This is a genomic window from Pseudomonas sp. CCI3.1 (assembly GCF_034313985.1).
In the GTDB taxonomy this organism is placed as follows: Bacteria; Pseudomonadota; Gammaproteobacteria; order Pseudomonadales; family Pseudomonadaceae; genus Aquipseudomonas; species Aquipseudomonas psychrophila.
Window position 1 is genome coordinate 2,244,027 of sequence record NZ_JAVIWO010000001.1, and the last position, 56,606, is coordinate 2,300,632.

The 56,606-nt window shown below is 56.6% G+C and carries 56 protein-coding genes, 3 tRNA genes and 1 pseudogene (2 of these 60 cut by a window edge); 35 read left to right on the forward strand and 25 right to left on the reverse strand.

All coding sequences use genetic code 11. From position 1 onward, the window contains the following. Positions 1-115 carry the 5' end (the start) of an AEC family transporter gene (locus tag RGV06_RS10335; protein WP_019825075.1) on the reverse strand. The gene continues 827 nt to the left of window position 1, outside the view, so only the first 115 of its 942 coding nucleotides appear in the window; the start codon lies at positions 113-115; the stop codon falls past the left edge of the window. A gap of 65 nt (positions 116-180) precedes the next feature. Further along, complete coding sequence (locus RGV06_RS10340) at positions 181-738, reverse strand: hypoxanthine-guanine phosphoribosyltransferase (protein ID WP_019825077.1); 558 nt, start codon at positions 736-738, stop codon at positions 181-183. Between the two features lie 165 nt (positions 739-903). On the opposite strand from RGV06_RS10340, the gene upp reads away from it, so the two are divergent. Then, on the forward strand, positions 904-1,542 hold the full coding sequence (gene upp / locus RGV06_RS10345) for a uracil phosphoribosyltransferase (protein ID WP_019825079.1): 639 nt from the start codon (positions 904-906) through the stop codon (positions 1,540-1,542). 1 nt (position 1,543) lies between these two features. Next, complete coding sequence (locus tag RGV06_RS10350) at positions 1,544-2,818, forward strand: uracil-xanthine permease family protein (RefSeq protein WP_019825081.1); 1,275 nt, start codon at positions 1,544-1,546, stop codon at positions 2,816-2,818. 47 nt (positions 2,819-2,865) lie between these two features. Here RGV06_RS10350 and hemH read toward each other — a convergent pair whose 3' ends face one another. After that, on the reverse strand, positions 2,866-3,891 hold the full coding sequence (hemH, locus tag RGV06_RS10355; protein ID WP_322149939.1) for a ferrochelatase: 1,026 nt from the start codon (positions 3,889-3,891) through the stop codon (positions 2,866-2,868). A 13-nt stretch (positions 3,892-3,904) separates the two neighbouring features. Further along, positions 3,905-4,807 (reverse strand): TIGR01777 family oxidoreductase, encoded by a 903-nt coding sequence (locus RGV06_RS10360; RefSeq protein WP_046809107.1) that lies wholly within the window; start codon positions 4,805-4,807, stop codon positions 3,905-3,907. A gap of 191 nt (positions 4,808-4,998) precedes the next feature. Between RGV06_RS10360 and RGV06_RS10365 the strand changes: the two genes are divergently transcribed. The 11 genes from RGV06_RS10365 (at position 4,999) to RGV06_RS10415 (ending at position 14,720) form a co-directional block, all read left to right on the forward strand. Continuing rightward, positions 4,999-5,985, forward strand: a complete 987-nt coding sequence (locus RGV06_RS10365) for an NAD(P)/FAD-dependent oxidoreductase (protein WP_019825087.1) — start codon at positions 4,999-5,001, stop codon at positions 5,983-5,985. Continuing rightward, on the forward strand, positions 5,982-6,197 hold the full coding sequence (locus RGV06_RS10370) for a TIGR02450 family Trp-rich protein (RefSeq protein WP_019825089.1): 216 nt from the start codon (positions 5,982-5,984) through the stop codon (positions 6,195-6,197). The genes RGV06_RS10365 and RGV06_RS10370 overlap by 4 nt, the downstream gene beginning before the upstream one ends. 122 nt (positions 6,198-6,319) lie before the next feature. Further along, entirely contained in the window at positions 6,320-7,288 is a 969-nt protein-coding gene (locus RGV06_RS10375) for a YbgA family protein (protein ID WP_322149940.1), read from the forward strand. Between the two features lie 2 nt (positions 7,289-7,290). Then, positions 7,291-8,226 (forward strand): MerR family transcriptional regulator, encoded by a 936-nt coding sequence (locus RGV06_RS10380; protein WP_198822210.1) that lies wholly within the window; start codon positions 7,291-7,293, stop codon positions 8,224-8,226. A gap of 12 nt (positions 8,227-8,238) precedes the next feature. Beyond that, entirely contained in the window at positions 8,239-9,684 is a 1,446-nt protein-coding gene (gene phrB, locus RGV06_RS10385) for a deoxyribodipyrimidine photo-lyase (RefSeq protein ID WP_019825094.1), read from the forward strand. Beyond that, positions 9,677-10,447 carry an SDR family NAD(P)-dependent oxidoreductase gene (locus RGV06_RS10390; protein WP_322149941.1) on the forward strand — a complete coding sequence of 257 codons (771 nt, stop codon included), beginning with the start codon at positions 9,677-9,679 and terminating at the stop codon, positions 10,445-10,447. The genes phrB and RGV06_RS10390 overlap by 8 nt, the downstream gene beginning before the upstream one ends. Continuing rightward, a complete protein-coding gene (locus RGV06_RS10395; protein WP_046809103.1) occupies positions 10,444-11,691 on the forward strand; it encodes an NAD(P)/FAD-dependent oxidoreductase in 1,248 nt (415 codons plus the stop codon). Before RGV06_RS10390 ends, RGV06_RS10395 begins: the two co-directional genes overlap by 4 nt. Beyond that, positions 11,688-12,488, forward strand: coding sequence for a DUF1365 domain-containing protein (locus RGV06_RS10400; RefSeq protein WP_322149943.1), 801 nt, complete (start codon positions 11,688-11,690; stop codon positions 12,486-12,488). Before RGV06_RS10395 ends, RGV06_RS10400 begins: the two co-directional genes overlap by 4 nt. Further along, the gene (locus RGV06_RS10405; protein ID WP_019825100.1) at positions 12,475-13,746 is read left to right on the forward strand and encodes an SAM-dependent methyltransferase; all 1,272 of its coding nucleotides are present in this window, start codon (positions 12,475-12,477) and stop codon (positions 13,744-13,746) included. Before RGV06_RS10400 ends, RGV06_RS10405 begins: the two co-directional genes overlap by 14 nt. Then, positions 13,739-14,233 (forward strand): DUF2878 domain-containing protein, encoded by a 495-nt coding sequence (locus RGV06_RS10410; RefSeq protein WP_322149945.1) that lies wholly within the window; start codon positions 13,739-13,741, stop codon positions 14,231-14,233. The genes RGV06_RS10405 and RGV06_RS10410 overlap by 8 nt, the downstream gene beginning before the upstream one ends. A 181-nt stretch (positions 14,234-14,414) precedes the next feature. Further along, positions 14,415-14,720 carry a YkgJ family cysteine cluster protein gene (locus tag RGV06_RS10415; protein ID WP_037032157.1) on the forward strand — a complete coding sequence of 102 codons (306 nt, stop codon included), beginning with the start codon at positions 14,415-14,417 and terminating at the stop codon, positions 14,718-14,720. Positions 14,721-14,730: 10 nt separating this feature from the next. Here RGV06_RS10415 and RGV06_RS10420 read toward each other — a convergent pair whose 3' ends face one another. The 6 genes from RGV06_RS10420 to hemA all read right to left on the reverse strand — a co-directional run bounded on the left by RGV06_RS10420 (position 14,731) and on the right by hemA (position 20,064). Beyond that, positions 14,731-15,249: an acyloxyacyl hydrolase gene (locus tag RGV06_RS10420; protein WP_322149946.1), complete on the reverse strand. Its 519-nt coding sequence runs from the start codon at positions 15,247-15,249 to the stop codon at positions 14,731-14,733. An 82-nt stretch (positions 15,250-15,331) separates the two neighbouring features. Next, complete coding sequence (murI, locus tag RGV06_RS10425) at positions 15,332-16,123, reverse strand: glutamate racemase (protein WP_019825105.1); 792 nt, start codon at positions 16,121-16,123, stop codon at positions 15,332-15,334. Then, on the reverse strand, positions 16,116-16,871 hold the full coding sequence (locus RGV06_RS10430; protein ID WP_046809099.1) for a molybdopterin-synthase adenylyltransferase MoeB: 756 nt from the start codon (positions 16,869-16,871) through the stop codon (positions 16,116-16,118). Before RGV06_RS10430 ends, murI begins: the two co-directional genes overlap by 8 nt. Next, a complete protein-coding gene (gene prmC / locus RGV06_RS10435; protein WP_019825108.1) occupies positions 16,865-17,695 on the reverse strand; it encodes a peptide chain release factor N(5)-glutamine methyltransferase in 831 nt (276 codons plus the stop codon). Before prmC ends, RGV06_RS10430 begins: the two co-directional genes overlap by 7 nt. Further along, entirely contained in the window at positions 17,696-18,778 is a 1,083-nt protein-coding gene (gene prfA / locus RGV06_RS10440; RefSeq protein WP_019825109.1) for a peptide chain release factor 1, read from the reverse strand. 2 nt (positions 18,779-18,780) lie between these two features. Further along, positions 18,781-20,064 (reverse strand): glutamyl-tRNA reductase, encoded by a 1,284-nt coding sequence (gene hemA / locus RGV06_RS10445; RefSeq protein WP_019825111.1) that lies wholly within the window; start codon positions 20,062-20,064, stop codon positions 18,781-18,783. Positions 20,065-20,267: 203 nt separating this feature from the next. Between hemA and RGV06_RS10450 the strand changes: the two genes are divergently transcribed. The 19 genes from RGV06_RS10450 to RGV06_RS10540 all read left to right on the forward strand — a co-directional run bounded on the left by RGV06_RS10450 (position 20,268) and on the right by RGV06_RS10540 (position 35,399). Next, the gene (locus RGV06_RS10450) at positions 20,268-21,992 is read left to right on the forward strand and encodes a tetratricopeptide repeat protein (RefSeq protein WP_322149947.1); all 1,725 of its coding nucleotides are present in this window, start codon (positions 20,268-20,270) and stop codon (positions 21,990-21,992) included. 18 nt (positions 21,993-22,010) lie between these two features. Then, on the forward strand, positions 22,011-22,622 hold the full coding sequence (gene lolB, locus RGV06_RS10455; protein ID WP_401016083.1) for a lipoprotein insertase outer membrane protein LolB: 612 nt from the start codon (positions 22,011-22,013) through the stop codon (positions 22,620-22,622). A gap of 1 nt (position 22,623) precedes the next feature. Then, complete coding sequence (gene ispE / locus RGV06_RS10460) at positions 22,624-23,511, forward strand: 4-(cytidine 5'-diphospho)-2-C-methyl-D-erythritol kinase (RefSeq protein ID WP_019825117.1); 888 nt, start codon at positions 22,624-22,626, stop codon at positions 23,509-23,511. A gap of 10 nt (positions 23,512-23,521) precedes the next feature. Further along, a tRNA-Gln gene (locus tag RGV06_RS10465) sits at positions 23,522-23,596 on the forward strand. 45 nt (positions 23,597-23,641) lie between these two features. Beyond that, on the forward strand, positions 23,642-24,583 hold the full coding sequence (locus RGV06_RS10470; protein ID WP_019825119.1) for a ribose-phosphate pyrophosphokinase: 942 nt from the start codon (positions 23,642-23,644) through the stop codon (positions 24,581-24,583). Positions 24,584-24,723: 140 nt separating this feature from the next. Then, the gene (locus RGV06_RS10475; protein WP_019825121.1) at positions 24,724-25,314 is read left to right on the forward strand and encodes a 50S ribosomal protein L25/general stress protein Ctc; all 591 of its coding nucleotides are present in this window, start codon (positions 24,724-24,726) and stop codon (positions 25,312-25,314) included. A 166-nt stretch (positions 25,315-25,480) separates the two neighbouring features. Next, on the forward strand, positions 25,481-26,065 hold the full coding sequence (gene pth, locus RGV06_RS10480; protein WP_003439790.1) for an aminoacyl-tRNA hydrolase: 585 nt from the start codon (positions 25,481-25,483) through the stop codon (positions 26,063-26,065). 23 nt (positions 26,066-26,088) lie between these two features. Next, on the forward strand, positions 26,089-27,189 hold the full coding sequence (gene ychF, locus RGV06_RS10485) for a redox-regulated ATPase YchF (RefSeq protein ID WP_322149948.1): 1,101 nt from the start codon (positions 26,089-26,091) through the stop codon (positions 27,187-27,189). Between the two features lie 132 nt (positions 27,190-27,321). Further along, positions 27,322-28,395 carry an FUSC family protein gene (locus tag RGV06_RS10490; protein ID WP_019825126.1) on the forward strand — a complete coding sequence of 358 codons (1,074 nt, stop codon included), beginning with the start codon at positions 27,322-27,324 and terminating at the stop codon, positions 28,393-28,395. Between the two features lie 235 nt (positions 28,396-28,630). Continuing rightward, positions 28,631-29,548: a sigma-54 dependent transcriptional regulator gene (locus tag RGV06_RS10495; protein ID WP_322149949.1), complete on the forward strand. Its 918-nt coding sequence runs from the start codon at positions 28,631-28,633 to the stop codon at positions 29,546-29,548. A 301-nt stretch (positions 29,549-29,849) separates the two neighbouring features. Next, on the forward strand, positions 29,850-30,083 hold the full coding sequence (locus RGV06_RS10500) for a hypothetical protein (RefSeq protein WP_322149950.1): 234 nt from the start codon (positions 29,850-29,852) through the stop codon (positions 30,081-30,083). Between the two features lie 95 nt (positions 30,084-30,178). After that, positions 30,179-30,547 (forward strand): EscI/YscI/HrpB family type III secretion system inner rod protein, encoded by a 369-nt coding sequence (locus tag RGV06_RS10505; RefSeq protein WP_322149951.1) that lies wholly within the window; start codon positions 30,179-30,181, stop codon positions 30,545-30,547. An 11-nt stretch (positions 30,548-30,558) separates the two neighbouring features. After that, complete coding sequence (gene sctJ, locus RGV06_RS10510; RefSeq protein WP_046809093.1) at positions 30,559-31,332, forward strand: type III secretion system inner membrane ring lipoprotein SctJ; 774 nt, start codon at positions 30,559-30,561, stop codon at positions 31,330-31,332. Then, positions 31,329-31,901: a hypothetical protein gene (locus RGV06_RS10515; protein ID WP_048351299.1), complete on the forward strand. Its 573-nt coding sequence runs from the start codon at positions 31,329-31,331 to the stop codon at positions 31,899-31,901. Before sctJ ends, RGV06_RS10515 begins: the two co-directional genes overlap by 4 nt. Next, entirely contained in the window at positions 31,879-32,493 is a 615-nt protein-coding gene (sctL, locus tag RGV06_RS10520) for a type III secretion system stator protein SctL (protein WP_322149952.1), read from the forward strand. Before RGV06_RS10515 ends, sctL begins: the two co-directional genes overlap by 23 nt. 21 nt (positions 32,494-32,514) lie before the next feature. Beyond that, on the forward strand, positions 32,515-32,733 hold the full coding sequence (locus RGV06_RS10525; RefSeq protein WP_048351297.1) for a type III secretion protein HrpF: 219 nt from the start codon (positions 32,515-32,517) through the stop codon (positions 32,731-32,733). Then, on the forward strand, positions 32,733-34,766 hold the full coding sequence (gene sctC / locus RGV06_RS10530; protein ID WP_322149953.1) for a type III secretion system outer membrane ring subunit SctC: 2,034 nt from the start codon (positions 32,733-32,735) through the stop codon (positions 34,764-34,766). The genes RGV06_RS10525 and sctC overlap by 1 nt, the downstream gene beginning before the upstream one ends. A gap of 38 nt (positions 34,767-34,804) precedes the next feature. Then, a complete protein-coding gene (gene hrpT, locus RGV06_RS10535) occupies positions 34,805-34,966 on the forward strand; it encodes an HrpT family type III secretion system protein (RefSeq protein WP_275575806.1) in 162 nt (53 codons plus the stop codon). A gap of 34 nt (positions 34,967-35,000) precedes the next feature. After that, positions 35,001-35,399: a type III secretion system chaperone gene (locus RGV06_RS10540; RefSeq protein ID WP_048351296.1), complete on the forward strand. Its 399-nt coding sequence runs from the start codon at positions 35,001-35,003 to the stop codon at positions 35,397-35,399. Between the two features lie 21 nt (positions 35,400-35,420). Here the strand turns inward: RGV06_RS10540 and RGV06_RS10545 are convergent, their stop codons facing one another. From RGV06_RS10545 to sctW, 12 genes are all read right to left on the reverse strand, one after another. Then, positions 35,421-39,635, reverse strand: a complete 4,215-nt coding sequence (locus RGV06_RS10545; RefSeq protein WP_322149954.1) for an AvrE-family type 3 secretion system effector — start codon at positions 39,633-39,635, stop codon at positions 35,421-35,423. Between the two features lie 259 nt (positions 39,636-39,894). Continuing rightward, the gene (sctU, locus tag RGV06_RS10550; protein ID WP_019825148.1) at positions 39,895-40,995 is read right to left on the reverse strand and encodes a type III secretion system export apparatus subunit SctU; all 1,101 of its coding nucleotides are present in this window, start codon (positions 40,993-40,995) and stop codon (positions 39,895-39,897) included. After that, positions 40,992-41,789: a type III secretion system export apparatus subunit SctT gene (sctT, locus tag RGV06_RS10555; protein ID WP_019825150.1), complete on the reverse strand. Its 798-nt coding sequence runs from the start codon at positions 41,787-41,789 to the stop codon at positions 40,992-40,994. Before sctT ends, sctU begins: the two co-directional genes overlap by 4 nt. 13 nt (positions 41,790-41,802) lie before the next feature. Continuing rightward, positions 41,803-42,063: a type III secretion system export apparatus subunit SctS gene (gene sctS, locus RGV06_RS10560; RefSeq protein WP_019825152.1), complete on the reverse strand. Its 261-nt coding sequence runs from the start codon at positions 42,061-42,063 to the stop codon at positions 41,803-41,805. Between the two features lie 7 nt (positions 42,064-42,070). Then, entirely contained in the window at positions 42,071-42,724 is a 654-nt protein-coding gene (gene sctR / locus RGV06_RS10565; protein ID WP_019825154.1) for a type III secretion system export apparatus subunit SctR, read from the reverse strand. Continuing rightward, complete coding sequence (locus RGV06_RS10570; protein ID WP_019825155.1) at positions 42,721-43,710, reverse strand: FliM/FliN family flagellar motor switch protein; 990 nt, start codon at positions 43,708-43,710, stop codon at positions 42,721-42,723. The genes sctR and RGV06_RS10570 overlap by 4 nt, the downstream gene beginning before the upstream one ends. Beyond that, positions 43,707-44,102: a type III secretion system HrpP C-terminal domain-containing protein gene (locus RGV06_RS10575; protein ID WP_322149955.1), complete on the reverse strand. Its 396-nt coding sequence runs from the start codon at positions 44,100-44,102 to the stop codon at positions 43,707-43,709. The genes RGV06_RS10570 and RGV06_RS10575 overlap by 4 nt, the downstream gene beginning before the upstream one ends. Further along, the gene (locus RGV06_RS10580) at positions 44,081-44,527 is read right to left on the reverse strand and encodes a hypothetical protein (RefSeq protein WP_019825158.1); all 447 of its coding nucleotides are present in this window, start codon (positions 44,525-44,527) and stop codon (positions 44,081-44,083) included. Before RGV06_RS10580 ends, RGV06_RS10575 begins: the two co-directional genes overlap by 22 nt. Continuing rightward, a complete protein-coding gene (locus tag RGV06_RS10585; protein ID WP_204369339.1) occupies positions 44,514-45,818 on the reverse strand; it encodes a FliI/YscN family ATPase in 1,305 nt (434 codons plus the stop codon). The genes RGV06_RS10580 and RGV06_RS10585 overlap by 14 nt, the downstream gene beginning before the upstream one ends. A gap of 50 nt (positions 45,819-45,868) precedes the next feature. Next, on the reverse strand, positions 45,869-46,825 hold the full coding sequence (locus RGV06_RS10590) for an FHA domain-containing protein (protein ID WP_322149956.1): 957 nt from the start codon (positions 46,823-46,825) through the stop codon (positions 45,869-45,871). Continuing rightward, entirely contained in the window at positions 46,822-48,915 is a 2,094-nt protein-coding gene (sctV, locus tag RGV06_RS10595) for a type III secretion system export apparatus subunit SctV (protein WP_322149958.1), read from the reverse strand. The genes RGV06_RS10590 and sctV overlap by 4 nt, the downstream gene beginning before the upstream one ends. Beyond that, a complete protein-coding gene (gene sctW, locus RGV06_RS10600) occupies positions 48,912-50,018 on the reverse strand; it encodes a type III secretion system gatekeeper subunit SctW (protein WP_322149960.1) in 1,107 nt (368 codons plus the stop codon). Before sctW ends, sctV begins: the two co-directional genes overlap by 4 nt. A 262-nt stretch (positions 50,019-50,280) precedes the next feature. Between sctW and RGV06_RS10605 the strand changes: the two genes are divergently transcribed. Further along, entirely contained in the window at positions 50,281-50,820 is a 540-nt protein-coding gene (locus RGV06_RS10605; RefSeq protein ID WP_019825166.1) for an RNA polymerase sigma factor, read from the forward strand. Between the two features lie 84 nt (positions 50,821-50,904). Here RGV06_RS10605 and RGV06_RS10610 read toward each other — a convergent pair. After that, a pseudogene (locus tag RGV06_RS10610) lies at positions 50,905-52,121 on the reverse strand (MFS transporter). Between the two features lie 172 nt (positions 52,122-52,293). On the opposite strand from RGV06_RS10610, the gene RGV06_RS10615 reads away from it, so the two are divergent. Then, positions 52,294-52,370 (forward strand) — tRNA-Met (locus RGV06_RS10615). A 329-nt stretch (positions 52,371-52,699) separates the two neighbouring features. On the opposite strand, the gene RGV06_RS10620 is transcribed toward RGV06_RS10615, so the two are convergent. Further along, positions 52,700-52,775, reverse strand: a tRNA-Phe gene (locus RGV06_RS10620). A gap of 80 nt (positions 52,776-52,855) precedes the next feature. Beyond that, on the reverse strand, positions 52,856-56,107 hold the full coding sequence (locus tag RGV06_RS10625) for a hybrid sensor histidine kinase/response regulator (RefSeq protein ID WP_322149962.1): 3,252 nt from the start codon (positions 56,105-56,107) through the stop codon (positions 52,856-52,858). A 251-nt stretch (positions 56,108-56,358) separates the two neighbouring features. On the opposite strand from RGV06_RS10625, the gene RGV06_RS10630 reads away from it, so the two are divergent. Further along, a protein-coding gene (locus tag RGV06_RS10630; protein ID WP_048351287.1) for a fimbrial protein crosses the window boundary here: on the forward strand, positions 56,359-56,606 show its start. 310 nt of this gene lie beyond the right edge of the window; only the first 248 of its 558 coding nucleotides appear in the window; it begins with the start codon at positions 56,359-56,361; the stop codon falls past the right edge of the window.

Consider the following 56,606-nt stretch of genomic DNA (forward strand, 5'->3'; position numbering starts at 1 on the left):
CTGTGTGGATAAAGTTGTCATTGATCCAGCCCACGCGCTTGAGCACCACGCCTAGAAAAAGCATGGCAAATACGGGAGCGGTTATCGTGAGCGTCTGAAGGAAAATAGCCAGCATGTCAGCACACTCATTGAGGTATAGCCGGGCTGAAGCTTTCTGAAAGAAAGCTTCAGCGTCCTTTCTTACATACCTTTAACGGCATAAATGCCGGCGGCATTACGCCAGTAACCTTTGTAATCCATACCATAACCGAAGATGTAACGGTCAATGCACGGCAAGCCTACGTAGTTAGCCTTGAGGTCCGGACGTGCCTTGCGGTCGTGGTCCTTGTCGATCAATACCGCGGTGTGCACCTGACGGGCACCGGCGTGTTTGCAGAACTCTACGATCGCGCTAAGGGTGTGGCCCTCGTCGAGGATGTCGTCGATGATCAACACGTGGCGGTCGATGAACGATACTTCTGGCTTGGCTTTCCAGAACAGGTCGCCGCCAGTGGTCTCATTGCGGTAGCGCGTAGCGTGCAGGTACGACGCCTCAAGCGGGAACTTGAGATGGGTGAGCAACTTGCCGGAAAAAATCAGGCCGCCGTTCATCACACAAAATACCACTGGATTAGTCTCGGCCATTTCTGCCGTGATGTGCGCACCAACGCGGGCAATTGCCGCCTCGACTTCAGCTTCGGTGTACAGGCAGTCAGCCTCTCGCATGATTTGACGGATATGCTCGAGATCAGCAGACATGACGCTCTCCAGGGGGGGTTGTGCAAGAAAAGCGGGCAAAGGTACGCATCCGCATGGCTCAGATCAAGCATTTATGGACTAACGTGCAGTAATGTCTGTAGGACATCACCCCGGATTAGATTAATCTAGGCCGGTTTTTTTGCCTGCCCCCCGGAGTTTTTCCCTATGCCTATCCGTGAGATACGCCATCCGCTAATCCGTCATAAACTCGGCCTCATGCGTCGCGCTGACATTAGCACGAAGAATTTCCGAGAGCTCGCCCAGGAAGTCGGCGCTTTGCTGACCTACGAAGCTACCAGTGACCTGACTCTCGAAACCTACGAGATCGAAGGCTGGAGCGGCTCGGTTCAAGTTGAAAAAATTGCCGGTAAGAAAATTACCGTCGTTCCCATCCTGCGCGCCGGTATCGGCATGCTGGAAGGCGTTCTGAGCCTGATCCCGGGCGCCAAAGTCAGCGCTGTCGGCGTTGCCCGTAACGAAGAAACCCTGCAGGCCCATACCTACCTGGAAAAACTCGTACCGGAAATCGACGAGCGTCTGGCGATGATTATCGACCCGATGCTGGCAACTGGCTCTTCAATGGTTGCCACTATTGATCTGCTGAAAAAAGCCGGTTGCAAGGAAATCCGCGCCATGGTGCTGGTTGCCGCCCCTGAAGGCATTGCTGCTGTAGAAGCGGCCCACCCCGACGTGATCATCTACACGGCCTCGATCGATGAGCGCCTGGACGAGCACGGCTACATCATTCCGGGCCTGGGCGATGCCGGCGACAAGATCTTCGGCACCAAGCAAAAGGACGCATAACATGCAGGACGAGTTCAACGACCCGCTCTGGCGCCAGATAATTTCTGGCGCGCAGATGCTCTTCGTGGCGTTTGGCGCGTTGGTGTTGATGCCGTTGATTACAGGCCTCGACCCTAACGTTGCGCTGTTCACGGCGGGTCTCGGGACTCTGCTGTTCCAGATCGTGACCCGGCGCCAAGTGCCGGTCTTTCTGGCTTCGAGTTTCGCTTTCATTACCCCGATCATTCTCGCCAAGGGGCAGTTCGGCCTGGCCGCGACCATGGGCGGCGTCATGGCAGCCGGTTTCGTGTACACCTTTCTCGGTTTCGCGGTAAAGCTAAAGGGCACCGGTTTTATCGACCGCCTTCTGCCACCTGTGGTGATCGGCCCGGTGATTATCTCGATTGGCCTGGCAATGGCACCCATTGCTGCGCACATGGCCATGGGCCGCGCTGAAGATGGCTCCGAGCTGATTCACTATCAAACCGCCATGATGATTTCGATGCCAGCGCTGCTGACCACATTGATCGTGGCTGTATTCGGCAAAGGGATTTTCCGTCTGGTGCCCATCATCGCCGGCGTGCTGGTAGGTTTTGGCATGGCGTTCTACTTCGGCGTCGTCGACACCGCCAAAATCGCCGCTGCGCCGTGGTTCGCCATGCCGCACTTCACGGCCCCCGAGTTCAACTGGCAGGCGATTCTGTTTATCGTCCCGGTAGCCCTTGCTCCGGCCATTGAACATATCGGCGGCGTGATTGCCGTAGGCAGCGTGACGGGTCGCGACTACCTGAAGAAGCCGGGTCTGCACCGCACGCTGTTCGGTGACGGCATTGCCACCACCGCAGCTGGTTTGCTGGGTGGACCACCCAACACCACCTACGCCGAAGTGACTGGCGCAGTGATGCTGACCAAGAACTACAACCCGAAAATCATGACCTGGGCGGCGATCTTCGCCATCAGCCTGGCGTTTGTCGGCAAGTTCGGCGCACTGCTGCAAAGCATTCCGGTCCCCGTAATGGGCGGAATTCTGTGCCTGTTGTTCGGTTCAATTGCAGCCGTGGGCATGAACACCCTGATCCGCCACCAGGTCGACCTGAGCGAGGCACGCAACCTGGTGATCGTATCGGTGACGTTGGTGTTCGGGATTGGCGGTGTGCTGATCGGGACGGGGATGGGGCCTGAAGATTTCGGTCTGAAAGGCATCGCGCTGTGCGCCATTGTGGCCATTGCGCTGAACCTGATCCTGCCGGGCAATGACAGCTGGAAACACAAGAAAGGTGACGGGCCCGTTATCTGACCTGTAATCCGTGTGGGAGCGAGCAAGCCGCTCCCACACGGGTTTTTCTAAAGCGCCAGCGGCGCCCGTTCACACAATGTTTTCAACGCCGACGCCCATTGCGGGCTGTCATTGAGACACGGCACCAGCACCAACTCTTCGCCCCCCGCCTCTATAAACTGCTCGCGTCCGCGATCACCAATCTCTTCCAGCGTTTCGATGCAATCGGCCACAAACGCCGGGCACATCACCAACAGCTTCTTCACTCCCTGTTTGGCCAACGCATCAAGACGCGCCTCCGTGTAGGGTTCGATCCACTTGGCCCGGCCCAAACGTGACTGGAACGCCACCGACCATTTGCCTTCAGGCAGGCCCATACGCTCGGCAAAGGCCTGGGCAGAACGCAAACACTGGGCTCGATAACAGGTTTGCAGAACCGCGGGTGAAGCGTTCTGGCAACAGTCTTCATTCTTGAAGCAATGGTTACCGGTCGGGTCCAGCTTGTGCAAATGCCGCTCGGGCAAACCGTGAAAACTCAGCAGCAGATGATCGTAATCCTGCTCCAGATGCGGCTTGGCACTGGCCACAAGGGCATCGAGGTACTCGGGTTGATCGTAGAACGGCTGCACAATCGAGAATTGCATCGGCAGCTTTTTAGCCTTGACCACGCGCTTGGCTTCTTCAATCACGGTGGTCACGGTGCTGTCAGCGAACTGTGGATAAAGCGGTGCCAGCGTGACCTTCTTGATGCCCTGCGCCGACAGACGGGTGAGCACGGTTTCAATCGACGGCTCGCCGTAACGCATTGCCAGTTCAACCGGGCCCTGAGTCCACTCTTTAGTCATCGCCTGCTGCAAGCGACGGCTGAGCACAACCAGCGGCGAACCCTCGTCCCACCAGATCGAGGCATAAGCATGGGCCGACTGTTCGGGACGCTTGACCAGGATCAGCGACACCAGCAAACGCCGCACCGGCCACGGCAAATCGATCACGTACGGGTCCATCAAAAACTGGTTCAAGTAACTGCGTACATCCGCTACCGAAGTAGACGCCGGTGAACCCAGGTTAACCAGCAACAGCGCGTGGTCGGTCATGCAACTTCCTATTTCAGAGGCGGGCGGCTACATCATCGAGTGCCGCGCGCAAATCGGTGAACTGAAAAGTAAAACCGGCAGCCTGCAACCTTGCAGGCATCGCCCGCTGGCCACCCAGTAACAAACCGGACATTTCGCCTAACAGCACGCGCAACACAAAGGCGGGCATGGGCATAAACGCCGGGCGGTGCAACACGCTGCCCAAAGTCCTGGCGAAATCGGCATTACGTACCGGGTGCGGTGCGCAAGCATTATAAGGACCGCTGGTGGCATTCTCATGCACAAGAAAATCAATCAGGGCAATTTGATCCTTGATATGAATCCACGGCATCCATTGCCGACCATTGCCTATCGGCCCGCCCAGTGCCAGCTTGAACGGCAACAACAGGCGCGACAAAAAGCCGCCTTCGGCCGCCAGCACCAGACCCGTGCGCACCAGTACCACACGGATCCCCAAGGCCTGCGCCCGCTGCGCGGTCTCCTCCCAGGCAATGCACAAGTGGCTGGCAAAATCTTCGCTGACGGGCGGCGAGTCTTCGGTCAGCTCACGCTCACCCCCGTCGCCATACCAGCCCACGGCCGAACCGGATACCAACACGGATGGCCTTTGCTCACGGCTTTCCAGCCAGGCCACAAGGGTTTCGGTCAGAGTGATGCGACTGCTCCACAGCAAAGCCTTGCGTTTGCGGGTCCAGGGACGGTCGGCAATGGGTGCGCCTGCCAGATTGACCACAGCATCAATCCGCTCCTGTCCCAGCTCTTCGAGGAGGGCAATCCCCTTGACCTGAGCGCCGCACAGTCGGGCCACTTGCTCTGGGCGCCGACTCCACACACTAAGGCGATGGCCTTGCGCCAGCCAGTGACGACAGAGCTGACGCCCTATCAAGCCTGTACCGCCGGTCAGCAATATGTGCATGAGTTGATCCTCGCAAGGAGTTTTATCGGGAGCACTGGTCTATTTTTATATGAAGACCTTTTATCGGTCGTCGACCTGACTTAAGAATAGGCCACATGGATCTGGAAGAAAGACTAAAACCTATACTAACAAATAGAATTGTACAGGTATTGCCAACGGCGTAGTCTGTGCAAACAGAGATCGAGGCCACAATGACTGTACCTATCGCGATTATTGGCGCCGGCATAGCCGGACTGGCAGCAGCAAATACCCTGCACAAGGCAGGTCACGCGATTCATCTTTTCGATAAAAGCCGTGGTAGCGGCGGGCGCATGTCGAGCAAACGCAGCGATGTCGGTGTACTGGACCTGGGGGCTCAGTACTTCACCGCACGTGACCGGCGTTTTGTCGATGAAGTCCAGCAATGGCAAATCAATGGCTGGGCCGCCGAGTGGGAGCCACACCTGTACCACTATAAAAATGGTCAGTTGAGCCCCTCCCCTGACGAGCAAACCCGTTGGGTAGGTACCCCGCGCATGAGTGCCATCACTCGCGGCCTGCTTGGCAGTCTGCCAGTGAGTTTTACGTGCCAGATCACCGACCTGATACGCGGCGAAAAACACTGGCACCTGCTGGATGCCGAGGGTGAAGAACACGGTCCTTTCAGCCACGTCATCATTGCCACGCCAGCGCCCCAGGCCACCTCTCTGCTGGCCAGCGCCCCAAAACTGGCAAGCACCGCTGCCGGGGTCAAAATGGAACCTGCCTGGGCCGTCGCCCTGGCCTTTGAATCGCCCCTCGACACACCTATGGAAGGTTGCTTCGTACAAGGCAGCCCGCTGGATTGGCTGGCCCGCAACCCCAGCAAACCCGGACGTGCCAGCCAGCCTGACACCTGGGTTTTGCACGCGACCAGCACCTGGAGCAAGCAAAACCTCGACTTGCCCAAGGAGGCGGTCATCGAACACCTTCATGGTGCATTCGCCGAACTGATGCACTTTCCGACTCCTGCACCGATTTTCAGCCTGGCGCACCGCTGGCTCTACGCCCGCCCCGCCGCAGCCCATGAATGGGGGGCCCTGGCGGACTCCGATCTGGGCCTGTATGCCTGCGGCGACTGGTGCCTGTCGGGTCGCGTCGAAGGGGCATGGCTGAGTGGTCAGGAAGCTGCACGCCGGCTGATTGAGCACCTGGAATGAACCGCATCAACCCGCGCAAATTGCTGCTGTCAAAATGGACAGCAGCTGTGCCGCGTAACCGTGAAAAACATTTTCTGGTCACCCAGCTGTTTTGCGACGAAGAAGGCACCGTGCTCGATATCGAACTGCAAGCGGTGCTTACCCAGCGCAATCAGCGTTTGACGTGGCAAAGCCTGCAGGATGCGGGCGAATGGAAAATGGGCTGGCAATAATCCTTTCGGCAGCACTTCAAATACTTGTACAAGACAATTGACTTGTACAACGTCAAGTCTATGATGAACTCAAGTTGTACATCGATTAAAAGATGTACAAGTAATTCTTGGAGGTTCGTCACATGGCCAGCACCGTTCCCGCCCGGCACAAACCGAAAATCGCTATCAGCGCATGCTTGCTGGGGGCCGAAGTCCGCTTTAACGGCGGGCACAAAGAGTCGCGGCTGTGCAGCCAGACGTTGAACCAACACTTCGAATTCGTGCCCCTGTGCCCCGAGGTCGCCATCGGTCTTGGCATTCCGCGCCAACCTGTACGACTGGTGGGCAACCCTGCACAACCGCAAGCTGTTGGCACCGTCGACAGCACTTTGAACGTGACCCGGCCATTGCACGACTACGGTGTGGAAATGGCCGCAGCTCACACCGATATCTGTGGCTACATCTTCATGCAAAAGTCGCCGTCATGCGGCCTGGAGCGGGTCAAGGTGTACCAGGACGGTGGTCGCCCTGCGGAGTTGAGCGGGCGCGGCATTTACGCCCAAGCGTTCTGTGACGCCCATCCCGACTTGCCGGTGGAGGAAGACGGTCGATTGAATGATCCGGTTCTGCGCGAAAACTTCATGACCCGGGTCTATGCCTACAGCGCCTGGCAAGCCCTACTCGAACAGGGCATCACCCGCCGTTCGCTGACAGAGTTTCACGCCTGCTACAAATATCAGCTTATGGCCCATCATCCGGTGCAGTACAAAATCCTCGGCAATTTGCTCGGCAGTCTTGGCAAGCAAGACCCGCGAGACATAGCACCGCAGTACTTCAGCGAACTGATGAAAGCCCTGAAAAAATGCGCGACCCGTCGCACCCACACCAATGTGCTGCAACACATCAGCGGCTACCTCAAGCAATCCATCAGCCCGGAAGACAAGCAGGAAGTTCAACAACTGATTGGCCAGTACCTACACGGCATCGTGCCGCTGGTAGTGCCGTTGACCCTGCTCAAGCATCACTTTCGCCTGCACCCGCACCCGTATATCTCGCGCCAGGTTTACCTGCAGCCGCATCCTGAAGACCTCAGCCTGCGCAATGCCATCTGACCATGAATGATGACCTGATCATGTCCAATACCCCTGACACGGACTACAGCCAGGCACTGGCTGAAGGCTGGTTGCCCATTCGTGAAGTGTCGCGCATCACCGGTGTGAATGCCGTGACTTTGCGTGCCTGGGAGCGCCGCTATGGCCTGATCGTGCCGCACCGCACGGCCAAGGGTCATCGCCTGTTTTCGACCGAACACATCCAGCGCATCCAGCACATTTTGTTGTGGCTCAATCGTGGTGTCTCGGTCAGCCAGATCAAGCCGCTGCTTAACACGCCTTCGACTCCAGCCGAAACACCCGACAGTGACTGGCAGACCTGGCGCCAAACCATGATGGAGTCCATCGGTGAACTGGCCGAGCGCCGCCTGGATGATTGCTTCAATCAGGCGATGTCGCTCTACCCCGCTCGCCCGCTCTGCGAACAACTGCTGATGCCCCTGCTCAACGATCTGGAACAGCGCTGGCAAGGGCAATTCGGTGCGCAACTGGAACGGGTGTTTTTCCACTCCTGGTTGCGCAGCAAACTGGGGGCCCGGATTTATCACAACAACCGCTCGCTCAAGGGTGCACCGGTATTGCTGATCAACCATTCGGACCTGCCTTTCGAGCCTCAACTGTGGCTCACCGCACTGCTGGTCAGCAGCAGTCACTGCCCGGTCGAAGTGTTCGACGCGCCACTGCCCAACGGCGAGCTGGGCCTTGCTGTGGAGCATTTAAAGCCCCGCGCGGTGGTGCTGTATTCGAGCAAGACCCTTAATACCCAAGCACTGCCCAAGCTACTGGGCGGCATTGAATGCCCGACCCTGATTGCCGGACCAACGGTATGCATCCATTTCGACCTGTTGTCCGTAACTGCAACCGAGATCGCAGGATTGTACCTGGCCCACGACCCGGTTGAGGCCCATCAACGCCTCAGCCAACTCGGCCTTTTATAGCAAGGAATTGACATGCAACTGATCTGGCTGCGCACCGACTTGCGCCACTACGACAACACCGCCCTGAGCGCCGCAGCCAAACGTGGCCCTACTGCGGCCGTGTACCTCATCAGCCCCGAGCAATGGCAGGCCCATGATGATGCGCCGTGCAAAGTCGATTTCTGGCTGCGAAACCTGCGCACCTTGAGTGACAGCTTGCAGCAACTGAATATCCCGCTGCTGATTCGTACCGCCCCAACCTGGGATCAGGCGTCTGCAGTGCTGCTTGAACTGTGTCAGCAACTCGACGTTCAGGCAGTCCACGTCAATGAAGAATACGGCATCAACGAAACCCGTCGTGACAAGGAGGTGGCACAGAGCCTTGAAGCCCGGGGTATCGAGTTTCATCGCTACCTCGACCAACTGCTGTTTCAGCCGGGCAGCATCCTGACGCAATCGGGCTCGTACTTTCAGGTCTTCAGCCAGTTTCGCAGGATCTGCTACAACCGACTGCACATGGCCTTGCCGCGTATTGTCGCCAGGCCTGACAGCCAGGCACCGCTGAACATCGTGCCTGACAGCATTCCCGAATCGGTCAGCGGTTTTGCTGCGCCCAGCGAATCTCTTCGGGCGCTGTGGCCCGCAGGCGAGAAAGAAGCTCAGCAGCGCCTGGCGCAGTTTGCCGATGAGCAAATTCATTTCTACCAGGACGAACGCGACCTGCCGGCGAAACCCGGTACCAGCCAACTTTCGACCTATCTCGCGGCGGGCGTTATCTCACCCCGCCAATGCCTGCATGCGGCATTGCACAGTAACAACGGCGAGTTTGAAAGCGGCAGCCCGGGGGTGTTCACCTGGATTACCGAACTGCTATGGCGCGAGTTCTACAAACATATTCTGGTCGGTTACCCAAGGGTCTCCCGCCATCGGGCCTTCCGCCCCGAAACTGAGTACCTGCCGTGGCGTAACGCACCGGATGAACTGGCCGCCTGGAAACAGGGGCGCACCGGTTTCCCGATTATCGACGCGGCGATTGCCCAACTGCTGGAAACCGGCTGGATGCACAACCGCCTGCGCATGGTGGTCGCAATGTTCCTGACCAAAAACCTGTTGATCGACTGGCGCGAAGGCGAGCGGTTTTTTATGCAGCACTTGATCGACGGCGATCTGGCCGCCAACAACGGTGGCTGGCAGTGGAGTTCATCCACAGGCACCGATTCAGTACCGTATTTCCGAATTTTCAACCCGCTGACTCAGTCAGAGCGTTTTGATCCAGAGGGCCGGTTTATTAAGCACTGGCTGCCTCAACTGGCGGATCTGAATAAAAAACAGGTGCACAACCCCGCTTCTATAGGCGGGCTGTTTGGCGTGGCCAATTACCCGGCGCCCATGGTCAATTTGAGCCAAAGCCGTGAGCGGGCCCTGAGCGCTTTCAAGAGCTTGCCATCACGGCAATTACTGGAGGTGAGCCATGGCTGACGGACGGCGGATCTGGCTGACAGGCGCCAGCAGCGGGATTGGCGCCCAAATGGCTGAGGAATTGCTCATAAGCGGCGCCCGGCTGGCGTTGACTGCTCGCACGATCGCCCCCTTGAAAGCCTTGTCCGACCGTTTCCCTGGTCAAGTCCTGCTGGTGCCCGGCGACCTGACCGACATTGTGCAGGTCCGAGAGATCAGCAAACGCATCGCCCAAGCCTGGGGCGCTCTGGACACCGTAATCCTTAACGCCGGGACCTGTGAATATGTCGACGTGCGCGAATTCGACTCTGCACTGATTGAGCGCGTGGTGCGCACCAACCTGCTGGCCAACTGTTACTGCATTGAGAGCGCACTGCCACTACTGCGCGCTGGTTCGCGTCCGTATCTGGTGGGGGTGGTGAGTTCTGTCACTTATTGGGCGCTGCCACGTGCCCAGGCTTACGGAGCGTCAAAAGCGGGCTTGCGCTATATGCTCGAATCGCTGCGTATCGACCTGGCCCAGGAAGGCATCGACGTCACCCTCGTCAGCCCGGGCTTCGTTGACACACCGCTCACCGAAAACAACGACTTCCCGATGCCCATGCGCTGGTCAGCGATAAAGGCGGCACAGCATATTTGCCAGCGCCTGAAAAAACGTCCGCTGGAGATCGCCTTCCCCACCCTGTTTATCGTCACGCTGCGGCTGTTGGCGAACTTGCCAAAACGCCTGCAAGTAGCACTCGGCAAACGTCTGGCCCGTAATTCTGACGGTAAACCATCATGAAAATCGCGATCATTGGCAGCGGCATTTCGGGGCTCACCTGCGGCTACCTGCTGCACAAAGAACACGACATCAGCGTATTCGAGGCCAGTGACTGGGTCGGCGGCCACACACACACCGTCAACGTGAGTGTCGAGGGCCGGTCCTATGCCATCGACACCGGTTTTATCGTGTTCAATGACTGGACTTACCCTAATTTCATCAAGCTGATGGACCAGGTAGGGGTTCGCTCAAAAGCCACTGAAATGAGCTTTTCAGTACACGACACCGAGAGCAATCTCGAATACAACGGCAACACCCTCAACAGCCTGTTCGCCCAGCGCAGCAACCTGTTATCTCCCGGGTTCTGGGGCATGTTGCGTGACATCCTGCGCTTCAATCGCCAAGCCATTCGCGATCTGGACGAGCAGCGCATTGCCAGCGACACCCGGCTGGGCGACTACCTGCAGCAGCAGGGCTATGGATCGCGCTTTATCGAGCACTACATCGTGCCGATGGGCGCAGCGATTTGGTCCATGTCACTGGCAGACATGCTGACCTTTCCGCTGCAGTTTTTTGTGCGCTTTTTCAAAAATCACGGTTTGCTCAGCGTCAGTAATCGCCCGCAATGGCGTGTGATTGAAGGAGGTTCCAGTGCCTACGTTCAACCGTTAAGCGCAGGTTTCGCCGACAGAATCCGCCTCAACTGCCCGGTCATCCAGGTGGTCCGCACTGAACAGGGCGTTCAGGTACACAGCGCTGGCGGTACTGAACACTTCGACAAAGTGATCTTTGCCTGTCACAGCGACCAGGCGCTCAGCTTGATGGCCGACCCTTCATCTGCAGAGCAGCAAATTCTGGGCGCGATGCCCTATGCCGAAAATGACGTAGTGCTGCACACCGATACCCGCTTGTTGCCAGACCGAAAACTAGCATGGGCGAGCTGGAATTATCGCCTGGGCGCAGCAGGTCAAAAACGTGCGGCCGTGACCTATGACATGAACATCCTGCAAGGGATTCAGAGCGAGACAACATTCTGCGTCAGCCTCAATCAAACCAGTGCAATTGATCCGTTCAAAGTACTGGCCCGGTTCAACTACGCGCATCCGCAATACAGCTTGGACGCCATTGCCGCGCAAGCGCGCTGGCAAGAACTGCTGGGCGCTCGGCACAGCTACTTTTGCGGTGCCTATTGGGCCAACGGTTTTCATGAAGACGGCGTGGTCAGCGCATTGCGCGTGGCCCAGGCCTTTGGCCGACAACTATGAACAGCGCCCTGTACAGCGGCTGGATCGCCCATCGACGCTTTGCGCCGACCACCCATGCGTTTCGTTACCAGATCGGCTTGCTGTATCTGGATCTGGATGAGCAAGACGCTGTACTGGGGCTTTCATCGCTGGCTGGAAAAAGCCGCTTTGCGCCCTTCTCTTTTCGCGAAACCGATTACCTGAAAGCGTACACGGCAACCGGTATGCGCCTGATTGACGCGGTTCGCCAGCAAGTAGGCGTCGCCTTAGGGCATACGCCCCAGGGCTCAGTCTGTTTGCTGACGCAAGCCCGCAGCTGGGGGCTGTCTTTCAACCCCGTGAGTTTCTTTTACTGCCACGAGGCGGACGGGAAACTGGCCGCAATCTTGTGTGAAGTCACTAATACGCCTTGGCGCGAACGCTATCACTACGTGCTGCCAGCTCAAGGGGACGGTTTTCAATATGCGAGCGTGGCCAAAGCCTTTCACGTCTCTCCCTTTTTGCCTCGGGATCTGGAATACCGCATGAGTTTCAGTCCACCCGGGGCCCGGCTCGGGGTGCACATGGCCGACTGGCAAGGCGACATGAAGCTGTTCGACGCCACCCTCAACCTGCAACGCACGACACTGGACCGCGCCGGGGTGCATCGCTACTTGCGGCAGTTTCCGTGGATGACCGCCAAAACCTGTCTGGCCATTTACTGGCAAGCCTTGCGCCTATTTCTTAAACGCACACCGATTTTTTCCCATCAGGCCGCCGACGGCGCCTTTCGAATTGCCGCCCTGCAACCTAAGGATAAACGCCATGAAGAGCTCTAGCCTGGTGAGCAAATCCTCACTGTCGACTACCCATAATCTGACCAGTGCGCTGCTGAGACGCGGTGTAATGCGCCAGCTCGGCCAGTTGAAAAACGGTCACCTGGTGGTGATCGAAAACGGCGAACGCCTGATGTTCGGTGACAGCACCGCGGGCCTGGTCGGCGAAGTACAGATTCACGATGCAAGCCTGTGGGGCATGATGGCCAGCAGCGGCTCGATTGGCGCGGGTGAAGCCTTTATTCATGGCTATTGGACTTCCCCTGACCTGACCAAGGTGATCCGCGTGCTGGTCAGTAACATGGACGTACTTGATGCAATGGAGGGTGGCCTGGCGCGTCTGGGCCGCCCGCTGATACGCGGCCTGCACTGGATCAACCGCAATACCCGCAAGGGCTCGCAAAAAAACATTGCCGCGCATTACGACCTTGGCAATGAGATGTTTGAGCAGTTTCTCGATCCGACCATGATGTATTCAGCGGCGCAATTTTTAAGCCCTGACGACACGCTGGAACAAGCGCAGCTCAATAAGCTGGCACGCATCTGTCAGAAGCTCGACCTCAAACCTGAAGACCATTTGCTCGAAATCGGCACCGGATGGGGCAGCATGGCGTTATTTGCCGCACAGCATTACGGGTGCAAGGTCACGACGACGACCCTGTCCAAGGAGCAGTTCGACTACACCAAAACCCGCGTTGAGGCTTTGGGGTTGCAAGACCAGGTGACGTTACTGCTGGAGGATTACCGCGACTTAACCGGGCAATACGACAAGCTGGTGTCGATCGAAATGATCGAGGCAGTGGGTCATCACTTTTTGCCCAGCTACTTCAAACAGTGCTCCCGTCTACTTAAGCCCCACGGGTTGATGCTGCTGCAAGCCATCACCATTCGCGAGCAGCGTTACGAGCAAGCCAAAAGCAGCGTTGACTTTATCCAGCGCTACATTTTCCCTGGCGGTGCGCTGCCCAGTGTGCAAAAAATGCTCGAAATCGTGGGCAAGGACACTGACATGAATCTGATGCACATGGAGGACTTTGGCCTGCACTACGCCAAAACCCTGCGCATGTGGCATGAGAACTTCCGTCGTGCTCACAGCCGCTTGACGGAACTGGGCTACGACGAATACTTCCTGCGCCTGTGGGAGTTTTACCTGTGCTACTGCGAAGGTGGCTTTCTGGAACGCAGCATCGGCACTGCGCAGTTGTTGCTGGCCAAGCCTGCTGCCATGCCTGAACCATTGCTCGGCCGCTTCAATGCTTAAGAATCTGGCGAATGCCGGGCTGTTCCAGCTCGGCTGGTTTGCCTGTGTGCTGGGCGGCAATAGCCTGTGGTTAGTGCTGGCAGGTGTTGCCTTGTTCACGCATCTGCTGTGGATAAGTCGCTCAATGGCAGAAGTCCGTCTGGTGGCCGTCGTGTGTTTGCTCGGCACTGCCGTCGACAGTCTGCTGCTCAATGCCGGGGTTTTCGCCTTCAAGCAGCCCGGTTTGTTGATTCCATTCTGGCTGATACTGCTTTGGGCCCTGCTGGCAACCACTTTGAACCACTGTCTGGCGTGGACTACCAAGCCCTGGTGGCGGGCTGTTTTGCTGGGTGCCATCGGTGGACCGCTGTCGTATTACGCCGGGCAACGTCTGGGCGCGGTGCAATTCCCCTTGGGCCTGTGGCCTACACTGGCCGGATTGAGCCTGTTGTGGGCGGGGTTGTTTCCATTGCTAAACGCCTGTAGCCGCTGCCGAAGGCTGCGATAAGGACTGCATGATTTCAACCGTGGGAGCGAGCCTGCTCGCGAAGGTTGTTCGCGAGCAGGCTCGCTCCCACGGGGTCAGCGGCTACAAGGGCCCCTTGACCGGCAGCCTGGTTTCTATAAAAAAACCTGCGTTCATCAGCACATGTACACCTGATGGCAGCTCTGCCTTACACTGCGCGCCTATGACCAACATCCCCCTGACCGAAATTACCGAACCCGCTGTCACCTGCTCGACGTGCGCGGCGTGCTGCTGCCAACTGGAAGTGATGTTGATCACCGATACCGGCGTGCCTGAGCGTTTTATCGACAACGATGACTGGGGCGGTGAAGTGATGCTACGTCTGGATGATGGCTGGTGTGCGGCCCTGGACCGCAACACCATGATGTGCACCATTTATGAGCTGCGCCCGCTGATTTGTCGCGAGTTCGAAATGGGCGATGTCGAATGCCTCAATGAACGCCAGGGCATTGCAACGGCGTACCGTTAAACACCCACAATTACAGCGCCATGGTGTAGTGCAGCGCATAACTTTCGACACCGTCATTGGTACTCGAGATCCCCGCGTTGGAGTAGTGCGTTGCACGAATCCCGACTTCATGACCGCCCGCAAAGCGCACACCAAAGCCAATACGGTCTTCAAACTGGAAAGCCGTTCCCAGTTTGTTGCCTTCGACTTCCGTGTGGGAGAACAAGGCTACTCCGATACCAGCCTCGACATAGGGCTTTACCCTTTCGCCCGCAAACTCGTACACCAGTACGGGTGAGAACGACAGACTGCTGCTTGAGGATGACTTGTCACCTTCCCAGTAGGTGTAAGCCCCATCCCAATAACCGGTCAGACGCCCGACATCAGTCCGCAACCAGCTTTTGTCCCAATCAGACTTCAAGCCCAGACGGTAAGTCATGGTCGACTCGCTGGTATGCCCCACCCCAAATTCAAGTCCGGCAGCCTGTGCCGTGAAACTTTGCCCCAGTGCCACGACTGCAACCGCAGCCAAGCCAAACAGTCGCTTCATAAGAAAAATCCCATTTTCATATGCCTGTGTCAGTTGTTATGCGCTTCATCAGGCAGGCGTTTTAAAGCAGAGTTCCGATTTTTTACAGACCGAAGCTTCGCACAACGCCAGATTTATTCCACAACACAGGCAGGATATTTCCCATGTGTTCAGGTGAAGCGCTGGTCCAGAACTGTGTTTCACAGGGAGGGCCGGATGCAAGCAGGCCTTTTTCAGTCAGCAAGCGCTGAAGCTGACGGGCCACAGCAGCTCCGGTATCGATCAGGGTGATCGAGGGCGGGAGCATTTGAGCAAGCAGAGGTTTGAGAAAGGGGTAATGGGTACAGCCAAGAATGATCGTGTCACAGCCCGCTGCCAGTAACGGTTCGACATAACCGCGTAGCAAGGTGCACAAGGCATCGCTGTGCAGATCACCGGTCTCGATCAGTTCCACCAGGCCCGGGCATGGCTGGGTGATGACCCGGACATCGCTGGCAAAGCGATCAAGCAAGGCGGCAAATTTGGCACTTTGCAAAGTGCCAGTCGTCGCCAGTACACCCACCACGCCGCTGCGGGTGGCCGCTGCAGCCGGTTTGACCGCAGGCTCCATACCGACCATTGGCCAGTCCGGGTAACGCTGACGCAAATCCGCCACTCCCGCCACCGTTGCCGTGTTACAGGCCAGCACCAGAGCCTTGGCACCTTGGCGCTGGAAAAAATCGGCCATCACCGCACAACGCTGACGAATAAACTCGGGGCTTTTTTCGCCATAGGGAATATGGCCACAGTCCGCCACATAGAGCAGCGATTCGTTGGGCAACAGCGCCTGAATTTCTTTGAGTACCGACAAACCGCCAACGCCGGAGTCAAAAACCCCAATCGGCGCCTCACTCATGGCCTGTACCGCACACGCTGCAGGCAGGGTCGCGCTTGACCCGCAACTCGCGAAAGCGCGTGCTCAAGGCATCGACCAGCAACAGACGGCCCACCAGCGGCTCACCAAAACCGGCCAGAACCTTCAGCGCTTCAAGAGCTTGCAAGCTGCCGACCAGCCCCACCAGCGGCCCGATCACTCCAGCTTCGCTGCAGGTCAGTTCTGCTTCGCTGCCATGCCCGTACAAGCAGTGATAGCAGGGGCTGGCTGGCTGACGCGAATCAAACACCGACAACTGCCCCTCAAGGCGAATCGCCGCGCCACTGACCAACGGTTTGCGCGCTGCGACACAGGCTTTGTTCACCGCTTCACGGGTGGCAAAGTTGTCGCTGCAATCGAGCACCAGATCCACCGCACTAATGACCTCGGCCAGCGAGTCGGCATCCAGCGCCGAACGGTGGGCAACCAGTTTGATGAGCGGATTGATCAGGCGCAGTCGGCGAGACGCCGAGTCGACCTTGCTCTCCCCCACATTGGCGGTGTCATGGATGATCTGACGCTGCAGATTGGTCAGGTCAACGCTGTCAAAGTCGGCCAGATGCAGTTCGCCGACACCGGCAGCCGCGAGGTAGAGCGCAACAGGCGATCCAAGCCCGCCAAGGCCGACAACCAGTACACGGCTGTTTTTCAGCTTCAACTGACCGTCGATATCAACCTGTTGCAACAGGATCTGTCGGCTATAGCGCAACAGCTCCTCATCGGTCAGCACGGCAGGCGGCCCAACGTGATGCGTTCGTGGCCACCCAGGTCCTTGCGGCTTTCAACCTGTGCAAAACCTGCGTCCTGCAACAATTGGCGAACCGCTTCGGCCTGATCGTAACCGTGCTCCAGCATCAACCAGCCACCCGCGTTCAGGTGACCTGCAGAAGCAGTGATGATTTCGCGTATGTCGTCCAGACCATCCGCACCGGCAACCAGAGCACTCTCTGGTTCGAAGCGCACATCGCCTTGCGCCAGGTGTACATCACCCGCGGCAATATAGGGCGGGTTGCTGATAATCAGGTCAAAACGCTGGTCGGCCAATGCACTGAACCAGTGACTGGTGAACACGTTGACGTTTTCGAGCTGCAAACGCTGGCGATTACGCTCGGCCAGCGCCACGGCCTCAAGTACGCGGTCAACCGCCGTCACGTGCCAGGCGGCGCGCTCACTGGCCAATGCCAGGGCAATTGCACCACTGCCGGTGCCCAAGTCCAGCACCTTGGCCGGGCTCGCAGGCAACAGAGCCAACGCGGTTTCGACCAGCAGTTCGGTATCGGGGCGCGGGATCAGGGTATGCGGCGCCACTTCCAGATCAAGGTTCCAGAAACCCTGTTGGCCCAGAATGTAGGCCACCGGCTCACCGGTACGGCGACGCAACAGGTATTCGGCGAAGGTCAATGCCGCTTCGCTGCTGACAATCTTTTCGGGCCATGTATGCAGATAACTGCGCGACTTGCCCAGGGCAGCAGCCAATAAAAGCTCCGCATCCAGGCGGGCCGTGGGTGAGTCAGGCAGTTCAGCAGCACGTAACAAACTGGCAATAATAGTCATTTATTCACCCAGGGCTGTCAGTTGATCAGCCTGAAACTCCGCCAATAAAGGCTCGATAACGGCATCAACGCCGCCAGCCAGTACGTCATCCAGGGAATACAGGGTCAGGTTGACGCGATGGTCGGTCACTCGCCCCTGCGCGAAATTGTAAGTTCGGATGCGCTCGGAACGATCCCCCGAGCCCACCAGCGACTTGCGCTCGCTGGCAATGGCATTGGCCGCCGCGCTGGTTTGCTGGTCATTCAACTTGGCCGAAAGCCAGGACATCGCCCGCGCCCGGTTTTTATGCTGGGAACGCTCTTCCTGACACTCCACCACAATGCCCGACGGCAAGTGGGTGATACGAATCGCCGAGTCGGTCTTGTTGACGTGCTGACCACCCGCACCCGAGGAGCGATAGGTATCAACGCGCAAGTCGGCCGGGTTGATCTCGATGGCTTCCTGCTCGTCCGGCTCGGGCAATACCGCCACGGTACACGCGGAGGTATGGATACGGCCCTGGGATTCGGTGGCGGGCACACGCTGTACGCGATGAACACCCGACTCGAACTTCAGCTTGCCGTAAACATTCTCGCCTTCGACGCGGGCAATGACTTCTTTATAGCCACCATGCTCTCCGCTGTTTTCAGACAGGATTTCAAGCTTCCAACCGCGACGCTCAGCGTAACGGGAATACATGCGAAACAGGTCGCCAGCAAAAATGGCCGCCTCATCGCCCCCCGTGCCGGCCCGAATTTCAAGGAACACGTTGCGTCCGTCATTCGGGTCCTTGGGCAACAGCATGCGCTGCAGGTCTTTTTCAAGCTCGCTCAGGCGCTCTTTGGCTTCGCGAACTTCTTCGACCGCCATTTCACGCATGTCAGGGTCGTTATCCTTGAGCAGCGCCTGGGCGCCCTCAAGGTCGGCCTGCACTTTGAGCCACAGCCCGTAAGCCGCGACAATGGGTTCAACTTCTGCGTATTCCTTGGAATAGGCACGAAATTTGGTTTGATCCGAAATGACTTCGCCATCGCCAAGCAGTGCGGTCAGTTCTTCAAAACGGTCCTGGAGGATGTCCAGCTTATTAAGCAGTGACGCTTTCATTACTATTTTTTATCCGCAGAGCTATGCGATGAGCCCTCACCGAGGGCAAAAAGTTCTTGGGCCATGGCCAGCGCATCGAGGCGGCCTTCGGCGGAAAGCTTTTTCAACTGAACGCTGGGTGCGTGCAGCAATTTATTGGTCAGGCCACGTGCCAGTTGCACCAGCACATCTTCAGGGTTGCTGCCATTGGCGAGCATACGCTGAGCCTTTTGCAGTTCTTCATCACGCAAACGCTCGCTCTGCTGGCGATAGGCCTTGAGCACATCGACAGCCGCCAGCTCACGCAAGCGCACCATAAAGTCATCAGCGCCGATACTGACCAGCTCTTCTGCAGCCTGGGCAGCGCCCTGACGACTTTTGAGGTTTTCGGCGACTACTTCGTGCAAGTCATCGACGGTATAGAGGTAAACGTCGTCCAACTCGCCGACTTCAGGCTCGATATCCCGGGGGACCGCAATATCGACCATGAAGATAGGTTTGTGCTTGCGCAACTTCAAGGCGCTTTCGACCGCCCCCTTGCCCAAAATCGGCAACTGGCTGGCCGTGGAGCTGATCACGATATCGCTGTGTACCAGCTCTTGAGGGATATCCGACAGCAGCACGGCATGGGCACCGAACTGTTCAGCCAGAGTGCTCGCGCGCTCCAGGGTACGGTTAGCCACCACGATGCGTTTTACACCAAGGTCATGCAGGTGACGGGCGACCAGGGTAATGGTCTCGCCCGCACCGATCAGCAAGGCCTGACTGCGCTGCAAGTCGCTGAAGATCTGCTTGGCCAGGCTCACGGCAGCAAAAGCGACGGAAACCGGGTTTTCACCGATGGCGGTATCGGTGCGCACTTGCTTGGCCGAGTTGAAGGTCGCTTGAAACAAGCGCCCCAATAAAGGCCCTACAGTGCCCGCCTCACGCGCCACGGCGTAGGCCGATTTCATCTGGCCGAGAATTTGCGGCTCGCCCAGCACCAGCGAATCGAGGCCCGAGGCCACACGCATCATGTGACGAACGGCAGCGTCGTCCTCATGAACGTACGCGCACGCACGCAGCTCATTGAGGCTCAGGTTGTGATAGTCGGCCAGCCACTGCAGCACACTGTCAGCTGAAAGGTGGTCCTGCTCGACATAGAGCTCACTGCGATTACAGGTGGAGAGGATCGCAGCTTCGCGACTGTCGGTTAGGCGGCAGAGCTGCTGCAGGGCCTCAACCAACTGCTCCGGAGTAAAAGCCACGCGCTCGCGGACGTCTACTGAAGCAGTCTTGTGGTTAATACCGAGTGCGAGGAAGGCCATTCAATATCGCTGATGATGACGAGAAGCCGGCAATTGTCCTACTTCGTCAGATTGAGAACAACCACTCCTGACTATTGTCTCTATAGTTAACGTCTGTTGAACACACCATCAGCCCCCCGGATATCGATGGTCGCACCTGCTAGGGTTTGCGTCATAGCATGTGTCATGATGCCCGGACCGCAGGTAAGTCGCCCATCTCTTATATGAATAGATCCTCCGCGTTGCTCCTCGCCCTCGTTCTTCTCAGTGGCTGCCAGGCTTTGGCTCCCACGTCCCCGGATGACTCATCCGCGGCCGAAGACGTCACCTCCGTCCCGGAAAAACCAACGGTCTACAGCTCGTTCAGCGAAGAAACGCTGTACAGCCTGTTGAGCGCTGAATTGGCCGGCCAACGCAATCGTCTGGATATCGCACTCGATAACTACGTGACGCAGGCAATCAATACACAAGACCCCGGCATCTCCGAGCGGGCTTTTCGTATTGCCGAGTACCTGGGCGCTGACCAGGCCGCACTGGATACCTCGCTGATCTGGGCTAAAAACGCCCCGGACGATCTTGAGGCACAACGTGCTGCAGCCATTCAGCTGGCTCGCAATGGCCGTTACGACGAGTCCATGGTCTACATGGAAAGAGTCCTGCAGGCCAAGGGCGATACTCACTTCGATTTCCTGGCCTTGTCGGCAGTAGAAACAGACGCGGAAACCCGTGCGGGCCTGCAAAAAAGTTTTGATAGCCTGCTGGTCAAGCATCCGGACAATGGCCAGCTGATTTTCGGCAAGGCCTTGTTGATGCAGCAGGACGGTGATGCCGAAGGCGCGCTGAAACTGCTGGAAAATAATCCGCCGCAAAACGGTGAAGTCGCCCCTGTCTTGTTGCGCGCCCGTTTGCTGCAAAGCCTCAATCGCGGCAACGAAGCGTTGCCACTGCTGCAAAAAAGCATTCGCCAATACCCCGACGACAAACGCCTGGGCCTGACGTATGCCCGCACGCTGGTCGAGCAGAACCGCATGGGCGAGGCAAAAGTGCAATTTGCCAGACTGGTAGAGCAATACCCCGAAGACGATGAGCTGCGGTTCTCCCTGGCCTTGGTGTGCCTGGAAGGCAAGGCCTGGGATGAGGCCGAGGGCTATCTCGAAGAACTGATCGAGCGCGACAGCCATGTTGACTCGGCGCACTTGAACCTTGGCCGTATCGCCGAAGAGCGCAACGACCCCGAAACTGCACTCACCCAGTACGCTCTCGTGGGCCCGGGCAACGACTATCTGCCAGCACAATTGCGTCAGGCCGATATTCTGATCAGCCACGGTCGCGGTGCAGAGGCATCGAAAAAGCTGGCCGCGGCTCGTGATGCACAACCCGACTTTGCCATTCAGTTGTACTTGATAGAAGCGGAAACCCTGTCGGCGAATAACCAGACCGATCGCGCCTGGAATGTTCTGCAGCAAGCACTCAAGCAATACCCGGACGATATGAACCTGTTGTATTCACGGGCCATGCTGGCCGAAAAACGCAACAATCTCGAACAAATGGAACGGGATTTGCGCGCCATCATCAAACGCGAACCTGACAATGCCATGGCATTGAATGCGCTGGGCTACACGCTATCGGATCGAACCACGCGCTACGCGGAAGCCAAAGCACTGATTCAGCAAGCCTATGACCTGAACCCGGATGACCCGGCGGTGCTCGACAGCCTGGGCTGGGTGAATTTCCGCCTTGGCAATCTCGATGAAGCAGAACGCTTGCTGCGCCAGGCGCTGGAGCGCTTCCCGGATCAGGAGGTCGCCGCTCACCTGGGCGAAGTCCTGTGGGCCAACGGCAAGCAGCGTGAAGCCAAAAAAATCTGGGGCACTTTTCTTAAAGAAAATCCTGACAGCCCTACTCTGCGCAAAACCATCTTGCGCCTGACCGGATCAGAGACTCTTTAACTCATGTTTTTTCGTCATATGCGCCATTTAGTTATTTTTAGCCTTGTTGCCTTGCTCGCCGGCTGCGCGGGCTTTGGTTCCCGCGAATCCGTTGAAGGTCACGGCAGCCCGGCCTTATGGTCGGCGCATAAACAGCAATTGACCCAGCTCGACGGTTGGCAAATCAACGGCAAAGTTGGCATTCGCGCTCCAAAAGACTCAGGCAGCGCCACGCTGTTCTGGCTCCAGCGCCAGGATTATTACGATATCCGCCTTTCCGGTCCGCTGGGCCGGGGCGCTGCCCGCCTGACCGGACGCCCGGGCAGTGTCGTTCTGGAAGTCGCCAGCCAGGGTCGCTATGAAGCACCCACGCCCGAAGAACTGCTGGGCGAGCAATTGGGCTGGAGCCTGCCGGTGTCACATCTGGTCTGGTGGGTGCGCGGTTTGCCTGCACCTGGCAGCAAAAGCCGCGTGACGTTGAATGCTGATAGCCGCCTTGCAAACCTGGAGCAGGACGGCTGGAAAATCGAATATTTGAGCTACGTCGAGCAAAACGGCTTCTGGCTGCCCGAGCGGGTCAAGCTGCACGGCCCGGATCTGGATGTAACGTTAGTGGTTAAAGATTGGCAACCTCGCCTGTTGGGTCAATGAGATGCAAGGCCATTTAGATAAAGACGCCCTGGTTCTGCCCTCTCCGGCAAAACTTAACTTGATGCTGCACATCCTCGGCCGCCGAGACGATGGCTATCACGAACTGCAAACGCTGTTTCAATTCCTCGATTACGGCGATGAAATGACCTTTGCCGTGCGTGACGACGGCGTCATTTGCCTACACACCGAATTCCCCGGAGTCCCTCACGACGAAAACCTGATCGTGAAGGCGGCAAAAAAACTTCAGGCGCAATCCGGTTGCGCACTGGGGATCGATATCTGGATCAAAAAAGTGTTGCCCATGGGCGGCGGCATTGGTGGCGGCAGTTCAAATGCGGCGACTACCCTGCTGGGGCTTAACCACCTTTGGCAGTTGGCCTGGGATGAAGATCGGCTGGCTGCGCTGGGCCTGAGCCTTGGGGCCGACGTCCCGGTTTTCGTCCGCGGGCACGCCGCATTTGCTGAGGGTGTAGGGGAAATCCTTACGCCTGCAGACCCTGAAGAACCCTGGTATCTGGTCCTTGTCCCGCAAGTCTCTGTTAGTACAGCAGAAATATTTTCAGATCCTTTGTTGACACGTGACTCTTTGCCCATTAAAGTGCGCCCCGTTCCCAAGGGAAACAGCCGAAACGACTGCGAAGCAGTTGTGAAGGAGCGTTATCCAGAAGTACGTAACGCTTTGAATTTGTTAGGTAAATATACCGAAGCAAAATTAACTGGAACTGGAAGTTGTATATTTGGGGCCTTCCCAAACGAAGCAGATGCTGATAAAGTGCTGCACCTTCTGACAGACACCCTTACAGGGTTTGTAGCAAAAGGAAGCAACGTTTCGATGTTGCATCGCACGCTACAAGATCTGGCAAAGGAAACGGGTACACGGTACTCGTAGCAACAGATACAGGGGCGTCGCCAAGCGGTAAGGCAGCAGGTTTTGATCCTGCCATGCGTTGGTTCGAATCCAGCCGCCCCTGCCATTTCTTATACTCATCCAGGTTACCCTCAGCCTTCAGGTACTGCGCGTGTCCAAGATGATGGTCTTTACGGGGAACGCTAACCCCGATCTGGCTCGGCGTGTCGTACGTCAGCTGCATATCCCACTCGGTGACATCTCTGTCGGCAAGTTTTCCGACGGCGAAATTACCGCTGAGATTAATGAAAATGTCCGCGGTAAAGACGTTTTCATCATTCAGCCGACTTGTGCTCCGACCAACGATAACCTGATGGAACTCGTCGTGATGGCTGATGCCTTCCGCCGCTCCTCAGCGACTCGTATTACTGCTGTTATTCCTTACTTTGGTTATGCCCGTCAGGATCGCCGTCCGCGTTCCGCACGTGTGGCTATCAGCGCAAAAGTTGTCGCTGACATGCTTACCGTAGTCGGCATCGATCGTGTTCTCACGGTTGATTTGCATGCTGACCAAATCCAGGGTTTCTTCGATATTCCTGTAGATAACATCTATGGCTCCCCAGTTTTGGTGGATGACATCGAAGATCAGCGCTTTGAGAACCTTATGATTGTGTCCCCGGATATCGGCGGCGTCGTGCGTGCACGAGCTGTTGCCAAGTCCTTGGGCGTCGATCTGGGTATCATCGACAAACGCCGTGAGAAAGCCAATCACTCGGAAGTGATGCATATCATCGGTGATGTCGAAGGGCGTACCTGTATTCTGGTTGATGACATGGTCGATACCGCCGGCACTCTGTGCCACGCGGCTAAAGCCTTGAAAGAGCATGGCGCTTCCAAAGTGTTCGCCTACTGCACACACCCTGTGCTGTCGGGTCGGGCAATCGAGAATATCGAAAATTCCATGCTGGATGAGCTGGTGGTGACTAACACCATTCCGCTGTCCGCAGCCGCACAAGCCTGTTCGCGTATCCGCCAGTTGGATATCGCACCGGTTGTGGCTGAAGCGGTTCGCCGCATCAGCAACGAAGAATCGATCAGCGCGATGTTCCGCTAAGGGCCCTGCCCTTCTCAGACATCACGTTGACGAAAAGCGCCCCGCCCCAGCAGCCTGTTGGGGCGGGGCTTTTTTGCCCATACCGTCCATAGCGCTGGTCGCAAACGCTAGGCCGGATGTGGTTATTTTGGAGATACAACATGAACGATTTTACTCTGAATGCTGAAGTGCGTTCCGACCTGGGGAAAGGTGCGAGCCGCCGCCTGCGTCGTCTCGCAAGCCTGGTTCCAGCTGTAGTTTACGGTGGCGAAAAAGCCCCTGAATCCATCAGCATGCTGGCTAAAGAAGTTGCCAAACTGCTCGAAAACGAAGCTGCTTACAGCCACGTTATCGAACTGACCGTTGGCGGCGTTAAGCAAAACGTGATCATCAAAGCTCTGCAACGTCACCCGGCTAAAGGCCACGTGATGCACGCTGACTTCGTTCGCGTTATTGCTGGTCAAAAGCTGACTGCAATCGTTCCAGTTCACTTTGTTGGTGAAGCTGCTCCGATCAAGAAAGGCGGCGAGATCTCGCACGTTGTTGCAGACATCGAAGTTTCCTGCCTGCCAAAAGACCTGCCTGAATTCATCGAAGTTGACCTGGCTAACGCCGAAGTCGGCTCGATCATTCACCTGTCGGACATCACCGCTCCTAAAGGCGTTGAGTTCGTAGCTCTGGCACACGGTAACGACCTGGCAGTAGCCAACGTTCACGCTCCACGTGTTGCACCAGAAGCAGACGCAGAGTAATTCATTACTCTGTCGTTGGAGTTTTGAGAAACATCGCGAGCTAACACGCAGCGAGTAAAGCGGACAAGATCGCGAAGTTTACTCATGTAAACCCGCTTTTTTGTCCGTTTTCGCCGCTAACCGTTAGCGGCGATGTTATCCACAACTCCATAGAAGGGCCCTTGTCGTGACCGCCATAAAACTGATCGTTGGCCTGGGAAATCCAGGCACCGAATACGAACAGACCCGGCATAACGCAGGGGCCCTTTTTGTTGAGCGTCTCGCGTCGGCAAACGGGGTAAACCTGGTTGCAGACCGCAAATATTTTGGCCTGACCGGGCGATTCAGCCACCAGGGTCAGGATGTTCGTCTGTTGATTCCCACCACCTATATGAACCGAAGCGGCCAAGCCGTTGCGGCGCTTGCCGGTTTCTACCGCATTGCGCCGGAGTCCATACTGGTGGCCCACGACGAACTCGACCTCCCACCTGGCGTTGCCAAGCTCAAACTGGGCGGCGGTCATGGAGGTCATAACGGGTTGCGCGACATCATCGCGCAGCTGGGAAACAACAATAATTTTTACCGTCTGCGGCTCGGCATTGGCCACCCAGGCGTCGCCAGCATGGTGTCCAACTTTGTTCTGGGTCGTGCGCCTCGCGCCGAACAGGAAAAACTGGACGCCAGCATCGATTTTGCCCTCGGCGTGCTGCCGGATATCCTCGCCGGGGAATGGAACCGTGCGATGAAAAACCTGCACAGCCAGAAGGCCTGACTCTACTCCTCGGGGAAAACACCATGGGATTTAACTGCGGCATCGTCGGCCTGCCTAACGTCGGCAAATCCACCCTGTTCAACGCCCTGACCAAATCCGGTATTGCGGCCGAGAACTTCCCCTTCTGCACGATCGAGCCGAACACCGGCATCGTGCCGATGCCCGACCCACGTCTGGACGCGCTGGCTGCCATCGTTAAACCTCAGCGCATCCTGCCAACCACCATGGAGTTCGTAGATATCGCGGGCCTCGTGGCTGGCGCATCGAAAGGCGAAGGCCTGGGCAACAAGTTCCTGGCCAACATCCGTGAGACCGATGCTATCGCTCACGTGGTCCGCTGCTTTGAAGATGAAAACGTGATTCACGTTTCCAACAGCGTTGACCCGAAGCGTGACATCGAGATCATCGATCTTGAGCTGATCTTCGCCGACCTCGACAGCTGCGAAAAGCAACTGCAGAAAGTGGCGCGTAACGCCAAAGGCGGCGACAAGGACGCAGTGGCTCAAAAAGCACTGCTGGAACAACTGATCGCACACTTCACCTTGGGCAAGCCGGCACGCAGCCTGATCAAGAACATGGATGCCGATGAGAAACAAATCATCAAAGGCTTCCACCTTCTGACGACCAAGCCTGTGATGTACATCGCCAACGTGGCTGAAGACGGTTTCGAAAATAACCCGTTGCTCGACGTGGTAATGGCCATTGCCGAAGAAGAAGGCGCAATCGTGGTTCCGGTCTGCAACAAGATCGAAGCTGAAATTGCCGAGCTCGAAGACGGTGAAGAAAAGGACATGTTCCTTGAAGCCCTGGGCCTTGAAGAGCCAGGCCTGAACCGCGTTATCCGTGCCGGTTACGAGATGCTTAACCTGCAGACCTACTTCACTGCAGGCGTTCAAGAAGTACGTGCCTGGACCGTTAAGGTAGGTGCTACTGCTCCGCAAGCCGCTGGCGTAATTCACACCGACTTCGAAAAAGGCTTTATCCGCGCCGAAGTTATCGCGTATGACGACTTCATCAAGTACAACGGCGAAGCCGGTGCAAAAGAAGCCGGTAAATGGCGTCTGGAAGGCAAGGAATACATCGTAAAAGACGGTGACGTCCTGCACTTCCGCTTCAACGTGTAAAACAGCACACGTCTAAAAAAACCGCGCTCAGGCGCGGTTTTTTTTGGCCTGGTATTTAGTGCAGGGCAAACCATCCCCCGGACAAAAGGTCTATGGTAAGTCTCAAGGCCACAAGACTGACCGGGAGTTTCAATGCTCGCCAAGGTGTTTATCAATCGTTTCACCACCCCTCTGATTCAGCGGATAACCTTTCGCTGGTCTTCCGCCTGGCGAGATGCGCTGGCCTCGGCAATCGCGGCCGCATTGGCCTGGGTCCTCGCCAAACATTTATTCGGCCATGTACACCCCGTTTTTGCGGCCATCAGCGCAGTGGTTTGCCTGGCACCAGGCCTGCCCAGTCATGGCAAACAGGCGATTGGTTTGATGGTGGGGGTGGCCACCGGGATTATCGTCGGTGACGCCGCCTTGTGGCTTCCGGATGATTACCCCCTGCTGCGGATTGGCTTTGCCACCTTCTCTGCAATCGCCATTGCGGCCTTGTACGGCCTGGGGGCCGTAGTACCGATCCAGGCAGGGGTTTCTGCTGTGCTGATGCTGGCTGTCGGCCCGGAGAGTGCCGGAGTGGTACGCATGCTTGATGTATTGGTCGGGGCTGGCGTTGGACTGGTCTTCAGCCAGGTGTTACTGACCCCCAACCCTATTGGTATCATTGACAGCTCGGCGAAAGACTTACTGGAAAAGCTCTCCTCGGGCTTCAGCAAAAGCTTGCAGGCACTCGAAGAAAAAAACGCCGATAAAGCCCAAAACGCCGTGCAGATTTTCTCCCGGGCCCACGACAGCCTGATTGCTCTGGAGAACGGAATCAGCATGGCTCGCAACACCGCACGCTGGACCTTGCGCGGGCGCTTTGTGTCACGCGAGGTCAAGGGCATTGCCAGTCGTTACGAACGCCACGCCGTTCGCTTGTATGCCAGTTCCCTACTGTTCTCTGAAGCCTTTGCCGATGCCTTGCGCAAGGAGCAAGGCCCGGCGCCAGCCTCACTGCACGAGCGACTGGCAAATGTCGCCTCAGGCTGTGCTTCGATCGCCAACGACAATGAGCGTCCCGTATTGATCCCGGTGTCTGCCAGTGAACTGGCCGACGCGGTGTCGGCCCCGTGGCAGCTGTGCTTGCAACACCTGAGTACGGTTGAAAGCGCCCTTTTGACCTTTGGCTTTACCACGCAAACCGAAAGCACTAAAAACGCCGAGAAAAGCAAACCCTAAGCACAAGCAAAACGCTTGAGCCCTCGGGCTCAGGCGTTAAATCACGCAGTTACTAGTACAAACTCCCACAGTTTCTATTTCTCTTAACCCCAGAAATACGGCCACTTCATGACTTGGCTTACCTATTCAATAGCACCAAGCTGTTTCCAGACGGGAAATACTCTACACAACTGTCTATCCGAGTTGGCTGTCAACACGGCTGTCTCAAAAAAGAAATATAACGAGAGTACACTCAATGGTGTCTTCCCATTCGAAAGACAAACATTATCAAACCTATCACTTCGAAGATCCCGAACTCGACGCCACCATCCACAGCACGGCAACACTTAATATCGATATATTGCTCCACGGAGAAACCGGCACAGGAAAAGACACACTGGCCGAGCAACTTCATTACTTATCCGAACGCCGAGGCCACTACGTTGCACTTAACTGCGCAGCCATTCCGGAGGGGCTGGCAGAAAGCCAGTTATTTGGTGTCACTCAAGGGGCATTCACCGGCGCACTGCAATCACGCCCTGGCTTTATAGAAGCGTCTGACAGAGGCACGTTATACCTTGATGAAATAGACAGTATGCCGCTGACCCTGCAGGCAAAATTACTACGCGTACTTGAAACCCGAGGGGTTGAACGGCTGGGCTCGACAAAGTTCATACCGGTCGACATGCGCGTTATTGCATCGGCTCAAACCTCACTTCCAACGTTGGTAGAACAAGGTCAATTCAGACGTGATCTTTACTACCGCCTCAACGTAGTCAACCTGCACTTACCGCCGTTACGTGAACGACGCGAACATATTATTCCATTGTTTTTGAATCTTATTCAGCGCGAGGCACACTACTTTAACTCGTCCATACCAGTGCCCAGCACCTCACTGCTTCAACGAGTGGCTTGCCACGATTGGCCAGGCAATGTCAGAGAATTGCGCTCCGCCGCCAAGCGCCTGGTATTGGGGATTCCCCCCCTGTGTTCATCTACCCGCGAACATGAAAACAGCACCCTGAAATTGAAAGACCGTTTACAGCAAATAGAAAAGCAGTTGATCGCGGACTCCCTGCGTCGCCACCGCCACTGTATAGACGCTGTCGTGCTTGAGCTTGGCATAGCCAAACGCACGCTCTATCACCGAATGAAACAACTTGAAATCTCCTGACCCACATTCATTGGAACTGCAGACTCCGATACTGACACTCAATACTTGAATCAATTAACTGATTCATCCCCTAAATCTCACACTTTGCATTTGGAGATAACATATGCTTTCTCTGCTAGCACCTCTTATATTGCCCCTCGCCAATAAAGTCATTGACTCGCTGGGCGGCATGGCCAAAAACCTGGTGGGAAACGTTGTAGACAATGCGGTATCACACACCAAAAACATCACATCGCACCCAACCCATACACCCCATAAAATCTCGTACTAGTTATCCAGCCATCATAGAGAGGCAAAACACATGTTTGGTATTGGCGGAATTATTGGCTCCCTTATCGGGAAGGGTCGCAACAATGAAATCGACCCGTTGGAAGCGTTAAAAGACTTCAACAAACAGGAAGCGTTGAAAAAGTTTTATGACACTAAAGAAAAAATTGAAACCGACAACAAAAGCGCAAAATTTAATGGGGTTATAGATTCACAAACCAAACAGGTCAACGCAATGACCGAACTCTCAAGAAAAATCACTGTTTAATCTTTAACACCGCCCCATCCCTGGATGGGGCATCTAACCGATCGGTGAGTACAGCAACTGGAATACGCGATTCCAAGCCGTCGTTTGAGGTTTAAATGAAAATTAACACATCACCCTCTGTCGCCCTAAAACCGTCGATCTCTTTTGAGGCCCCTTTTCATACACCTGCAATAGCCGATATCAACTGGTTCACCGCTTCATTACTCCCCTCTGCCACCCAAACACCTTACATCGCAACCTCCGACAGCCTAATCGCTCATCCGCTAAAGCAACGCTCGGCGTTATTGCAGGAGCTCTCAAACACTGCCGCGCGTGCCTTGCAAAAAGTCAGCACCAGCACCGATCCAATCGACATGCTCAAATCAACCCGGGCCATATCGGCATTTCACCTTGAGACGCTGTTGAGCGCCAAGATGATCAGCAAGACGTCACAAGCCATCGAAAAACTCACCAATCTGTCCTAGGCGGTAACCGCATGGTATCGCGCCTTCTCAGGAGCCTGTTATTGATGCTCGCGTTGTGTTTGACCGGTTGTGGCGAAAGCGTCGAGCTGCACAGCCAGCTTTCCGAACAAGAGGCCAATGAAGTCATCGCCGAACTGGCAGACAAACACGTCCAAAGCCAAAAGATCGCTACCAAAAACGGAGTCTCCGTGCGCGTAAGTGCGCAAGACATCAGCCGGGCCATAAAGACACTGGCAGCAGCCGGGTTACCCAAAGCCACTCGTTCGACACTGGGGGAAATATTTCGCAAGGAGGGGGTCATTTCTACGCCGCTGGAAGAGCGCGCCCGTTACATCCATGCCTTGTCACAGGAGCTCGAAGCCACGTTGTCGAATATTGACGGGATCATCGTGGCACGGGTGCATGTGGTACTTCCCGAGCGGGTAGCCCCGGGGGAGGCAGTTCAACCCGCTTCCGCTTCGGTTTTTATCAAACACGACTCAAGGCTTGACCCCGACAGCATTCAATCACGGGTACGCCGAATGGTTGCCAGCAGCATTCCGGGCATGGCCACGGCGTTAGACAACCCGCATAAAATCACCACGGTGTTTGTGCCAGCAACCGCCTTTCAAGACACGCAGCAATTGCTCTTCTTCGGCCCTTTTCTGGTGCCGAAGCAAGACCTGGGGTTTTGGAAAAAAACCTTCTACGGTGCGATTCTTGGGTTCCTTCTTGCGATCACTGGCCCGATCTTGTGGCTTAAGTTACGAAATAGAACGGCCCCCTCTAAAGAGGGCTCTGCATGAGCGACGCTTACAGCTGGGCTCAGTGGTGGGCCTTCCCGTGGCGCCACGCGCACCCGGACTGGCAGGCCCCAGACGTAGTCGCCTATGAAGCCGGACTGACCCGTAACCGGCACGCGGCCCTGAGCAAGACCTTTGCCATTGCCCCCTGCCTGCCCTGCAAGCCCACTGCCAGCCTGGTTTACCTGGCCCTGGCGCGACCGTCACAACACGACCGCATGTTGCAACTGGCCGACAACATTTGCCGGCCATTAGAGCCCAATCGGCTCGACGCGACACAGCGTCTGTGGTGCCAGCGTCTGGCCATGAGCTTGCACACCCAACGCTGGCTCAAGCCGACCGACGATACCTTGCAACTCCTGAGGGCTTGGGTCGCACCGCACGTGTGGTCGCGATTGCGACTGCGTTTTGCGCCTTGCCGGATCATGGCCATGGAGCAAATCCCAGCACCGGATATCTCTGCGGCCAAGCTTCAGGTGCTTTGGCAAGCGGTGCTCTGGTACGAGCAAACCTACAATCCAGACGCAGGTAGCACCGAGGTTCAGCTCAATGCTGTCACGACGCACCCTTAAACTGCGGCCCGGGGCCCCTGGACTGCACCAGACACTTATTACCCGTGAAAACCTCATCGACTGCGGCCAGGTCAATCAAGTACTTGCGCAAGCAAAGGCGCAAGCTGACGAACTGCTGAGCACTGCTCAAGCAACATCGCAGGCCCTGTTGAAAAAAGCCCACGGCGAATTCTGGCAACTGGCCAACGCCCAGCTTTCGCACTGGCAACTGGAACACCTGGCCCTGTGCAAGGGGATTGAGTCGAGCGCTTCAACAGTGGTCAACCAGACCTTGCGTCATCTATTCGATGAGGTGCCGCAACCGGCTCGTATCGTCGCCTTGCTTGAGCATTTGCTGCGCGCACAATGCCCGCCCGCGAACGCAACGCTGCGCTGCCATCCACAAGCTCTTGAACGTATTGGGCAGTGGCTCAGCACCCACCCCGACACGTCCTGGCAACTCCAGACCGATGAACGCCTCGACATTCAGGCTCTGGTGCTTGTCACCGTCCGTGAAGACCTGCGTATCGACTGGGCCACAGCCATCGAGGCCTTGTTGATACCTGCTTGCACCGATGGAACCGATGATGACGTAGCCGCCACTGAGTCGTGAATATTACTGATTGGAGGAAGTATGGCTTCGTTCGAAAGTGTCCAGCGCCGAATAGATACCCGTTTTGCCCAGGCCCAAAAAAACCTGGATGAAATCGCCTCGAACAATCAGACCGGTGTCGAAGACATGAGGCGGTTCTTCGAAGCGTCACGAAGCGTGGCGATCGCAACGTTTGCGATCACCGAGCAAACACGGCTCAAACACAGCCTGACCAAAAGCATTATTGATGCCGTGCAGTAATGATGGGAATCAAGCGCGCCAGCCAGATCGCATTGCTGACTTATCTTTTTATCTTAATGCCCCACGCCATGGCTGCAGTGCCCGATGACTGGAAAAAAACACCCTATGCCCATGAAGCGAGCAACCGGATGTTGCGCGATGTTTTGGAGGACTTCGCCCACACCGTTGGCCTTCAGCTACAGATCGACGGTTCATTGCAAGGCGTCGTCAACGGCAAGCTGCGCGCCGACACGCTGCCGGGGTTTCTGGATCGGCTGGGGCTGGAGCATCGCTTCCAATGGTTCGTCTACAACAACACGCTGTACATCAGCTCTCTGGACCAACAACGTTCTGCACGGTTGGAAGTCGCGCAAGACACCGTAGCTGACTTGAAAACAGCTCTGAGTCAGATAGGCCTGCTGGACGAGCGTTTCGGTTGGGGTGAGCTGCCCGATATCGGCGTAGTCCTGGTTTCAGGCCCCAGACGCTACATAGAGCAAATAAGACAGTTCAGCCGTAAACGGGCAGAGGCAACCAACAAACAGGATGTTCTGACCTTCGCGCTCCAGTTCGCCAACGCTGCGGATCGCCAGATCGACTATCGGGGCGAAAAACTGACAGTCCCCGGTATTGCCAGCCTGTTACGCGGGCTTCTCGATCCCAAATCTCCAACGTCATTGGCTCTTGAGCCTGACAGGACGTCCCCGATAGGCAGCCTCGGCGCCTCCTTCTCAAACACCTCTACAACCCCAGCGCCTAAAACCGCCCTGGCACCAACAAGCACAAGCAACATCCGGGTGGAGGCCGATGTGCGCAACAACAGCGTGCTGATCTACGACACGAATGAGCGACGGGCACTCTATCAATCCTTGATCGCCGAGCTGGATGTACCACGAAAACTGGTAGAAATAGATGCTGTGATTTTGGACATCAATCGCACTCAACTCAAAGAGTTGGGCGTGAATTGGGGGTTTCAGAACAGCCACTTTCGAGCCGGGACAGGCAATCTGTCAGGCAACAACCCCTCGACTGTAAACATTGCCCGGTTTGATCGTTTCGTAGCCGATGTGAAGGCCCTGGAGGAGCGCGGCCTGGCGACGGTGGTGTCCAATCCTTCGATCATGACACTGGAAAACCAGCCTGCCGTCATCGACTTTAACCGCACTCAATACATCAAAGCCGTCGGCGACGGAGTGGCAAACATCTTGCCGGTCACCACGGGCACCAGCTTCCAGGTCATCCCCCGGGTGATCGCAGCCAGTGGAGCCAATCAAATTCATTTGATCATCGACATTGAGGACGGCGCTTTTGCCAATAACGCCGGTCCCAATTCAACACCGGATGTGCGTCAAGGCAAAGTCAGTACCCAAGCGGTTATCAGCGAACAACAATCCCTGGTCATTGGCGGCTTTCATGTGGCAGAAGAAGCCGACAACCGCAATCAGGTGCCCTGGCTTGGGAGTATTCCCTGGCTGGGCAAAGCGCTGTTTTCTTCGACGCAGTCCACTAATAATCGCCGTGAACGACTGTTTATCCTGACACCACGGCTTATTGGCGATCAGACCAACCCTGTGCGCTACTTGCCGCAATCAGATCAGGCGGTGCTCGAAGCCGCGCTAAGCCCGTTGGCACGGCGTGGGGCGCAGCACCCGCCCGCCATCAATCGCACCGATGTCGCGCAAGCTCTGGCTCATTTGGTCACGGGCCGCATACCTGCCCATTTCAAGGCCATGCCGATGCCTGCCCGGACGGGTATTCGGTGTAATACGCCCGATTTCTTGAGGGTTGATCCCGACCGGCGCCAATGGTTCGAAAGCGCTCATTACAACGTCGCCGTCCTGGTTTTGCACAACCGGAGCCAGAGCCGCGTGCGCATCGATGAAAGTGAATGCAGCAATACCAATACCCTGGCGGTGAGTGTCTGGCCCCGCCCGTGGCTGGCCCCGGGAGAGCAGGCGGAAGTCTTTATTGCTACTCGACCGCCCGACCAGGATGAGCTGAAGGCGGTGCCTCGACCATCCTTGTTAACACCCGCACAGAGTGCCTCCCAATGATCCGGTTGTTCACTGTTGTCATGACCCTTGTCCTGGGGATGACGCTTCAAGGGTGTGCCACGAATTGCCAAGGTGATTCGTGCACACGCCCAGTGTCCAGCGCCGGCAACCTGGTGATCTGGTGGCCCACACACATGCGCAACGAGACAGGTCCTGACGCCCTACGGCCAGACCATCTGGTGGTTCTCCTTGAACAGTGATCCCAACCGCCGAACACTTCATAGGCAGAAATGAATGAAACAACACCCGTGCTCCCCTCAGCTACTGCTGGCAGCCCTGAGTCAGCATCTCAACGTCGACTTGCATCTGGAAAACGGCGTATGTGCATTGTTCGACAGTCAGGGGCTGGAGGTATGCGTGATCGAGCTCTTGCCCCAACACAGCGCTGCCTTGCTGCACTGTGCGGTGAGCACTCACCGCCCTGCCCCTGATCAAGACCGCCAGTTGCTCCGGCTCAACTTTCAACCCGACCTGCTGAACGGTTGCTGGTTGGCGCTGGACGCGGATGACAGCGTACGTCTGTGTGCCCAGTGCCCGGCCGAACGTTTAACGCCACCCGACTTTTGCCAATGGGTCTGCGGTTTTATCCAACAAGTGACCGACACCCGCCAGTTGCTGACCCAGCCTGCGTGAGCAGTCAGGCTGGCCGTATCGTTACATCAAGGGTCTGCGGCCATCCCTGATCTTGAGATCAAGCACCTCTGGATTGAACTCCGTTTTACCGGGCTCGCTGACCACATCCTTGAGCTTCATGCTGACCGGAACATTCTGGTCCCTGCCATATTCGAACTCGGTATTGAGAACCTTATGGGTATGGCTCAGCGCTGCACTGCTGCTGAATGACAAAACAGGCGTGGGCAACGCCATGCTATGGGTTCGGCTGGCCGTGTAACTCACACTCATGGTTTTGATCCGCAGGTTGTCCGGGTTTTTCAGCGCCTGTTGAACATCATATTCAGGGCTGCGGACATCCCCGACCTTGCTTTCGATCATCCGTAACACCTCGGGTTTGACCTCCAGCCCGATGCTCACGGAAGTGCCTTGGTTGCTCTTCAGGTCTTCAAGGGTGCGGGCCAGCTGTGGCTGACTCGCCAACAAGTGGAGAATGGCCGCCTTGTTCGCGGGAGCAACGTCGTTGAGCCACTCATCCTGCGCGCCACCGCTCAGCCCCACATAGGTCACCGTGCCTTCAACTGAACTCAGCTCGCGCTTGCCCTGTGCAATCAGTGCCTGCTGATGAAGAAGCTGCTGCAGCTGGTTCTTGAGCCCATGGTGTTCCTGGGGCCGTGTGTCCGGGACTGACTGTTGTTCCAATAGACGTTGCAGGCTTTGTAGTTGTTCGATCGGGAGACCCTCTGCCGGAACTCTAGCCAGCAATTGCTCCTTTAATTGCGGTGAATGGCTCGACAAGGCATCACGCAGATCATTGATTTTCGCCTGTTCAATCGCAACAGGCTGCTTGAAGGTGAAGCGCATGGCGCGGGCAGCACTGCGGTCAAAACTGACCGTGAGCGAAATATCAGACCCGGTGAACCCCACCAGAGTCGAGCCGCCAGAATCGACCTGGGCCAACGCGGCCGTGTTGGCTGGCCCCACCCCTGCCGATGCACTGCCTTTGGCTAACAGCTGAAAATTGTCGCCCCTCGCCCAGGTCATATCCTTCGCTCCTTGGGACACAGAGCGACTCTGATCAAAATGGGCCAGATTAAGTCCCCCGCCCACATTAATCACCGCCCGCACCAGCCCCGCCAGGGCATCTGAGTTTTCAGGCAGCAGAACATGGGCACGCCCCTGCACCAGAGCGGACACACTTAAATCCACGGTGTTTTTGGAGCGCTGACCACTTTGATGATTACAACCCAGGTCCAGTAGGTCGAAGACGTCTCCCTTGCGCCCCGCAAGAATCTCCATCGCCGCCGGCAAGTCAGCTTCCGTCACATCAAAGCTGACACTTGCACCCGTGTCCCGGGAGACAGCCAGGGTTGCCTCCGCCCCCACCCGAACTCCGGTCCCGAATGCGTCCCCCACGGGCATTAGCGTCACGCCACTGCCCAAAGAGGCACTGAGCCCGTGAGCCGTGCCACTGTTGATTTCAATAGTGGCGCCCGTATCCGTTCGACTGAAAATGACGCCACTCGCCTTGGCCCTCGAAACGCCTACAAACACTTCAAGCAGCGGCACAGGCAACATGCCTGTGGCAAATACTCCGGCCGCCTTGGTTTTAGTCCGGCTAGACGCGATGGATTGCCCGCTGTCCGATTGCTGAATGTGCTGCATCAAGACCTGTTTGATATCCCCCTTCCCGCCAATGCCCAAGGTTCGCGCTATATGGAAATGCAGCGCTGATCCGGGGTTGCTCAAGTCCTTGGCCAATAATTTGAAATTCTTATACAGCGTCTCCGCTTGCGCGAAGCTGTTGATCTGTTGCGACGCTTTCTTGTGCACAGGGCTGTCGTGATACGCCTGCATGATCACCTCCAGTGTCCCGCTGATCAGGGGCTGATCGGGGGGGGCATTTTCCAGCAGGGTGATCAGTTCGCCGAGCCGGGACAGTGTGCGGGCATGTTGAATCAAATCACTTTCTATCAGTGCAGTCGGGTTGCCCAGATCACGCTTTTGATCCCCGTGCCAGGGCGACAAGGAAACACCCTGTTTTTCATAACTGCGAAGCAAAGCGGCGGTGGTATTAGTGTTTGAGGGCGCGAGGTTTTCGAACGTCTGGCGCATTTGATTAAGACTGAACGCCGAGCGCTTCGCAGAGTGATCAACCGCCGCGACGGCCTGTTCCGGGATAACCCTGGCCCCCTTGATGTCACCCAGCCGGATAGCCAGAGACTCACTGTTTTTCTCGACCTGACCCAGTGCGTGCTTGAGGGCGCCAGCCAAAGCTTGCGTCGATTGCTGCTCACTCAAGCGTTCAAGACGCGTCGTCATGTTCGTGGTGCAGGGTGCTGCCTTCGCCAGCGCATCAAGTTGCCCGCGCAAGGCCCGATCATCGGCGTAAAGCCCAGCCAGTCCGGCACGTCCCTTGAAGTGATGCTGAATATCCAGGCCTATATTCTTAAGGCCTTCAAGGGGTTTTATGTGGGCGCCAATGCCGGATAAAAGCCCTCGATCACGCTCCAGACCTTCCGCTTTATGGCCTAGAACGGTGGAGGTCACAGCCCAGGCTGTGCCGTTGTTTTGGCTTTTGATTTCACCGCCACTCAACACTGAGTTCAAGGAACTATCGCCCGCTTTGGGCGGCGCTGGCGCTTCCCATTTCGGCTGCCCGTCGGGCGAGACGACCAACTGGCGAAATATTTCGCCCCAGCGATTTTGTTGAGGATCGTTTTCTCCCCAACTGGCAATCAACTGTTTATCAGGGCCCATGCGCAGTGATTTCAAGCACTCATTGCCGGGTAGCTTGACGGCTTCCCACGTTTTCGCTGTCGAGGAAGGACTTTGCCAGTGGGCTTTCTCCAGCTTGAGCAACTCCCCCGTTCGGCTCTGCGCGTAAAGATCTCCCCGGCGATCCAGCGCCAGTGCCTTAAGCGCTTTGGGCAGGGTAAAGGATAAGACCCTCTCTGCTCCGTCCACATGGGCATGCAGCTGATTATCTTGATCCAGGGTCACAAAGCGCTTGGCGTTTTCCACCGCAAAACCTGTGATCTGCCGTTCACCCTTGACGCTTGCCCCGCTGCTGAGGGTGACATGAGTGCGGGCGCCCTCAGGCGGTGCCAGGTCGTAACTAGCCTCCATGTACACAGAGCCACGACTTTTGTGTGTCGCCAGTTCCTGAAGCTGACCGGCTTGCAACACATAAGCACGACCATCCAGTCCCCGCTCCAGCTGGTCCACATTCAGGTGATCGGTCTTTTCCCATTGCTGTGCTTGCGAGTCCCAACACAGCAGTGTGTTGCCTTCTAGCGCAACCCTGCCCCGCTGGCCCAGATCAACGGCATTAGCGAGTGCTCGCAGCCCAGGCTCCGGCACCCCCTTATCAATAACCTTGAACAACACATCACTGAGGTTCCAGCCCGGCTCCTGAGAAGGCGTATCTGTCAGCGGAGCGCTGTGCAGCTGGTTGTGCGTGTCACGTATCAGGGCATTGAGCTGGCCAGCGTCGTCATGCATAAAACCTTTGATGCTGACGCCCCCCTTGTACAGAGACTCAAGTTTCCCGGCCGGTTCAGGCACCATGCGCAAACGCCCAGCCTGCGCGCTGCGCAGGTCCCCGCGCAAGAGTTCACCCTGGGCATTGGAGGCGTACAGCGTATCGCCCGACAGCCCAATACGGGTGAGTTGCACGGGCTTGCCCGATTCGCTGACAGGCACAAGATGCGTGCCGGGGGCTGTGGCATCCCGGCTGATCCGTAGTGAGAAACCCTCAGCCCAAGGTTCCAGGCTCACCTGTGTCTTGCCCTCGACACTCATGTCCCCGACACCCAGTGGCACCTTCATCAGCGCGCCTTCCCTGGTCAGGCCAAGACGACTGTAGGCAGCCTCATCCTTGTCGGGCAGCCAGCTTAAAGTCTGCGGTTCAAACCGATGCAGACGCTGCTCAACCAAGCGAAATTGGCGACCGTCATCAGTGGTGTGCACACCACTGATCTGCCCCAGGTGGGCACGGCCGGGATTGGCCAGTGGCAACGGTTGAGCCGCCAGGGTGCGGCTGCTTTTGAGCACCGCGGCAGCAGCAGGCGTGGACTGGATATGAAACACATTGAGCGTTTCGTCCAGGATCCGCAGCCCCTGGCCTTTACCTGTGTAGTCCGGGTCTTGCATAAAGCGTTTGGGCAACCGGTTGAGCTGGTGGGCAATGTCCTGCCCGGCGTGAGAGCCTTCGGTCATGACTTTGCCATCGGACAGTTGGGCGCTGAACGCCATTGAAGGCTGCCGATAGCTGCGAAACTGCGTCAATTGTGCAGGGGGCCTGCTACACCGTCCGCGCTGAAAGAGGTCGGAACACCACTTTGCGATGCTGCTCGAAGCAGGTTTTTGCTGGATGCCCGGGAGGGCGGGACGGGTTGCGTTCAAACGCATGTGCGCACGAACAGGATCTATGGGCACTAAGGGCATGACAGGCTCGACTCAATCGGATGATATCGATGAAGTGGCTTTAAACCCGGCCCCGGTTCCCTCTCGGTTAGCGACGGTCAAGCTCCGGCAGTTCAATGGTTTCACGCAGCGCGTCATCATCCAGTTCGCGCAGGGTGCGATAGATCAGCGCGACGGCCTGCAATGTCTCGCGGCCAATGCAACTGCCAAGCGCTTCGCGATACAGCGTACGCGCCAGCCAGACACACTGAACCACAGGTACCTGCGCAGCCTTGGCTCTGTCGATCATCTGCCGCGCGCGGGCATCGGTGCCTTTTTCAAGCAGCATCGGCAAGGGGGTTTGTGGCGGGCGGTAATACAGTGCCACAGCAAAATGAGTCGGGTTGACCAGCAACATGTCGGCCTCTTCCAGCGGCGGCAACGTGGGCGCATGCGCTTGCTGGGCCATTTCGTAAGCTAGTTGCCGGCGCATCATCTTGACGTGCGGATCACCCTCCATGCCCTTGTACTCCTTGATCACTTCGACGTAGGTCATGCGCATGCGCTTGGCAAAAAAGTACTTTTGCAACGCCAGATCCACCAGCGCCAGCACCAGCAACAATCCAAGGCACACGTGCAATAAATACCGGAACAAGGTAATCAACGCGTCGATATAGCCAGGCAAGTCGGCGTTGACCAACCCCACCAACGCGCCCAGTGACGGCCCTATGACAAGGTAAAGCACCACACAGATCAGCAGCGCCTTGATCAGGCCCGTGAGCAAGGTCATCAACGACTGAGCCGAAAACATCTGCTTGGCTTGATTGAACGGGTTGAGCCGATTGAAGTCAGGCACCAGGACTTCGGGAGCAAACAGAAAGCCGAACTGCAGCCAGCTACTGATCAACTTCATGACAATTGCCGTACCTGTCATCAACAAGGCAAAGCCAAAAAATACGTAGCCCGCCTCTGCGATGACCGCTTGCAGCGAACGGCTGAAGGGCTGCCCTATCAGGCTCACGGGCAACATCAATAATTGTTCGAGGCGTTGCATGCTGCTGTGAGCCGATAACAATGCAATTTCGCTGATGGCTGTCAGCGCCAGAAGCTTGCCAATGTCCTGGCTCTGAGCGACCTGGCCTTTTTGACGCTGGTCTTGCAGCTTTTTTTGGCTCGCGTCGTATTTCTTTTCACCCGAGTCGTCACTCATGGCGGCGGTACCTTGAACAACAAACCCAAGGAATGCCCAAGATCCCCCAACCGGCTCATGCGTTCCACAATCAGATCCTGCAACTGCGGCAGATAGAGCAACAGAAAGCACAGCCCTGCCAGGCTCTTGGCGGGCATCGATAACACGAATACCTGCAACTGCGGGCTGTAGAGGCTCAGCACGGCAACCGCGAACTCGACAATCAGTAGCAACGCAATAAAAGGAGCCGCGTAAAGCACCAAATGCGTAAAGGTGTCGCCCAGCAGCGTTAAATAAACGGCAAAGCCATCTGCCCCCGGAGCCGGGAACCAAAGCGTTGCAGGCCAGATCAGGTAACTGTCCCAGATCACCTGGGTCAGGCTGCCCAGCCCCAGGCTGACTATCAGCAAGAAGATACTCAACTGCTTGAACATGTGCCCAACAGGCGTGGCATCCGGCCCCAGTGAAGGGTTGAGTTGCCCACCGATCAAGGCGCCGCGCTGGTTGTCCAGCAAGGCGCCAACCGACTCGAACAACCAGAAGGGCATGGACAGCAACATCCCCAGCAAAAAACCCAAAACCGCTTCTTTAAGCACCAACGCGCCTATCGCGAGCAGGCTGTAATCCATGCCCGAAAGGGTGTGGTGAATGCCCGGCACAGGGATCAATGCCAGTGAAAAAACGATGGCATGCCGAGGCATCCCTCGCACATGCTGAAAGCAGAATGCCGGAATCAGATAAAAGCAGGGATACAGACGCGCCATGGCAATGGCGAGGCTGGGCAAGTACTCAAGGTAAGGTATTTGTAGCGCCATGCCAGGGCTCCAGTCACTGCGCCGTGCGCGCCGCCATATCGAAGGTAAGGCTGGTCAACTGGATCAATTCAACTCCGATCCAGCGCCCGGTCAGCGCCAGCGTAATTCCCACGGCTACCAGCTTGATACCGAACGGCAAGGTCTGGTCCTGTATCTGCATCAGCGCCTGGATCAATGAGGTCAACACCCCCACTACGACCGCCACAATCAGCGGCGGCGCAGACAGCACCACCACCAGCAACATGCCTTGCTTGAACAATAGGATCGGGTCCATTGGCGTCTCACAGAAAGGACAGAAAAAGGCTGTCCAGCAGACGTGTCCAGCCCGATACCAGTACAAACAGCAGTAACTTGAGCGGCAGTGAAATCGTCATGGGTGAAACCATTTGCATGCCGAGAGCAAGCAGCAGGTTCGACACGATCAAGTCGATGACAATGAACGGGATATAGATCAAAAAACCGATTTCAAACCCCGCCTGCAACTGCGAAAGAACAAAAGCCGGAACCAGCAGAATCAGGTCATCGCGACTGACCTGTTGCGCCATCTCCGGGGGCCACATGCGGGCGGTGTTGTCCAGCAGGTGGGTCAGCACATCAGGGGCGGTGTTACGCAACATAAACGCCTGCAAGGGTTTTACGGCTTGCAGACCGCTGTCCTGCAAGGCTTGCACGCTGCTCAAATCCACCGGTGACTGCTTGAGAATCTGAGAGATTTCATAACCTACCGGCGCCATCACAAACAGCGTTGCGGCAAGCGCAATACCGTAGAGGGCCATGCTCGGTGGCACCTGCTGCACACCGATGGCGTTACGGGTAATCATCAACACGATGCAGATTTTCAAAAAAGCCGTGCACACCACCAGCAGCATAGGCATCAACGACAGCCCGGCGAGGAACAGCGCCAGCAGAAGAGGGTCAACCCCCTGAACCGTCATCGCGAAAAACTGATGCGCGACAATTGCAAGCCGAGTCGTCCATCGACCTCTACCAATTGACCGTGCCCAACCGCGCGATTGCCGTAGTACAGCCCGGCCATGCCTGTGCCGTAGCCTTCAATGTTCACTACCGTGCCGGGTGCCAATTGACGCAGCTCTCCCAGGCTCAATTTGAGCACCCCACAACGCACGCTCAGATCCAACAGCAAGGTTTCAAACGGCTCATCACCCTCTGACTCAGCAACCGCCGTGCCCGCAAACAGAACTTCATCCACAGCTGACTCCTCGATAGAACAAATACGCAGGCTCCGGCGCCCGCCTTCATCAACAATCTGCGCGTGCAGCCGCAGCCGTCCGACACTCAGTTGACCTATGCCATCCGCACTGAACGGCCCATGCTCCGGCACCAGTACGTCACCGACGCGTAACGTGCGTACCTGCTCAATTGCCAACTGCAAGCCTGCGAGTTCCACAGGAACTGCCAGCGCAAAGTCCTCGGGCAGCAGCGCCTTGATGGCCTGCCATCCTCCCGCGTCATGCAACATCAACAGGCTGTGAGGCGCCATGCTCAGTTGGCCGACACTGCGTGACTGCCCAAGACTCACGCTGATCCGGCATTCGAAGGTGCCCGGCTGCACAGTCGCAAGCGGTCGTAAGTGGCCAAACAGCCGAGTTAATTGCGGGCTCATGCGCTGCTGAAAAAGTGCCCAAAACCATGAGTTCGGATCATTGTCGCCGTCGGCCAAAACCACCGGACACTCACCGAACAGGCTCAGCATCGCGCCTGCGTCACTTAGGGTGATGACGCCGCACCGGGTCTCGAATGAGTGGGCGACCCCGGCCTCAGGCCCATGGCCCGGCTCAAGCAAAAGCTCTGCGGGCTCGCCAGCGACCTGGAACGAAAATCGAATGCCACGACCCAATCGGCGGTAAGCCGCTACCTGTTGAGCATCCAGACGGGACCATGTGACGGGCATCACCTTCATCTCCTGCGCGCCTGCATCAACTGGAGACTGACCGGCTGCCCCAGCGTGCGGGCCAGGTGTTGCTGACAATGTTGCTGCTGGCGGATGAGCCATTGGCGGGTGCCGGCTTGCTCAGCCTCCAATGAAATACTCCAGGCCCGACGTTCATACCGGGCGCGGACATAGATCCGCCCACGGCGCGCCAGGCAGATCACAAACTGCAGGGGTGATTGCCCGGTCACCGCCACACGGGGCAACAACTGCTCAGACATTGCCTGGGCCAGCCCGAAATCGGTGCCTGACAGGTTGTCGGCAAACAATTTGCTGTCTGCCTCGGACACACGGGCTACAACTGCCGTCTGAGCGTCATGAAAGGACAATTGCGCCGATTTCAATCCTGATCCCTGGGCCATACCCCCTCCTCTGCCAGCAACAACGACAATTCACGAAGTTTCTCGACTTGTCGCTGACTCTCGGCAACGTGCTTGCGGGCACGCTCGACACTCACGGCTTCATGGCGCTGACGCTCAAGCAACGACTGCAAGATGCGTTGTTGCTCAGCCGTATGCGCCGAAACCTTGTGCAGCGCCTCGTTCCAGCCCGACAAAACCTGGAATGACACCACCTGCCCCCGATAGCGATTCAGTAATACGATCTGCTGACTGTTTTCGTGGTCACGGGCTTGCTCAACATCCATGCGGGCTTGCTCGACACACAGGTTCAAGGCCCGCTGCTCGCTCAATACTTTTTGCAATACGCGCTCGGCCCGCTCGGCTCGATGGCCGCGCAAGCGCTCAAGGGCACGTGTTTCACAAAGAAGCCCGTCAAACAGGGACATGGGCGGTCAACTCGTTCAAATGCTCCAGAGTTGCCTGAAAGGACGCAGGCTCACGCAGATCCTGTCGCAAAAAGGCATCCACCTGCCGTCGACTATCGACGGCCATATCGGTCAGTGCATCGTTTCCCGCCTGGTATTCACCCAGCTTGAGCATCAGCTCGATTTGCTGATGAGCGCTAAGCAAGCGCCTCAATGACGAGGCGTTGTGCACATGCTCTGCTGTTGCAACATTGCTCAGGATCCGAGACAGGCTGCCCAGCACATCGACCGCCGGATAGTGGCCTCGCTCTGCCAGTTTTCGAGACAACACAATGTGCCCGTCCAATAGGGAGCGGACCTCATCGGCCACGGGATCGCTCATGGAGTCCTGCTCGATGAGCACGGTATAAATGGCGGTGATAACACCGTCTTGGGTCAGGCCCGCGCGCTCCACCAAACGCGGCAACATGCTGTAAACCGATGGCGGCAGCCCGCCTCGTCCCAAGGGTTCGCCTGCAGCCAGACCGATTTCCCGCTGGGCACGGGCAAAGCGCGTCAGGGAGTCAATCAGCAATAAAACCCGCTGCCCCTTGCGCCGAAAACCTTCGGCCAGGGCAGTGGCCGTCAAGGCTGCCCGCGCACGCTCCATACTTGAACGATCCGAGGTCGCACACACCAGCACTGCCTTGGCACGCAATCCATCGTCCAGCTCGTGGTCGAGAAACTCGCGTAACTCGCGACCGCGTTCGCCAATCAGGCCAAAAACGATCACATCGCAATCGACGTTGCGGGCAATTTCGGCCAGCAGTGTGGTCTTGCCACACCCGGCACCGGCAAACAGCCCCACCCGCTGCCCCTCGCCCAGGGTCAACAGACCATCGATTGCCCGCACGCCTGTTGGCAATGCACGCCAGATACGCGGCCTCTCTGTGGGTAATGGCGCCTCGCACACAACCGCACGAGCACCTTTGCAAGGCGGTCGGGCGAAAGCGCCCTGGCCGCAGCCGCTGAGCGGTCGACCAAACCCGTCGAGCACTTGACCCAGTAAATCATTACCGACACGAACCTGATGGGCGCCACCCAGCCGCTCAACTGCCGCACCCGCAGCGATGCCTTCCAGACCTGCCAGGGCGCTGAGCATTGCGTCTTGCTGATCAAAGCCGATGATTTCGGCGAGTATCCATTCGTTACCCGATGTCTGGACCTGGCACAGGTCGCCTATCCGGGCCTGGGGCAACCGACACTGCAGCAACATGCCATTGACCCGCAGTACCCGACCACAAACGGTCACCGGTGAAAAGCCGGCCAGCATTGCAGACTGACGCTGCCGCCAGCGCTCAAGGCGCTGTTCAATACCGGGGCTCACCAGTTCACCTCGTAGCGCTGTTTTCCCTCAAATAGCAGGCGATGATTGTCGATCGCAGTCAGCCGAACGTCGTCAGTCTCATCTCCAAAAAACAACCGACGACCATCTGCCAGTACCACATGGGCCCGTTTGCCGCCGATGACCTGAACGATTCTGAAGGGCAGCGCGGTACTGATTTCCTGAGCCTTGTTGATGATCGAAATCGATGTTTCAAACTGCGCCTCAAAGCGCTCGAGCATGCGCGAAACCAGCGCCAGCACCTCTTGGGTGACGTCACCACGCAGCGTGATTTGATCTGCGGCCACCTCCAGCCTGAGGTGATTGCCCAGTTCCCGTTCGATCAACATTTTGAGCAATTGCTGATGGACCTGATGGGTCGTCGCAAGCGGGCGTCTGTCGCCGACAGAAGAGGATGGAGGGACGGCGGGCTGCACCTTGCTGGAAGGCAACATGGCCAATCCGGCCATGGCCAGCAGTAGCACGGTGAGGGTTGCTATCAGCCATTTCCCCATGCGCCCTTCAGAGGGTGCGCGCCTGTGTTCAGGGACGACTTCGCTCGACACACAAGACGCGGGTACAGGCGCCTCCCTCCAGGGACTGTGTGCATTGGCGATGCACAGTCGAATGCCGCCAATGGAAAACTCTGCACCCGGGACCAGGTTGGCAATGCGCGCCAGGGTAGCGCCCGTTTCATCCTGCAACAGGCCCTCTTGGGCCTGCACCATCCACCCACCGTCAATGCTGTGCAACCGGGCATGCTGATCTTCTATCCCGGGGTCGCACAACTCCAGGTCGGCCTCCTGATGAGCACCGATACACCATTGCTCGCCGAACAATGGCAACGCGGCACCCTGATGCAAACCGCTCAACACCCTCAATTCGAACAGGTCGCCGGGCTCGACCATGTCGATGACCACGGTTGCGGCGTCAGGCAGACAGAGTTCAATACTCAAGACACGACCTCGCGCAGCAGGCCTTCGTATTCCAGATCAAAGCGGCCAAGTACCTTGACCTTGGCCGAGCCCATCAACTCGGCGAACGATATGACCGGAACGTGGTTGAACTCATCGAACAATAACGTGCGCAAAGGGCTGCGCAGATCGTGAGCTACCAGCAACACCGTTTTCTCGCGTCTACGTGGCTCGAAGGCTTCCTTGAGCAACTGCACAAGCTGGGTGCTGTGCTCATTGTCCAGAGCAAAGAACACACCGGTTTGGGTCTGGCGTAACGCCTCGCGAAAGATGTTTTCGGTGTGGGGTGAAAACAACCAGGCATGCAGGCCATCGATCTGGCTGTGCAGGTGATAGATCTGCGCCCTCAAGGCGATTCTCACGTAGTCGGCCAGTGCTATCACTTCGCGTTCGTGCTGGCCGTGTTCGGTTAATACTTCAGCAATCAGGCGCACGGCACGCAAAGGCACTCCCTCACTGGCCAGACGTTGCAATACGCCAGAGAATCGTGAAAGCGGCATGATGCGCTGCAGTTCTTGAACCAGCTCAGGCTGTGTTTCCTCAAGCCAGCCGAGGATTGATTTGCTCTCCTGAATCCCCAAAAACCGTGGCCCGCTGATCATCATTGCCTGACGCATGCGTTCGAGAATCAAGGCATGCGCACTGACAGATATCACCTCAGTCCGGGTCAGCAGCGGATCGTCGGGTTGCAGCCACAGCCAGTCCAGCTCATCTCGCTGCTCGCTGCCCCTGAGCGCATTCGAGAGCTGCCCTTCGACACTGTCCCGTGCCACTGCCAGCCACTCACCAAAGGTCGCCCTGAACACGGGCGCTTCGTGAACACAAAAACGGAACTCATCCTCGGCCAGAAGGGCGCTGTATTCGATTTCAAACGGAGGAAGAGTCAAGCCGACAGCGGTGACGATGCTGTTGCGCACTTGACGTATCCCGTGAATGAGTCGCGTGGTGCGCTCCTGATGTTGATGGGTACTGGCGAACTGCAACAGGTAAGGACGAGACGGATCAAAACCTCTCAGGTCATCTTCGCCGTTTTGTTCCGGAGCAATTTCCAGTACCTGTTCAGGCTGCAGCGGCTCGACCTTAGTACGACGCAACAACAAATAAAGCCCCAGCGAAAAGGTGGCCAAGGCAATAAAGACAAATACCAGGGTCGGCATTCCCGGCAGTGCAGCGAACGCAAGCATGCCCGCCGATGCGATTATCCAGCTCTTGGGTTCGCCGGTTATTTGCTGCCCGATCTGCGTACCGATGTTACTGCGTGGGGATTGGTCGTCGGGAGCGACACGGGTGATGATCATGCCTGCGGTCAATGAAATCAGCAGCGCCGGAATCTGCGCGATCAGGCCATCACCGATGGTCAGTACCGAATACAACGATATGGCCTCTGCAGCACTCATCCCATGCTGCAACATGCCTGTGGAAAACCCGCCCAGGATATTGATCACTACAATGACCAAGCCTGCGATGGCGTCCCCTTTAACAAACTTCATGGCCCCGTCCATGGCCCCGAACAGTTGGCTTTCCCGAGACAGCTGATCGCGTTTGTGACGAGCCTGCGCACCATCGATCAACCCGCCACGCAGGTCACTGTCGATGGACATCTGCTTGCCTGGCATCGCATCCAGACTGAAGCGCGCGGCCACCTCGGCCACACGCTCAGAGCCCTTGGTGATGACCAGAAAGTTAACGAGGGTGATGATCAGAAAGATCACCAGCCCCACGGCGAGATTGCCCCCCACCACAAAATTACCGAACGCCTCGACAATGTCGCCGGCGTCCTGATCCATCAGGATCAGACGGGTCGTTGCAATCGATAACGCCAGGCGAAACATCGTGGTTAGCAGCAGCAGTGCAGGAAACGAAGAGAACGCCAAGGGACTGGGCAAATAAAACGCCAGAACAATCAGCAGGCAGGCAATGCAGATATTGATCGCAATCAGGATATCGACCATCCAGGTCGGCAGCGGCACGATAAAAATAAACACGATCCCCAGCACCACCATGGCCCCGAGCACCTCCCCCGGACTAGCAACACTGGAAAGGCCTTTATTGAGCCACTGAACCAGCTTCATCGAATGTATCTCGACAATCCAGGTGTCAGTCGGGCAATGCCTTCGGCCTGAGTGTGCTCACCCATCAGGCTCAAAAAAAGGTGCAAGGTGGCCTCGCGTTTTTCCTGATCACTCCACAGCGCCGGGGGAAGGCGCTGAATCAGCGGGTAGACTTGATTGAGCGAGACCAGTTGGCTCGACAACCTGTCGCCGCCCAACTGCTGGCTCAGGCCTTGAACTTCATCGGCGTCAATGTCCGTACTCGCGTATCCCAACAGGCGTTGCAACAGGGCGACTGCCGACAGTTCGACCTGCCGCTCACGGGTTGCCAAACGTTCAAGAAAAAAACGGCAGTCGCTCAAGGCACTGCCCAGCTGGCTACAGCTGTGCAGGCCGAGCAGCAGGGCACGCAGTTTGATCGTCGGCACCGAGGGGCGGTAGGCCGCAAGATCATCCGCCAGCGCTCGGCCCATCATACCCAGCCCGGCGCTGATCCCCTCTTCACCGAACAGCCCCAGCAGTGCCTGCGTGATGTTCACCAGCGATTGCTTCATCACCACGCTGGAGTAATACAAAACGCGAACCGCCTGGCGTAATGCGGCATCGCCATCCGCTGTTTTAAGCGCCAGCGCGATGTTCATCCCGGCTTGGATTTGTGGGTGGTAGCGGGCTTGCACCTGCACCTGAAAGTCCCGTGCCAGCGCTGCTTCGATTTCACGCCCTTGCGCCTTGGCCTGATCTGTCACGTGCTGCAATACGACATGGGTGCGAGCCGGATCACCCCCGGTCAACGTCAGCAGGCTGTCGACATCCGGCGTTAACAACAGCTCCTGACGAACTTGCCGGGCCAGTTGACCCAGGCTGAGCTGGCCGGGATGCCCCAACTGCTCATAGAGTTCACTTAACTGCTCAATACCCTGAATTCTCTGTATTTGGGGATCAAGGGTTCGCAGTTTTCGTTGAGTCAGTTCCTTGCTGCTGCTCTCAACCTTCTGACTGAACAGCATGCCGACTTCTTCGGCGGCATCTTGCGCAGTCGTCTGCGGCACCTGAAATTGAACGGCCCGCGAAGAGAGCATCGAACTCACTGCCTGCGCGGCTTCGTTTCGTCCGTCAAATTTCATAAGGGGGGCCAAGTGAGGAAGTTTCGATGACCTGTGTGGTCGATCACAGGCAAACGGTTCCCGGAGGCAGACGGCATCATTTTTGAAAAAGTTGGCGCAAGCCCAGGAGCGGCTACGCAAGATCCGGCACAACATCGCGCCTTTTAAATAATAAAATCCTTAAAAAATAATCAGATACATACCAACCATTGATTGGCACAAGCAGTGCTTAGGAGGCCTTGGTCGAAATCATTTCGACAATGCTCACCCTGAGGATAAAAAAATGGATCGCCTTGATGATGTTTCCCCACCCCACCTTTTGAGCTCTCCTCCCAACCGTCTGGACCTGTCGGCCGAGCTCCAGAAAAAACTGAAAGCGTTTATTCACAAGCGCGTATTGAACCCGGAGGATGCCGACGATATTTTTCAATTGACCTGTCTGGAGGCCTGGCGCAGCAAAGACCGCTTCAACGGCCAGGCAACACTCAGCACATGGATGTGCGGTATTGCCCAGAACCTGATCCGCAATCATTTTCGCCGCCTGTACGCCAGGCCGGTGCATTGTGAGTACGACGAAACGCTGTGCCATGAGCAGCACTGCGCCAGCGACCTGGGCGGTCAGTTCGAAATTAATCGACGGCTTGAGCTGACGCTCACTGCGATCAATCGATTGCCAACCGAAATGCGCAATACGTTGTACGCGTCACTTGAAAGCGGCGGCAGTTATCGCGACACGGCCAATGTTCTGGAGATCCCCATAGGGACGGTTCGCTCACGTATCTCGCGGGCTCGAGAGCAGCTCAAGATGGCCACCCATTGCTAGTGCTCACCACGGACATCTGCACAGAGAAGTCCATGGCTCAGAGCTAGCGTGTAGAAAGGCCAGGGAGTGGCCCCCACTACCGATTCAGATTTTTTTCGTTCGCGGCAGCAAAATTGCCAACACACCGAACAGCGGCAAATATGAGCACAGGGTGTAAACGTACTCGATGCCATGAATGTCAGCCAAGTGCCCGAGCAAGGCGGCACCGATCCCACCAAACCCAAACATCAAGCCGAAGAAGATACCGGCAATCATCCCCACATTCCCCGGCACCAGCTCCTGCGCGTACACCACGATAGCCGAGAAGGCGGATGCCAAAATAAAGCCAATGACCACACTGAGTACGCTGGTCCAGAACAGATCGGCGTAAGGCAGCAGCAACGTGAACGGCGCCACCCCGAGAATGGAGAACCAGATCACCGCCTTGCGTCCGATGCGATCGCCTATCGGACCGCCAAAGAACGTACCCGCTGCAACCGCCCCCAGGAACAGGAACAGATACAGCTGTGACGTCGAGACTGACACGTCGAACTTCTCAATCAGGAAGAAGGTGTAGTAGCTGGTCAGGCTCGCCATGTAGAAATACTTGGAGAACACCAGCAGGCCAAGCACCACCAACGCACCAATCACCCGTCGTTTTGAAAGGCCATGAGTCGCTTTCTGCCCGGCCTTGAGCTTGAACAGGTTCAAGTGGTTGCGGTACCAACGGCTGATGACATACAGCAGTCCTACGGCGAACAACGCAAATAGCCCGAACCAGGCCACATTGCCCTGACCATAGGGAATGATGATTGCCGCAGCCAATAACGGCCCAAAGGCCGAGCCCGCGTTACCCCCACTTGAAAGGTCGATTGCGCCAGGCCGTAACGCCCACCTGAAGCCAGTCGTGCCACACGGGATGCTTCAGGGTGAAAGGTTGAAGAACCAACACCGATCAACCCTGCTGCCAGCAGAATCAGCGGAAAACTGCCGACCTGGGACAGCATCAAAATCCCTATCAGGGTGCAAATCATACCGGCTGGCAGCAATAACGGATTGGGATGACGGTCGGTGTAGTAACCCACCCAAGGCTGCAACAGAGAGGCCGTCATCTGAAACGTCAGGGTAATCAGCCCGATCTGGGTAAAGGTCAGGTCATATTTGGCCTTGAGCATGGGATAGATCGAAGGCAGTACCGCCTGGATCAGGTCATTGATCAAATGCGCCAAAGCCACAGCACCAATAATGCGCATGACTAACGGGCTGGACTGAGGGACTGGAGAGGACGCGCTTGTAGTTGTTTGAGCGTTGCTAAGAGCCATGTGAGCTTCCGTACGACTGGTGAATGCACGCTTGCAGATACGTCAATGTGCCATTTTTTTACAAGATATTGCCATCCAAAGCCGCCCAAAACCTTAAGCAGTTGATAGAACAAAGATTTTTTAAGATATTTGCTTGACACATGTCCCTTACGAGGGAATAATGCGCGCCATTGGCTACATAGCTCAGTTGGTTAGAGCATAGCATTCATAATGCTGGGGTCCGGGGTTCAAGTCCCTGTGTAGCCACCAAACACCGGTTTCACTACATCGCAAGATGAAAATGAAACCAACAAGAAGCCCGCCTAGTGCGGGCTTTCTTGTGTCTGGGGTATTTGTTTTTCGCGCATAGCCCCCCGCCTTCGTGTATGCCTCAAGAACACTTGAGGCGCACATACACAAAAGAAACGCCAGCACATCGGGCCGGCCCCGCCACTCGTATCACTGTTTTGAATTGAGTTTTGATAGTGCGACACAGACCGTGTCAGCCTGCGAGATGGGGAGCGCGCGCCTGCAAATAACGGCAGCGGCCCAAAACAAAAAACCCCTGGTGCCGTTAAGCATCAGGGGTTTGGAAGTAGTGGTGCCCAGAGACGGAATCGAACCGCCGACACGGGGATTTTCAATCCCCTGCTCTACCGACTGAGCTATCTGGGCAACGGCGCAATTAAACGTTTATTACGCCGTGGACGTCAAGCAGGAATTAAAAAAAGATCAATGAATACCATCGGTTACGATTATCCGCCGTTGGGATACAACTCCCCGTCAACCAACCTCGACACTGCGCTGTGCAAGCGTTTCAACAACACCTGGATCTTGTCGACTGACTCAGGACTCAAGGGTTCACGCCGCAAAACGACTTCACACTCACCACAGGCCGTCGCTAAAGCGATGGCGCCTACCGTCGCAAATGATCCATGCATGCGGTGTACATAATTGAGCAATTTCGATGTGTTGGATTCTTGCAAAGCCCGCTGCGCCTGCTCCAAATCTTCATGCATGGTGTTGATAAACAATCGGTGCATGCTCGGTGAAAGCGTAATCCAGTCCTCAAGATCATCCTTTTGGACTGTCGCCACGACAGCTTCTAACGTGGACAACTGCGATGGTACCGGCTGAGAACAGTAGGCTGACAAGGTCTGGCGCAAAGTTGTCAGGCTCAGGGGTTTGACCAGCCAGACGTTCATCCCGGCCTTCAAACATTGTTCCCCCTCCTCACGAAGCGCATTGGCGGTCACGCCAATAATCGGCACCAGCGGATCATGCTCCCGTATGCGCCGTGTCAACTGATAACCATCAAGCCTGGGCATATTGACGTCGGTAATCACTAGATCGAATGACGCCTCACTCCAACACAGCAAGGCTTGCTCACCATCCTCAGCCAACGTCACCTGAACGCCCAAAGCCTCCAGCTGCTCCTTGAGAATCTCCCGGTTGACGGGGTTGTCTTCTGCAACCAGAACGCTCAGGTCCAGGCGTGCAAGGGGTAGCGGCACGCTGCCGGCTAACTCGGGAGCAGTTCCTTGCGCGACCTGCATCAGAGTTCTAGCGATGGCTCGTATGTCATAGGCGTTAACTTCCCATCCCCTCGCGATCTTTTTGGGCTGGCTGCGACCCGTTTCAGTCGCTATCACATGCTCTCCCGGCCAGTGCAGATCAAGCTGCGGGTCTGGGTCGACATCCAGCAATATTGCATGGCTGGCGTGGGTATCCGATGCAGGGAGTGCTTGGGCCCGCGCCCCCCAACGATTTAGCCAGTCAATCAGAACCACTCCGATATCACTGCGGGAGGCGCGCACATAGACACTCACGCCCTCAAGATCAATATCGGCACTCTTATCCAGCGGGCCAGCCATAACAGGCAAACTTATATTCAGTGAAAAGCTGCTGCCCAAGCCTGGCTCACTGACCACCCGCAGGTTCGCACCCATTATCTCGCCAAGTCGGGCACAAATAGACAAACCTAGGCCCGCACCGCCTGCACGCTCGCTGCCACCCACCTGGGAAAAGGGCTTAAACAAACGCGCCAGTTGCTCCTCACTGATCCCTACACCGGTATCGGAGACCTGCCACTGCAATGACACTTGACCATGCTCAAGGTCTGTCACCTTAAGCCTGAAGAGCACCCAGCCTGTATCGGTGAACTTGATCGCATTACTCAGCAGGTTGTCGATGATTTGCCGGATGCGCACCGCATCTCCGCACAAAAGTGCCGGTAAGTTCGCGTCCGCACAGGCAAATATTTTTAATCCCTTATTGCTCGCAGCAGCGGAATAACTGCGCACGCAATCTTCAAACACATCCAGAGGGCTGAATGTTTGGGCTTCGACAGCCATTTGCCCGGACTCGATTTTTGACACGTCCAACACGTCGCTGATCAATTGAAACAACACCGCTGATGAGCGCTGAATAGTGTGCAAGTACTCATGTTGGCGCTCACTCAGAGGAGTGAGTTCCAGTAGTTCTAGATTGCCAAGCACCCCGTACAAAGGGGTACGAATTTCATGGCTCATAGTAGCCAAAAATAGGGTTTTGGCTTTGCTGGCTTCATCGGCTGAACGACGTGCTTGCTCCATCAGGTTGGCGTCATCCACATGCCGGGTGATGTCGTTGAAACCGCAGAGCACTACGTCTTTGCCTTTGTAACGGGTGAAGACGAAACAGGCCTGAAGATGACGTCCCGAAACTTCAAGCTGTATCTCGCCCGACTCACGTTCACCATAATCACTCTTCAATAAAGCAATCAGTTCAGGGGTACCCTGCCATTCGTGCGCCCGCTGGTTTTCCAGCAAGACGACACCAGTCCCCCTTTCAACCACACACAGCCCAACGGGCGCGTTATCGAGCATGACCCGATTGAATTCTTCGCTTTCAGCCAGGGACAGGCTGGACTGCTGTGCGGGCTCGATGATCCGCACCCTGTACCAGCGATTTAAGCGCCAGCCAATCAGGACGAACAAAAGAAACAGGCCCGCCGCCCACATCAAGGGCCATTTCGCATAACCAAAGAAATTCTGATACGTGATGGCGTACAGGCCGATCCAGGGATCATCCCCGCCCGAGCTCAACTTGAACCGCAGGCCGTCACGGGCAAAACTCAACCCCGGCGCCAGCTCCTCGACATCCTGAACGTCACCCAACAGCACATCACCCGTAGGGGAAATCAGGGTAAGGCGACTGTTAGTGGGGCGCATCAACAAGCGTTCAAGGTCGCTGACATCGCTGACATCGAGCAAGGCGCTAAGAATCACCGAGCTCCCTTGATTGGCCGCCTGCATAAAGCGATCGGGAAGATCGACACTGATTGCGCCCACTATATATTTGCGTTTTTGAATGAGTTCGAGCGGCGCTTTCATCCACAGCACACGATCAGTGTTCAGCAAATGGCGCTGGGGCAAAAAAGCGTCGTACAAACGCTTGGTCACATCAAAAAAATTGTTTTTGAACAACAGGGGGTACTGACGGGTGCCATCAATACCGGGTACGGCGATGGAGAACTGAGCCGTGGGCGAAAACACAAACACCTGGGGTGCCGAATAATAAGAATCAGACCAGTAAGCCGTGAACAGATCAGTCAACTGAACGCCAAGCGAATAGACCCCCTGCATTTCACCCAGCGTGAACGTGTCTCGCTGGCTCACCGTAAACGGCAGAGACTTGGCCGTGTCTCGGTTTTGAAATAAAAGCTCATCGCCCTGGCGCATCAATTCAATGTGCGAACGCGGCTTGGTATCCATCGAAAAGGTGCCGCTGGCGTGATCATAACTCTCAGCGCCTGTGCGTAAAAAAACTTCGTGTTCATGAATACTTTCGATCAACCGTGCGAAGTGAAAATCCGTCTTCTCGCGCTCCTCCATTAGTAGCCGGTTAACGGCCCAATAACTCATGCCCACCAACAACAGAGCAAGCCCGCTCAGCAGCAGCAACAACTTGTTCAGTCGCAGTGAACTCAGTGCCAGTGCACCGAGACGAACCGTTTTTTGCTTCATTATTCAGTGCCGTCATTTAGCTGGATGGAGCCTCGCATGCCCACTGCCTGCTCAGGTATCTAAACACTTCAAGAGGCACACAACACACCTTTGAGCGCCCGATATTAATCTTGACCGTACGAACAGGAATCGTCTGATGGGGCTCCTCCACGTTTAGTTGCATCCTTTGCAACACCTGCTGCGGCAAGCCGTTAACAGGCTGGCTTTTAAAATAGATATCACACTTCATCGGTTTGTAAAGGACGTCCCTAATGTTTCAAAAAATAGGCAAATACACGGCACTTTGTGGTTCTTCGATGCTGATCGTCATGGCAGCGGCTACCGCTCAAGCCGCGGATGGCCAAGTTGAATTCACCGGTGTCATCAACGACAACCCATGCACCATCAACAGCGAAAGCGTGAAGAAGTCCGTTGATATGGGCCAGGTTCGTATCGCTGACTTCGCCAGCACTGTTGGCTCAACAGCCGGCGCCACTCCGTTCTCTATCTCCCTTGAGAA

What these genes read in the sequence shown, in the direction of transcription:
- RGV06_RS10340 (WP_019825077.1), bottom strand. Translation starts at nt 738, where the DNA reads ATGTCTGCTGATCTCGAGCATATCCGTCAAATCATGCGAGAGGCTGAC.
- upp (WP_019825079.1), top strand. Translation starts at nt 904, where the DNA reads ATGCCTATCCGTGAGATACGCCATCCGCTAATCCGTCATAAACTCGGC.
- RGV06_RS10350 (WP_019825081.1), top strand. Translation starts at nt 1,544, where the DNA reads ATGCAGGACGAGTTCAACGACCCGCTCTGGCGCCAGATAATTTCTGGC.
- hemH (WP_322149939.1), bottom strand. Translation starts at nt 3,891, where the DNA reads ATGACCGACCACGCGCTGTTGCTGGTTAACCTGGGTTCACCGGCGTCT.
- RGV06_RS10360 (WP_046809107.1), bottom strand. Translation starts at nt 4,807, where the DNA reads ATGCACATATTGCTGACCGGCGGTACAGGCTTGATAGGGCGTCAGCTC.
- RGV06_RS10365 (WP_019825087.1), top strand. Translation starts at nt 4,999, where the DNA reads ATGACTGTACCTATCGCGATTATTGGCGCCGGCATAGCCGGACTGGCA.
- RGV06_RS10370 (WP_019825089.1), top strand. Translation starts at nt 5,982, where the DNA reads ATGAACCGCATCAACCCGCGCAAATTGCTGCTGTCAAAATGGACAGCA.
- RGV06_RS10375 (WP_322149940.1), top strand. Translation starts at nt 6,320, where the DNA reads ATGGCCAGCACCGTTCCCGCCCGGCACAAACCGAAAATCGCTATCAGC.
- RGV06_RS10380 (WP_198822210.1), top strand. Translation starts at nt 7,291, where the DNA reads ATGAATGATGACCTGATCATGTCCAATACCCCTGACACGGACTACAGC.
- phrB (WP_019825094.1), top strand. Translation starts at nt 8,239, where the DNA reads ATGCAACTGATCTGGCTGCGCACCGACTTGCGCCACTACGACAACACC.
- RGV06_RS10390 (WP_322149941.1), top strand. Translation starts at nt 9,677, where the DNA reads ATGGCTGACGGACGGCGGATCTGGCTGACAGGCGCCAGCAGCGGGATT.
- RGV06_RS10395 (WP_046809103.1), top strand. Translation starts at nt 10,444, where the DNA reads ATGAAAATCGCGATCATTGGCAGCGGCATTTCGGGGCTCACCTGCGGC.
- RGV06_RS10400 (WP_322149943.1), top strand. Translation starts at nt 11,688, where the DNA reads ATGAACAGCGCCCTGTACAGCGGCTGGATCGCCCATCGACGCTTTGCG.
- RGV06_RS10405 (WP_019825100.1), top strand. Translation starts at nt 12,475, where the DNA reads ATGAAGAGCTCTAGCCTGGTGAGCAAATCCTCACTGTCGACTACCCAT.
- RGV06_RS10410 (WP_322149945.1), top strand. Translation starts at nt 13,739, where the DNA reads ATGCTTAAGAATCTGGCGAATGCCGGGCTGTTCCAGCTCGGCTGGTTT.
- RGV06_RS10415 (WP_037032157.1), top strand. Translation starts at nt 14,415, where the DNA reads ATGACCAACATCCCCCTGACCGAAATTACCGAACCCGCTGTCACCTGC.
- RGV06_RS10420 (WP_322149946.1), bottom strand. Translation starts at nt 15,249, where the DNA reads ATGAAGCGACTGTTTGGCTTGGCTGCGGTTGCAGTCGTGGCACTGGGG.
- murI (WP_019825105.1), bottom strand. Translation starts at nt 16,123, where the DNA reads ATGAGTGAGGCGCCGATTGGGGTTTTTGACTCCGGCGTTGGCGGTTTG.
- prmC (WP_019825108.1), bottom strand. Translation starts at nt 17,695, where the DNA reads ATGACTATTATTGCCAGTTTGTTACGTGCTGCTGAACTGCCTGACTCA.
- prfA (WP_019825109.1), bottom strand. Translation starts at nt 18,778, where the DNA reads ATGAAAGCGTCACTGCTTAATAAGCTGGACATCCTCCAGGACCGTTTT.
- hemA (WP_019825111.1), bottom strand. Translation starts at nt 20,064, where the DNA reads ATGGCCTTCCTCGCACTCGGTATTAACCACAAGACTGCTTCAGTAGAC.
- RGV06_RS10450 (WP_322149947.1), top strand. Translation starts at nt 20,268, where the DNA reads ATGAATAGATCCTCCGCGTTGCTCCTCGCCCTCGTTCTTCTCAGTGGC.
- lolB (WP_401016083.1), top strand. Translation starts at nt 22,011, where the DNA reads ATGCGCCATTTAGTTATTTTTAGCCTTGTTGCCTTGCTCGCCGGCTGC.
- ispE (WP_019825117.1), top strand. Translation starts at nt 22,624, where the DNA reads ATGCAAGGCCATTTAGATAAAGACGCCCTGGTTCTGCCCTCTCCGGCA.
- RGV06_RS10475 (WP_019825121.1), top strand. Translation starts at nt 24,724, where the DNA reads ATGAACGATTTTACTCTGAATGCTGAAGTGCGTTCCGACCTGGGGAAA.
- ychF (WP_322149948.1), top strand. Translation starts at nt 26,089, where the DNA reads ATGGGATTTAACTGCGGCATCGTCGGCCTGCCTAACGTCGGCAAATCC.
- RGV06_RS10490 (WP_019825126.1), top strand. Translation starts at nt 27,322, where the DNA reads ATGCTCGCCAAGGTGTTTATCAATCGTTTCACCACCCCTCTGATTCAG.
- RGV06_RS10495 (WP_322149949.1), top strand. Translation starts at nt 28,631, where the DNA reads ATGGTGTCTTCCCATTCGAAAGACAAACATTATCAAACCTATCACTTC.
- RGV06_RS10500 (WP_322149950.1), top strand. Translation starts at nt 29,850, where the DNA reads ATGTTTGGTATTGGCGGAATTATTGGCTCCCTTATCGGGAAGGGTCGC.
- RGV06_RS10505 (WP_322149951.1), top strand. Translation starts at nt 30,179, where the DNA reads ATGAAAATTAACACATCACCCTCTGTCGCCCTAAAACCGTCGATCTCT.
- sctJ (WP_046809093.1), top strand. Translation starts at nt 30,559, where the DNA reads ATGGTATCGCGCCTTCTCAGGAGCCTGTTATTGATGCTCGCGTTGTGT.
- RGV06_RS10515 (WP_048351299.1), top strand. Translation starts at nt 31,329, where the DNA reads ATGAGCGACGCTTACAGCTGGGCTCAGTGGTGGGCCTTCCCGTGGCGC.
- sctL (WP_322149952.1), top strand. Translation starts at nt 31,879, where the DNA reads ATGCTGTCACGACGCACCCTTAAACTGCGGCCCGGGGCCCCTGGACTG.
- RGV06_RS10525 (WP_048351297.1), top strand. Translation starts at nt 32,515, where the DNA reads ATGGCTTCGTTCGAAAGTGTCCAGCGCCGAATAGATACCCGTTTTGCC.
- sctC (WP_322149953.1), top strand. Translation starts at nt 32,733, where the DNA reads ATGATGGGAATCAAGCGCGCCAGCCAGATCGCATTGCTGACTTATCTT.
- hrpT (WP_275575806.1), top strand. Translation starts at nt 34,805, where the DNA reads ATGACGCTTCAAGGGTGTGCCACGAATTGCCAAGGTGATTCGTGCACA.
- RGV06_RS10540 (WP_048351296.1), top strand. Translation starts at nt 35,001, where the DNA reads ATGAAACAACACCCGTGCTCCCCTCAGCTACTGCTGGCAGCCCTGAGT.
- RGV06_RS10545 (WP_322149954.1), bottom strand. Translation starts at nt 39,635, where the DNA reads ATGGCGTTCAGCGCCCAACTGTCCGATGGCAAAGTCATGACCGAAGGC.
- sctU (WP_019825148.1), bottom strand. Translation starts at nt 40,995, where the DNA reads ATGAGTGACGACTCGGGTGAAAAGAAATACGACGCGAGCCAAAAAAAG.
- sctT (WP_019825150.1), bottom strand. Translation starts at nt 41,789, where the DNA reads ATGGCGCTACAAATACCTTACCTTGAGTACTTGCCCAGCCTCGCCATT.
- sctS (WP_019825152.1), bottom strand. Translation starts at nt 42,063, where the DNA reads ATGGACCCGATCCTATTGTTCAAGCAAGGCATGTTGCTGGTGGTGGTG.
- sctR (WP_019825154.1), bottom strand. Translation starts at nt 42,724, where the DNA reads ATGACGGTTCAGGGGGTTGACCCTCTTCTGCTGGCGCTGTTCCTCGCC.
- RGV06_RS10570 (WP_019825155.1), bottom strand. Translation starts at nt 43,710, where the DNA reads ATGAAGGTGATGCCCGTCACATGGTCCCGTCTGGATGCTCAACAGGTA.
- RGV06_RS10575 (WP_322149955.1), bottom strand. Translation starts at nt 44,102, where the DNA reads ATGGCCCAGGGATCAGGATTGAAATCGGCGCAATTGTCCTTTCATGAC.
- RGV06_RS10580 (WP_019825158.1), bottom strand. Translation starts at nt 44,527, where the DNA reads ATGTCCCTGTTTGACGGGCTTCTTTGTGAAACACGTGCCCTTGAGCGC.
- RGV06_RS10585 (WP_204369339.1), bottom strand. Translation starts at nt 45,818, where the DNA reads ATGCTGGCCGGCTTTTCACCGGTGACCGTTTGTGGTCGGGTACTGCGG.
- sctV (WP_322149958.1), bottom strand. Translation starts at nt 48,915, where the DNA reads ATGAAGCTGGTTCAGTGGCTCAATAAAGGCCTTTCCAGTGTTGCTAGT.
- sctW (WP_322149960.1), bottom strand. Translation starts at nt 50,018, where the DNA reads ATGAAATTTGACGGACGAAACGAAGCCGCGCAGGCAGTGAGTTCGATG.
- RGV06_RS10605 (WP_019825166.1), top strand. Translation starts at nt 50,281, where the DNA reads ATGGATCGCCTTGATGATGTTTCCCCACCCCACCTTTTGAGCTCTCCT.
- RGV06_RS10625 (WP_322149962.1), bottom strand. Translation starts at nt 56,107, where the DNA reads ATGAAGCAAAAAACGGTTCGTCTCGGTGCACTGGCACTGAGTTCACTG.